General features: G+C 68.2%; 56 protein-coding genes and 1 pseudogene (1 of these 57 cut by a window edge). 22 read left to right on the top strand and 35 right to left on the bottom strand.

What is annotated here, in order from left to right:
• Positions 1-149: 149 nt before the first annotated feature.
• The 6 genes from VK92_RS32310 to VK92_RS32335 form a co-directional block, all read right to left on the bottom strand.
• Positions 150-476, bottom strand: a complete 327-nt coding sequence (locus VK92_RS32310; protein WP_048021721.1) for an antibiotic biosynthesis monooxygenase family protein — start codon at positions 474-476, stop codon at positions 150-152.
• Between the two features lie 65 nt (positions 477-541).
• Positions 542-1528 carry a YkgJ family cysteine cluster protein gene (locus VK92_RS32315; RefSeq protein ID WP_048021719.1) on the bottom strand — a complete coding sequence of 329 codons (987 nt, stop codon included), beginning with the start codon at positions 1526-1528 and terminating at the stop codon, positions 542-544.
• Positions 1522-2349 (bottom strand): MetQ/NlpA family lipoprotein, encoded by an 828-nt coding sequence (locus VK92_RS32320; protein ID WP_122982966.1) that lies wholly within the window; start codon positions 2347-2349, stop codon positions 1522-1524. The genes VK92_RS32315 and VK92_RS32320 overlap by 7 nt, the downstream gene beginning before the upstream one ends.
• Positions 2346-3395, bottom strand: a complete 1050-nt coding sequence (locus VK92_RS32325; RefSeq protein ID WP_048021717.1) for a formylglycine-generating enzyme family protein — start codon at positions 3393-3395, stop codon at positions 2346-2348. Before VK92_RS32325 ends, VK92_RS32320 begins: the two co-directional genes overlap by 4 nt.
• A 15-nt stretch (positions 3396-3410) precedes the next feature.
• Positions 3411-5369: an arylsulfatase gene (locus VK92_RS32330; protein ID WP_048021715.1), complete on the bottom strand. Its 1959-nt coding sequence runs from the start codon at positions 5367-5369 to the stop codon at positions 3411-3413.
• A 217-nt stretch (positions 5370-5586) separates the two neighbouring features.
• Positions 5587-6306, bottom strand: coding sequence for an SDR family oxidoreductase (locus tag VK92_RS32335; protein ID WP_048021713.1), 720 nt, complete (start codon positions 6304-6306; stop codon positions 5587-5589).
• A 460-nt stretch (positions 6307-6766) separates the two neighbouring features.
• Here VK92_RS32335 and VK92_RS39105 point away from each other — a divergent pair, with 460 nt between their 5' ends.
• The 6 genes from VK92_RS39105 to csgH all read left to right on the top strand — a co-directional run bounded on the left by VK92_RS39105 (position 6767) and on the right by csgH (position 11275).
• On the top strand, positions 6767-7372 hold the full coding sequence (locus tag VK92_RS39105; RefSeq protein WP_082160817.1) for a CsgE family curli-type amyloid fiber assembly protein: 606 nt from the start codon (positions 6767-6769) through the stop codon (positions 7370-7372).
• Between the two features lie 46 nt (positions 7373-7418).
• A complete protein-coding gene (locus VK92_RS32345; RefSeq protein WP_225723295.1) occupies positions 7419-7841 on the top strand; it encodes a curli assembly protein CsgF in 423 nt (140 codons plus the stop codon).
• Between the two features lie 64 nt (positions 7842-7905).
• Positions 7906-8805: a CsgG/HfaB family protein gene (locus tag VK92_RS32350; protein ID WP_042976486.1), complete on the top strand. Its 900-nt coding sequence runs from the start codon at positions 7906-7908 to the stop codon at positions 8803-8805.
• 29 nt (positions 8806-8834) lie between these two features.
• Complete coding sequence (locus tag VK92_RS39110; RefSeq protein WP_124467092.1) at positions 8835-9377, top strand: hypothetical protein; 543 nt, start codon at positions 8835-8837, stop codon at positions 9375-9377.
• 129 nt (positions 9378-9506) lie between these two features.
• Positions 9507-10883 (top strand): beta strand repeat-containing protein, encoded by a 1377-nt coding sequence (locus VK92_RS32360; protein ID WP_048021711.1) that lies wholly within the window; start codon positions 9507-9509, stop codon positions 10881-10883.
• A 71-nt stretch (positions 10884-10954) separates the two neighbouring features.
• Complete coding sequence (csgH, locus tag VK92_RS32365) at positions 10955-11275, top strand: curli-like amyloid fiber formation chaperone CsgH (RefSeq protein ID WP_048021708.1); 321 nt, start codon at positions 10955-10957, stop codon at positions 11273-11275.
• A gap of 37 nt (positions 11276-11312) precedes the next feature.
• On the opposite strand, the gene VK92_RS32370 is transcribed toward csgH, so the two are convergent.
• A complete protein-coding gene (locus VK92_RS32370; protein ID WP_048021706.1) occupies positions 11313-12224 on the bottom strand; it encodes a LysR family transcriptional regulator in 912 nt (303 codons plus the stop codon).
• 127 nt (positions 12225-12351) lie between these two features.
• Between VK92_RS32370 and VK92_RS32375 the strand changes: the two genes are divergently transcribed.
• Complete coding sequence (locus tag VK92_RS32375) at positions 12352-13371, top strand: zinc-dependent alcohol dehydrogenase family protein (protein WP_048021704.1); 1020 nt, start codon at positions 12352-12354, stop codon at positions 13369-13371.
• Between the two features lie 49 nt (positions 13372-13420).
• Here VK92_RS32375 and VK92_RS32380 read toward each other — a convergent pair whose 3' ends face one another.
• From VK92_RS32380 to VK92_RS32390, 3 genes are read right to left on the bottom strand one after another with little or no spacing between them, the layout of a single operon-like run.
• On the bottom strand, positions 13421-14605 hold the full coding sequence (locus VK92_RS32380; protein ID WP_048021702.1) for a porin: 1185 nt from the start codon (positions 14603-14605) through the stop codon (positions 13421-13423).
• Positions 14606-14656: 51 nt separating this feature from the next.
• Positions 14657-15454 carry an ABC transporter substrate-binding protein gene (locus VK92_RS32385; RefSeq protein ID WP_048021700.1) on the bottom strand — a complete coding sequence of 266 codons (798 nt, stop codon included), beginning with the start codon at positions 15452-15454 and terminating at the stop codon, positions 14657-14659.
• Positions 15455-15504: 50 nt separating this feature from the next.
• Positions 15505-16638 (bottom strand): M20 aminoacylase family protein, encoded by a 1134-nt coding sequence (locus VK92_RS32390; RefSeq protein WP_122982969.1) that lies wholly within the window; start codon positions 16636-16638, stop codon positions 15505-15507.
• Between the two features lie 184 nt (positions 16639-16822).
• On the opposite strand from VK92_RS32390, the gene VK92_RS32395 reads away from it, so the two are divergent.
• Positions 16823-17782 carry a LysR substrate-binding domain-containing protein gene (locus VK92_RS32395; RefSeq protein WP_021161653.1) on the top strand — a complete coding sequence of 320 codons (960 nt, stop codon included), beginning with the start codon at positions 16823-16825 and terminating at the stop codon, positions 17780-17782.
• 73 nt (positions 17783-17855) lie between these two features.
• Here VK92_RS32395 and VK92_RS32400 read toward each other — a convergent pair whose 3' ends face one another.
• From VK92_RS32400 to VK92_RS32435, 8 genes are all read right to left on the bottom strand, one after another.
• Entirely contained in the window at positions 17856-20168 is a 2313-nt protein-coding gene (locus VK92_RS32400; RefSeq protein WP_048021697.1) for a TonB-dependent receptor, read from the bottom strand.
• Between the two features lie 212 nt (positions 20169-20380).
• The gene (locus VK92_RS32405; RefSeq protein WP_048021695.1) at positions 20381-21598 is read right to left on the bottom strand and encodes an MFS transporter; all 1218 of its coding nucleotides are present in this window, start codon (positions 21596-21598) and stop codon (positions 20381-20383) included.
• Entirely contained in the window at positions 21595-22671 is a 1077-nt protein-coding gene (locus tag VK92_RS32410) for an ABC transporter substrate-binding protein (protein ID WP_053076249.1), read from the bottom strand. Before VK92_RS32410 ends, VK92_RS32405 begins: the two co-directional genes overlap by 4 nt.
• Before the next feature lie 34 nt (positions 22672-22705).
• Entirely contained in the window at positions 22706-23116 is a 411-nt protein-coding gene (locus VK92_RS32415) for an ExbD/TolR family protein (RefSeq protein WP_009694203.1), read from the bottom strand.
• Positions 23116-23832, bottom strand: coding sequence for a MotA/TolQ/ExbB proton channel family protein (locus tag VK92_RS32420; RefSeq protein WP_048021693.1), 717 nt, complete (start codon positions 23830-23832; stop codon positions 23116-23118). Before VK92_RS32420 ends, VK92_RS32415 begins: the two co-directional genes overlap by 1 nt.
• 41 nt (positions 23833-23873) lie before the next feature.
• On the bottom strand, positions 23874-24704 hold the full coding sequence (locus tag VK92_RS32425; RefSeq protein ID WP_048021691.1) for an energy transducer TonB: 831 nt from the start codon (positions 24702-24704) through the stop codon (positions 23874-23876).
• Between the two features lie 33 nt (positions 24705-24737).
• The gene (locus VK92_RS32430) at positions 24738-25784 is read right to left on the bottom strand and encodes an ABC transporter substrate-binding protein (RefSeq protein WP_048021689.1); all 1047 of its coding nucleotides are present in this window, start codon (positions 25782-25784) and stop codon (positions 24738-24740) included.
• A gap of 44 nt (positions 25785-25828) precedes the next feature.
• The gene (locus VK92_RS32435; protein WP_021156762.1) at positions 25829-27001 is read right to left on the bottom strand and encodes an LLM class flavin-dependent oxidoreductase; all 1173 of its coding nucleotides are present in this window, start codon (positions 26999-27001) and stop codon (positions 25829-25831) included.
• A 465-nt stretch (positions 27002-27466) separates the two neighbouring features.
• Between VK92_RS32435 and VK92_RS32440 the strand changes: the two genes are divergently transcribed.
• The 4 genes from VK92_RS32440 to VK92_RS32455 are packed head-to-tail and all read left to right on the top strand — an operon-like array spanning position 27467 to position 31306.
• Positions 27467-28543 carry an ABC transporter substrate-binding protein gene (locus VK92_RS32440; protein WP_048021686.1) on the top strand — a complete coding sequence of 359 codons (1077 nt, stop codon included), beginning with the start codon at positions 27467-27469 and terminating at the stop codon, positions 28541-28543.
• Positions 28544-28583: 40 nt separating this feature from the next.
• Complete coding sequence (locus VK92_RS32445; protein WP_021156759.1) at positions 28584-29681, top strand: PhnD/SsuA/transferrin family substrate-binding protein; 1098 nt, start codon at positions 28584-28586, stop codon at positions 29679-29681.
• Positions 29681-30496 (top strand): ABC transporter permease, encoded by an 816-nt coding sequence (locus VK92_RS32450; protein WP_048021683.1) that lies wholly within the window; start codon positions 29681-29683, stop codon positions 30494-30496. Before VK92_RS32445 ends, VK92_RS32450 begins: the two co-directional genes overlap by 1 nt.
• 21 nt (positions 30497-30517) lie before the next feature.
• On the top strand, positions 30518-31306 hold the full coding sequence (locus VK92_RS32455) for an ABC transporter permease (protein ID WP_048021681.1): 789 nt from the start codon (positions 30518-30520) through the stop codon (positions 31304-31306).
• Here VK92_RS32455 and VK92_RS32460 read toward each other — a convergent pair.
• Positions 31297-32424, bottom strand: coding sequence for a sigma-54 interaction domain-containing protein (locus tag VK92_RS32460; protein ID WP_048021679.1), 1128 nt, complete (start codon positions 32422-32424; stop codon positions 31297-31299). The two genes, VK92_RS32455 and VK92_RS32460, sit on opposite strands and share 10 nt — an antisense overlap.
• Positions 32425-32554: 130 nt before the next feature.
• Complete coding sequence (locus VK92_RS32465) at positions 32555-33235, bottom strand: class II aldolase/adducin family protein (RefSeq protein ID WP_048021677.1); 681 nt, start codon at positions 33233-33235, stop codon at positions 32555-32557.
• A gap of 380 nt (positions 33236-33615) precedes the next feature.
• On the opposite strand from VK92_RS32465, the gene VK92_RS32470 reads away from it, so the two are divergent.
• From VK92_RS32470 to VK92_RS32485, 4 genes are all read left to right on the top strand, one after another.
• Positions 33616-34899 (top strand): lipase family protein, encoded by a 1284-nt coding sequence (locus VK92_RS32470; RefSeq protein WP_021156753.1) that lies wholly within the window; start codon positions 33616-33618, stop codon positions 34897-34899.
• A gap of 142 nt (positions 34900-35041) precedes the next feature.
• Entirely contained in the window at positions 35042-35332 is a 291-nt protein-coding gene (groES, locus tag VK92_RS32475) for a co-chaperone GroES (protein ID WP_027790739.1), read from the top strand.
• 12 nt (positions 35333-35344) lie between these two features.
• Entirely contained in the window at positions 35345-36985 is a 1641-nt protein-coding gene (gene groL, locus VK92_RS32480) for a chaperonin GroEL (protein WP_021156751.1), read from the top strand.
• A gap of 184 nt (positions 36986-37169) precedes the next feature.
• Complete coding sequence (locus VK92_RS32485; RefSeq protein WP_048021744.1) at positions 37170-38462, top strand: hypothetical protein; 1293 nt, start codon at positions 37170-37172, stop codon at positions 38460-38462.
• Positions 38463-38689: 227 nt separating this feature from the next.
• On the opposite strand, the gene VK92_RS42645 is transcribed toward VK92_RS32485, so the two are convergent.
• Positions 38690-38845 carry a hypothetical protein gene (locus VK92_RS42645; RefSeq protein ID WP_156187217.1) on the bottom strand — a complete coding sequence of 52 codons (156 nt, stop codon included), beginning with the start codon at positions 38843-38845 and terminating at the stop codon, positions 38690-38692.
• A gap of 60 nt (positions 38846-38905) precedes the next feature.
• Between VK92_RS42645 and VK92_RS32490 the strand changes: the two genes are divergently transcribed.
• The 4 genes from VK92_RS32490 to VK92_RS32505 all read left to right on the top strand — a co-directional run bounded on the left by VK92_RS32490 (position 38906) and on the right by VK92_RS32505 (position 41144).
• A complete protein-coding gene (locus VK92_RS32490; RefSeq protein WP_048021675.1) occupies positions 38906-39277 on the top strand; it encodes a DUF6697 family protein in 372 nt (123 codons plus the stop codon).
• Between the two features lie 47 nt (positions 39278-39324).
• Positions 39325-39543, top strand: a complete 219-nt coding sequence (locus tag VK92_RS32495) for a hypothetical protein (protein WP_021156746.1) — start codon at positions 39325-39327, stop codon at positions 39541-39543.
• 137 nt (positions 39544-39680) lie between these two features.
• Positions 39681-40202 carry a PTS sugar transporter subunit IIA gene (locus VK92_RS32500; protein WP_053076248.1) on the top strand — a complete coding sequence of 174 codons (522 nt, stop codon included), beginning with the start codon at positions 39681-39683 and terminating at the stop codon, positions 40200-40202.
• Between the two features lie 48 nt (positions 40203-40250).
• Positions 40251-41144: an acetylglutamate kinase gene (locus tag VK92_RS32505; RefSeq protein WP_048021673.1), complete on the top strand. Its 894-nt coding sequence runs from the start codon at positions 40251-40253 to the stop codon at positions 41142-41144.
• 41 nt (positions 41145-41185) lie between these two features.
• Here VK92_RS32505 and VK92_RS32510 read toward each other — a convergent pair whose 3' ends face one another.
• From VK92_RS32510 to VK92_RS32550, 9 genes are all read right to left on the bottom strand, one after another.
• Positions 41186-42334 carry a porin gene (locus VK92_RS32510; RefSeq protein WP_048021672.1) on the bottom strand — a complete coding sequence of 383 codons (1149 nt, stop codon included), beginning with the start codon at positions 42332-42334 and terminating at the stop codon, positions 41186-41188.
• 676 nt (positions 42335-43010) lie between these two features.
• Positions 43011-45011: a family 2A encapsulin nanocompartment cargo protein cysteine desulfurase gene (locus VK92_RS32515; protein ID WP_048021670.1), complete on the bottom strand. Its 2001-nt coding sequence runs from the start codon at positions 45009-45011 to the stop codon at positions 43011-43013.
• Positions 44986-45918, bottom strand: coding sequence for a family 2A encapsulin nanocompartment shell protein (locus VK92_RS32520; RefSeq protein ID WP_021156739.1), 933 nt, complete (start codon positions 45916-45918; stop codon positions 44986-44988). The genes VK92_RS32515 and VK92_RS32520 overlap by 26 nt, the downstream gene beginning before the upstream one ends.
• Before the next feature lie 138 nt (positions 45919-46056).
• Entirely contained in the window at positions 46057-46278 is a 222-nt protein-coding gene (locus VK92_RS32525) for a helix-turn-helix domain-containing protein (RefSeq protein WP_021156738.1), read from the bottom strand.
• A complete protein-coding gene (gene epsC, locus VK92_RS32530; protein ID WP_048021668.1) occupies positions 46275-47225 on the bottom strand; it encodes a serine O-acetyltransferase EpsC in 951 nt (316 codons plus the stop codon). Before epsC ends, VK92_RS32525 begins: the two co-directional genes overlap by 4 nt.
• A 28-nt stretch (positions 47226-47253) precedes the next feature.
• A complete protein-coding gene (locus tag VK92_RS32535; protein WP_021156736.1) occupies positions 47254-47724 on the bottom strand; it encodes a rhodanese-like domain-containing protein in 471 nt (156 codons plus the stop codon).
• 372 nt (positions 47725-48096) lie between these two features.
• Positions 48097-49497, bottom strand: coding sequence for an amidase family protein (locus VK92_RS32540; protein ID WP_048021666.1), 1401 nt, complete (start codon positions 49495-49497; stop codon positions 48097-48099).
• 76 nt (positions 49498-49573) lie between these two features.
• Positions 49574-50365, bottom strand: a complete 792-nt coding sequence (locus tag VK92_RS32545; RefSeq protein WP_048021664.1) for an alpha/beta fold hydrolase — start codon at positions 50363-50365, stop codon at positions 49574-49576.
• Positions 50366-50453: 88 nt separating this feature from the next.
• A complete protein-coding gene (locus VK92_RS32550; RefSeq protein ID WP_048021663.1) occupies positions 50454-50780 on the bottom strand; it encodes a DUF4148 domain-containing protein in 327 nt (108 codons plus the stop codon).
• Positions 50781-51116: 336 nt separating this feature from the next.
• Between VK92_RS32550 and VK92_RS32555 the strand changes: the two are divergent.
• Positions 51117-51296: pseudogene (locus tag VK92_RS32555) on the top strand (virulence factor); the annotation flags it as partial.
• A gap of 235 nt (positions 51297-51531) precedes the next feature.
• Here the strand turns inward: VK92_RS32555 and VK92_RS32560 are convergent.
• Both VK92_RS32560 and VK92_RS32565 read right to left on the bottom strand, forming a co-directional pair.
• On the bottom strand, positions 51532-52077 hold the full coding sequence (locus VK92_RS32560; protein ID WP_048021659.1) for a cytochrome P460 family protein: 546 nt from the start codon (positions 52075-52077) through the stop codon (positions 51532-51534).
• Positions 52077-53120, bottom strand: a complete 1044-nt coding sequence (locus VK92_RS32565) for an alpha/beta fold hydrolase (protein WP_048021657.1) — start codon at positions 53118-53120, stop codon at positions 52077-52079. Before VK92_RS32565 ends, VK92_RS32560 begins: the two co-directional genes overlap by 1 nt.
• Before the next feature lie 339 nt (positions 53121-53459).
• Here VK92_RS32565 and VK92_RS32570 point away from each other — a divergent pair, with 339 nt between their 5' ends.
• Positions 53460-53864: a hypothetical protein gene (locus tag VK92_RS32570; protein ID WP_053077909.1), complete on the top strand. Its 405-nt coding sequence runs from the start codon at positions 53460-53462 to the stop codon at positions 53862-53864.
• A gap of 120 nt (positions 53865-53984) precedes the next feature.
• On the opposite strand, the gene VK92_RS32575 is transcribed toward VK92_RS32570, so the two are convergent.
• The 3 genes in view from VK92_RS32575 to VK92_RS32585 are tightly spaced (at most 24 nt apart) and all read right to left on the bottom strand, a layout consistent with a single transcriptional unit that may run on beyond the window.
• Complete coding sequence (locus VK92_RS32575; RefSeq protein WP_021156724.1) at positions 53985-54239, bottom strand: hypothetical protein; 255 nt, start codon at positions 54237-54239, stop codon at positions 53985-53987.
• Positions 54240-54263: 24 nt separating this feature from the next.
• Positions 54264-55442, bottom strand: coding sequence for an acetate/propionate family kinase (locus tag VK92_RS32580; RefSeq protein WP_048021656.1), 1179 nt, complete (start codon positions 55440-55442; stop codon positions 54264-54266).
• A 4-nt stretch (positions 55443-55446) separates the two neighbouring features.
• Positions 55447-56104, bottom strand: partial view of a phosphate acetyltransferase gene (locus VK92_RS32585; protein WP_048021654.1) — the 3' portion only. The gene runs 281 nt beyond the window's last position; the window shows 658 of its 939 coding nt (coding positions 282-939); the start codon falls outside the window, past its right edge; its stop codon occupies positions 55447-55449.

Below are 56104 nucleotides of genomic sequence, written 5' to 3' on the forward strand. Positions count from 1 at the left end.
ATCCGTAATTTCGCAACAGCTTCTTAGCCATGCTTGATGAAGAATTGATTGCACGCGATGCCGCGGCAACCCGCGCGCAAACGCGGGCTTCCGGATACGGTGCTCTTGTTATTCATCCGTAATGCGAAAGAAATGAATCAGACAGAAATTCACGCGGATAACCCTGCATGCGGCTGCATCAGCTTGCCGTCGCCGTACTCGCGCAGCACCTTCGAAATCACGACGCGATAGCCGTCCAGCCAGCGCGCCTGCTTCGCCTTTGCCTCGCGATGCGCCGGATGCTGCATCAACTGCTGCAGCGCTGCCTCCGACTCCCAGTAGTAGACGTTCTGGATCAACCCCGATTCGGCGTTCTCCCACGTCTCCTCGCCGAGATAACCGGGGGTCGCGCGCGCCATGTCGGCGATCTGCCGGTCGAGCCGGTGGAACTCGTCGTCGTATTGACCGGCACGGAAAATAAAGGTCGACGCGTACATGCCTGCTCCATCGAAAGCGATTGAAAGAGCGGCGATTGTAAGGCACGCACAGCGTGCCGCGATCGTCACGCGGCCAGCTGATCGGCACCGGCGTGGCCGGCGAGCCACGCGTCGATGCGCGGCGCGTCTTCACGCATGCCGGCCGTGGGCGCCGGCATCGCGGCCAGCGCGTGCCGTGCACGTTCGAGCGCCTCGCCGAAGCCGCGCAACTCGCGCGTCGCGGGGCGGTCGCCGGCATGCCGGCGTGCGAGTGCCGCGTCGATGTTCGCGGCGATCAATGCACGCTGAGCGTCGACGAAGTCGATGCACAGCGTGCGGCAATGCGCGGATATCGACGCAACGGCGAGCAGGACGGGCACGATCGACACGGTCAGGTAGCCGCCGGGTGCAAGCCGCGACAGCGCACGGTGTACCTCCTGCCCGCCGCCGGTCAACGATGCGAACACCGCGTCGCGCCACACCGCGCGCTCGAACACGAGCGCATCGCGATATGCATCGAGCGCCGCGCGGTCTGCGACCTGTCCGGCCGTCACCAGCGGAATCGGGAACGAAGCCGCGACGGGAGATTGCGGGCTCGTCGTTTCGACAATACAGTCCGCGCCAAGCCACGCCGCATCGTCGCGCCGCGCGGCCAGCACTCGGGACTGCAACCGGTCGGGCAGCATCGGATCAAGCGGCACCGCGCCGCAGATCGACGGCTTGTCCGCATGCACGCTGCAGCGGCCGTCGTCGGCCAGTGCCGCGCAACGGCCGAGCGACGGATAGTCGTAGCCCTGCAGCGTCAGCGCGATCCATTCGCTCCCCGCGCCGCCGGTGCGATGAAACAACTGCCCGGCCAGCGCATCAAAAGCCGCGACATCGTCGGCATCGAACGCGTGCTCGCGACCGCCCGCGCGCCAGCGCTCGCCGATCCGCCGCTTCGGCACGCGACCGATCGTCAACGCACCGACGAAGCGATGCCGATGCCGGAACAGTTCGCGCAACGACAGCGTCGGCGGGCTGTTGCAGCAGCGTCCGCATGCGTTGCACGCGAGCAGGTAGGTGTCTACCACGGCCGTCGCACCGAATCCTGGTAGCGCGTGAGAATGAAGCGCGCGACGTCGTCCGAGTGATAGGCGGCGACGAGCTGCGTGACCCACGGCTTCGCGCGATCGGCATCGCGCACCGTCAGCACGTTCGCATACGGCGAGCGCGCGTCCTCGAGGCTGATGCTGTCGCGCGCGGGTTGCAGCCCGGCACGCGCGGCATCGTCGCTGTCGATTGCAACGAACGCGGCCTTGTCGAGCGCGGCGTAAAGACGTTCGCGGCGCAGCGCGACGAGCTTCAGCCCGAGCCGGTTGCCGGTCACGTCACGAAGCGTCGCATGCAGGCCGGCCTGCTCGCGCAGCGTCACCAGCGTGTCGTTCTGCAGCAGCACGAGCGCACGCGCCATCCCGCGCGGATCGGCGGGAATCGCGACCGTCGCACCGGGTTGCAGTTCGTTCAGGTTCTTGAGCTTGCGCGAATAAAGCGCCATCGGCAGCGTGACGGTCGGCGCGATCCCGGTCAGGGCGTAGCGTTTCTGCACGCGCGTCGCGGCAAGCTGTTGCGCATCCTCGAAGCTGGCCGCGTCGATCCGGCCATCGGCCAGCGCCGCGTCGATGCGCGACGCATCGTCGAATTCGACGACGTCGATGCCGAATCCTCGTGACGCGGCGACCCGCTTCACTTCGTCGAGGATCTGCGCATGCACGCCGCGCGTCACGCCGACGCGGACGGCCGCCGCAGTCGCAGCAGTCGCTGCAGTCGATTCAGCGGCGATGGCCAAAGCCGGATGAACGCCCCCGCACGCGACCATCAGCCACGCGCCCAGGTAGTGCACGACGCGCTTCATGACGCATCCCTCAGAATCGTGCGAAACCCGATATGCGACGCGCCGAGATCGGCTTCCTGCTGTTCACGCGACGACGCGCGATAGCGCACGCAGTAATCGCGCGAGCAAAGGAACGAGCCTCCCTTGATGACCATCGGTGTATCGTGCCGACGCGTCGGCGGCGCGACGGCCGCCGTGTCGCCGTTGGTATGCGACTGGTGCGGGCCCGTATAGGCGTCCTTCGTCCACTCCCACGCATTGCCGATCATGTCGTAGAGCCGGAACCCGTTCGCCGCGTAGCAGCCGACGGGCGCGAGCCCCGCGTGGCCGTCCTCGGCCGTGTCGAGCACCGGGAACGCGCCCTGCCAGTAGTTCGCGGCCGGCTTGCCCTGCGCGTCGCGCGGCGCCGCGTCGAGCGACGCGTCGTCGCGGCCCGCCTTGCCCGCGTATTCCCATTCGGCCTCGGTCGGCAGGTCGCGGCCGAGCCAGCGCGCATACGCGAGCGCATCGCGCTGCGTGACGAGCGTGACGGGCAGGCTGCCGATCCCGTCGACGCCGCTGCCCGGCCCGCGCGGATGACGCCACGACGCGCCCTTCACCCACGACCACCACGCGAGGTCACGCGCGTTCATCTCGTCGCGCGTCGGCACATGGAACACGGCCGCCCCGCCCTGCTGCTCGGCCTCGGTAACGTAGCCGGTAGCCTGCACGAACGCGGCGAACTGCGCGATCGTCACGTCGGTCTGGTCGATCCAGAAGCCGCCGACACGCGTGCGGCCGTCGCCCACCGGGCGCTCGTCCGCGTAGCCGCGCGTGCTGCCGAACACGAACGCGCCGCCGCGCAGATGCACCATCCCGGCCTTCGGGTCGTCGCGCCACTTTGCCGGCAGCCCCGAGTAACGCTCGCACTGCCGCTCCGAGCCGAGCGGCGCGAGCGCGCGGCCGCGATTCGCGTCGTCGAATGCGTCGCCCCCCGGCGCGACGGGATTCGCATAACCGGCCGCGAACGCGGCGGCGAACAACGTGGCGGCCAGCGCCGCGCCGATCGTCCAGAACCGGAACCGCATCGTGTCGCCCCGGTATCAGTAGTAACCGCGCGGACGCAGCGGTTCGACGCCGCCGACGTTGCTCATGTAGGTCTTCCACTGGTCGACGAGCGTGCCGATCACCGACGGGTTCTGCGCCGACACGTCGGTCGTCTCGCCGCGATCCGACGCGAGGTCGTAAAGCTGCCAGTGTCCGTCGAGCGGCCCGAGCGGCGGTTCGGTCCACAGTGCCTTCCAGCGGCCGTCGGCGCTGCGCAGGTAGGCGCGCCCGTAGGCTTCGTCGCCGAACGGCGTCGTATGCACCTCGCCCGTCGCCGACCCCGTGAGCACCGGCAGCAGCGACTGGCCGGTGACCGGATACACGTAGCGGTTGTTGTAGACCACCTTGCCCTTGTTCTGGTCGACGCCCGTCAGCGTGTTGACGAGCGGCGGCGCCGGCTGCGAAGGCGGCGTGACGCCTGCGATCGCGAGGAACGTCGCCGTGTTGTCGGTCACGTGCGTGAACGCGCGCAGCGTCGGCAACTGCTGCGTCTGGCCCGGCAGGCGCACGATCGTCGGCGTCGATACGCCGCCTTCGGCCGAATACCCCTTCGTGAGCCGGAACGGCGACGCGCTCACCTCGGCCCAGCGCAGCCCGTACTGCAGGCGCTGCGCGTTCTGCTTGCCGTTGTCGGTGCCGAGGGTCGAGTAGACCGGCTCCTGCCCGTTCGCGGTGTCGGTCGCCGTCGGGTCCGCGCCCGAGTCGATCGGCCAGCCTTCCGCGCCGTTGTCCGACTGGAACATGATGAACGTGTTGTCGTATTCGCCGATGTCCTTCAGGTGCTGGATCAGGAGTCCGATGTTGTAGTCGAGGTTCTCGACCATCCCCGCATAGATCTCCATATAGCGCGCCTGCGCCCGGCGCTCGGCCGGCGACAGGCTCGACCACAGCTTGTCGACCTTGCCGGGGCCGTAGTCGCTGTAGCCGTCGGCGGCCGAATGCACCGCGCTGACGTATTTCGCATTCGCGGTGCCGTTGTTCGCGGTCGCGGGCGACGCCGCCGTCGTTTCGGGCAGGCCGTCGAACGGCTTGAAATCGGCGGGGATCAGGCCGAGCGCCTTCTGCCGCGCGATCCGCGCATTGCGGATCGCGTCGTAGCCGGCGTCGTACACGCCCGCGTACTTGTGCAGCCATGGTTCGGGCACCTGCAGCGGCCAGTGCGGCGATGTATACGCCGCGTACGCGAAGAACGGCTTGCCGTCGCGCTTGTTCGAATCGATGTACGAGATCAGCTTCTGCGTATAGAAATCGGTCGAATAGAACACGGCCGGGCTGCCGCCCGCACCGCCCGGCTGCCCGGGCTGGCCAGGCTGCACGTAACGGCCGTCTTCCGTGTAGTTCGACGAGCCGGCCGGCTCGTGCGCGAAGTGGTTGGTCGCCGCGCCGCCGAGCAGCACGTAGCTGCGCTCGAAGCCCCACTGATCCGGCGTCTGCCCGCTGCCCGTCGCGCTGCCGACGATCCCCGAGCCGATATGCCACTTGCCCGCGATGTACGTGTGGTAACCGGCATCCTTCAATAGTTGTGCGAACGACAGCGCACGATCGTTCAGGTAGCCCTCGTAGCCGGGCAACCCGCGCCGTTCGTCGGTCGGTACCCCCATCGTGCCTTCGCCGACCAGATGGTGATCGGTGCCGGACACCAGCATCGCGCGCGTGATCGCGCAGACGGTGCCCGTGTGATGGTTCGACAGGATGCGGCCCGACGCGACGAGCGCGTCGAGGTTCGGCGTGTTGATCTCGCCGCCGAATGCATGGATGTCGGAATAGCCGAGATCGTCGGCCATGATGTACAGGATGTTCGGGCGTTTCGCCGCCAGCGGTGGCGCGGGGTTCGTCGATGACGACGGCGGATCGCTGTCGACGCCGCCGCACGATGCGAGCGACAACGCGCCGGCAATCGCGGCGCAGACGACACGGAAACGAACAGCATGCAACGGCGAAGCGGACTTTTTCATCGTACTGGAACGCGCGATCTACGGGATCGGCGATCTTAGCGTCGCGCGCGCGGCCCCCAAAGTCCGATTCGTCACATGCTAACGGGGCGGCGGAATATGCGCGCAAACCGAATACCGGCCATCAGCACGCGCGTATGCATGCGCCCGCGCTGCGCGCCGAGGCCGGCCGCCGCCAGGCCGCGCGCGACGGCTCGGCTGCGCGGCGGCGCGTCGTACTTCAGCTGCGTCCGCCGAGACTACCGCCGCCGTCCACGGCCAGCACCTGCCCCGTGACGAAGCCGGCCTCGTCCGACAGGAAGAACGCGATCGCGGCCGCCACGTCGTCGGGCGTGCCGAGCCGGCGCGCGGGAATCGTCGCGAGCACCTTGCGTTCGGCTTCGCTGCCGACGGGCCGCGTCAGCCGGAACAGTTCCGTCTCGATCGGCCCCGGCGCCACCGCGTTGACGGTCACGCCATGCTCGGCCAGTTCGAGCGCCCACGTGCGCGTGCAGCCGACGAGCGCGCTCTTCGCGGCGGAATACGCGGTGCGATCGAGACTGCCGAAAATCGCCCGGCTGCAGATGTTGACGATGCGCCCGTGGCCGCGCGCCTTCATCGCGTCCGCAAAGTGCTGCGTGACCTGGATCGCGGCCCGCACGTTGAGATCGAACACGGTCTGCAGCGACCGGAAATCGATCTGCCCGAGCGGTTGCGGCATCACGATGCCCGCGTTGTTCACGATACCGTCGACAGCATGCTGTTCACCGATATGGGCAAGCGTTGCGGCCGTCTGTTCGATGTCGGCGAGATCGCACGCGCGCAATTCGCCGGGAAAGTCGATGCCCTGCACATTTCGCGCGAGGCCGATGACGTGATGACCGTGCCGTGCGAGCAAGGTACTGGCCGCGAGGCCGATGCCGCGCGTTGCGCCGGTGACGAGATAGGTGCGAGATGACATGCGTGCTCCCGAAGTCCGTTCACGTGAAGAGCGTGGAGAGAGGTTGCCGGAGTGGAGATCCGGAACCTGCGCTTTGGTCGGACGATTCTACGTGCGTAACGGACGTTACGTCGTGTCGTTACGAGCGTGTCCGTAGCAACACGTTACGTTTACCGCGCATCAGCTGCGCAAGGAATTTCCAAATCACGATTGGCACGATTTATCGTCTGATTTAATCGCAATACGTCGAATGAAAAAGAAAGATTGTTAATGAGATATCACATCCGCAAACGTTTTACGCGAATGAAATGCACATCAGAAAAATTAGACGAATAACGACTTTAAAATAAATTCCGTTTGAAACAGCGACAGGCATGCCTCTTGCTGACTCCCCCCACCATGTGCCGCGTTCGACCAGGAACGAATAACCCGAAAATCGGGCGCCGCCATATTTCGTACAAATGAATCCGGGGTCGGGGAAATGGAATCGAGCGCAAGCAGGCGATTTGCCTGGGGGGCCGTGACGTGCCTGTCGCTGTTCGCGACGGCACGCGCGCAGGCCCAGGACACCGTCGTCGCGCCGCCTTCCGCCGCGGCGAACGGCGGACATCCGATCGCGCCGCCTTCGACGCTGCTGAACGCCGAGCGGGTCCTCGAAGCACCGAAGCCCGCGCCCGGCGCGGGCCAGGCCGTTGCGCAGCCGGCGGCGGGCGCCACGGCGGCCGGCGCACGGGCGGCCGCCCGCCGCGCCCTTCCGGAAGATCAGCTCGGCGGCACGGTGACCACCGATGCCGTGACGCTCGCCGGCCGCGATTTCTATACCTACTTCTCGCAGACGTGGTCGGAAATCCCGCTGAGCGAGCGCTACATGGTCGCCATTCACGAACGCCCGTCCGGGCGTTACGGCAGCCTGATCTGGGTCGAATTCCAGCAGAAGCGCGTATTCCAGACCTTCCTGCCGATTGCGCGGGCCAACGTCAAGGCCGTGGCCGAAAGCGCCGCCAATATTTCCTTTCAAACCGTCATTCAGGACGATCTGTCGAATTTGCTGTTCCCCGATTCGGATCTGGCGAAAGACGAGATTTAGTCGATTAATCGAAAACAAGGGGTTAGGAGAAATGAATCGAAACGGATTGAGCTTGATCGCCCTGGTCGCGATGACCGCGGTTTCGCCTTGCACATGGTCGTCGACACTGGTTTATCAGCCGAACAACCCGAACTTCGGCGGCAACCCGGCAAACGGCCCCAACCTGCTCAACGAGGCGAATGCGCAGAACAAGCACACGGATCCGTCGCTGTCCGCGTACTCGTCACCGACTTCCACGTCGTCCCTCGACCAGTTCAATGCGCAGTTGCAGCAGGCGATCCTGTCGCGCGTCGCCAGCTCGGTGACGAACTCGATCGTCGGCACCAACGGCGACCTCAAGCCGGGAACGATCAGCACGGGCAATTTCACGATCGTCGTGAGTGCGGCCGGCAACGGCAACCTGCAAGTGACGACCACCGACAAGACGACGGGCGCGACGTCGACCTTCATCGTCAGCAACGGCCAATGAATCGAAAAAAACGACTGGGCGAATCATGAGAAAAAACGCTGAACGGGCACGCTTCGACACGGGGATGACACGGATCGCAACGATTGCAGCGCTGCTGCTGTCGCTGGCTGGCTGCGTCACGCGGCCGATGCCCGCGCTGAGCAATGCCACGCTGACACCGCCGACGCGCACCACGCGCGACCTCACGCATCTCCCGCCGCCGAAGGGCAAGATCGTCGCGGCCGTCTACGGCTTTCGCGACCTGACCGGGCAGTACAAGGCGTCGCCGGACAGCTCGTTTTCGTCGCAGGTCACGCAGGGCGGCGCGTCGTTCCTGGTCAAGGCGATGCGCGACTCCGGCTGGTTCACGCCGGTGGAACGCGAAAACCTGCAGGACCTCCTGACCGAACGCAAGATCATGCGCGCCACCGACGGCGCGGATGCGAAGAAGGCGCAGAACGATGCGATGGCGCCGCTCATGCCGGCAAACATCGTGCTCGAAGGCGGCATCGTCGGCTACGACACGAACGTCCGGACCGGCGGGGCCGGTGTCGCCTACCTCGGCATCAGCGGATCGATGCAATACCGGGTCGACCAGGTCACCGTCAACCTGCGCGCGATCGACATCCGCACGGGCCAGGTGCTCAACAGCGTCTCGACGACCAAGACCGTCTACTCGTATCAGGTCGACACGGGCGTCTATCGCTTCGTCGGCTTCAAGGACCTGCTGCAGGCGGAAGTCGGGCTGACCCGCAACGAACCCGCGCAGATCTGCGTCAACGAAGCGATCGAATCGGCGCTCACGCACCTGATCGTCCAGGGTGTCGCGAACCAGACCTGGGCGCTGAAGAACGACCAGGACTGGTACGACCCGACGATGCAGCGGTATCTGCAGGAAGACCGGCAATACGCGCAGGACATGGAGGACGCCAACACCGCGTACGACCCGCAGAAGATCGATCGTCCGGGCGCGTCCACTCATTAACCGGCATCAGGCCGGCCAGCGGAGAAAACATGATGAATCGACAGCGTGAGCGGAACGGGCGTGCCCGCGTGATGCGGCGGGTGCTCGCGACCGTGGCGGCAGCGGCGGCCATGCAGGCCGCGTCGGGCGCACCCGTGCCGCTCAGCGATCTCGGCCCGCCCGAACCCGCATTCGACTACAGCGGCAACATCGTCGCGGTCCGGCAGGACGGCGGCGGCAATGGCGCGTCGCTGGACCAGGCGGGCCACAACGGTGCGCTGATCCGGCAGGCCGGCGACGGCAACTCGATCGTCGCGCGGCAGACCGGTGCGCAGAACTGGGTCGCGGCTTCGCAGGCCGGCTTCGGCAACACGTTGAAGGCGACGCAGCGCGGCAACGGCAACACGTTGCAGGTGCAGCAGAACGGCGCCGGCAATTCGGTCGATTCGATGCAGGTCGGCACGTCGCTGTCGGCGCGCGTCACGCAGAACGGCAGCAACAACGCGGTGAACATCGTGCAAGGCGGCTCGAACACCGGCATCCAGGTGATTCAGAGCGGCCACGGTGCGCGCGCCACGGTGCTGACGCGGTAACGGTTACGCAGGTCGCAGGTGCTGTGCTTGAAGTGCAGAGGGGTGAGGCGTGAGAGCGTCCTCGAATGGCGGGGGTGCCGGCAAAGACCGACTTTTCCGGCAAATTTTCTTTCGAATCAGGAGCAACAAATGAAGGTGACCAAGTCTGCAATCGCAATCGCCGTGCTGATGCTCGCATCGGCCGCCGCACAGGCCGATTCATCGGGTAACACCGTGAGCATCGGGCAAACCGGCAACTACAACTCGGCAACCGTCGAACAGACGGCGACGACCGGGGATTCGGTGGCGATTAGCCAGTCGGCGTACGGCAACGATCCCCGCTACGGGTTCGTCGCCAACGTGACGACCCAGGGCGGTACCGACGATACGACCGTGATCAACCAGAACTCCTGGTGGGCGCAGCCGTACTCGAGCGTGAACGTGTCGCAAACGGGCTCGTCGCACGAGAAGAACTACGTGACGCAATCCGGCGGCGGCGATTTCTCGGCGACCATCACGCAGACGACGTCGGCGTACACGGGCGGCCCGCAATACGACGTCAACACGATCAACCAGTACAGCTACATCGACACCGCGTCGATCTCGCAGCAGGGCGGCGGCTGGAACACCGTGACGATCAACCAGGGCACGCCGAGCCAGACGGCGATCGGCAACAACGCGAGCGTGACGCAGACGGACACCATCGGCAACACCGTCGGCATCACGCAGACCGGCAACAACGGCACCGCGTCTGTCCAGACCTCCTGGGGCGGCGCGAACACGACGTCGATCACGCAAACGGGCGGCGCGACCAACGCCAACGTGACGCAGTTCGCGGAAGGTGGCGACAATGTCACGACGACCCAGAGCGGCACCGCAACCGCCAACGTGAATTCGTGGTTCGGCGGCGCCAACCTGACGACGATTTCGCAATCGGGTGGCGTGGCCGGCAGCACCGCGACGATCAACCAGATCCTGGCGAGCAGCAATACCACCTCGATCACGCAGACGGCGGACGGCAACAACGCCACGGTCAACCAGACGCTCGAGTTCGGCGACGCCGCGACGATCAACCAGTCGGCCGCCCAGAACACCGCGGCGATCTCGCAGCAGTTCGGCTTCGGCAACAGCGCGACCATCACGCAAACCGCCGCGAACAACCTGGCAACGATCACGCAAACCAGTTCGGCAGGCTCGACGGCATCCATCACGCAGAGCTCGGCGAACAACCAGGCGTACGTCGCGCAATCGGCGGCATCGGGGTCGCTGACGACGGTGAACCAGACGCTCGACATCGGCAACTACGCCAATGCGTCGCAGACGGGTGCGGATGACGTGCTGAGCCTTTCGCAGGCCGGCGGCTTCAACGTCATCAACGCGTCGCAAGTGTCCGGCACGGGTAACCTGGGCTACGTGACGCAGACCGGCTACAACAACAACGCCACGCTGGTGCAACAAGGCAACGCCAACTACGCGAGCATCAACCAGAACGGCTTCAACAACACCGTTTCGGTCAAGCAGCACTAAGCGCCGCCGGCGTAACGGAAAGGCCGGACGGATGCCCGTTCGGCCTTTTTTTCATTCGACAGGGGACGATCATGGTTGGCATTCACGATCTCAGCGCCTATTTCGACATCGCCGCCAGCGCCGGCGGCGTGAATATCGTGCCGCACGTGCGCGCGGCCGCACCGGTCGACGTGTCGTACAGCCTGCGCATCACCCGCACCGGCGGCGCGGGTTCGGCCTCGCTGACGCGCTCCGGCGAATCGCGGCTCGCGGGCGGCGAGGATCAGCCGCTCGCGACGCTGCGACTGAGCGTCGATTCGAGCGATATCTGCAAGGCGACGCTGGTTCTGCACGTCAACGGCGAGCAGGCGGAGTATTCGGTGGACTGCAATCCGCGTGGGGCGTCGAGTTGAGATCTTGCGGCGACCGCATGGCCGACCGCGTACCGCCTCACCCATCCGACGCGAGCATCTTCGGTATCTCGTCGACGAGCGCATCGATGACGACACGCACCTTCGACGGCACGTGGCGTGATGCCGGCCGCACCGCGAACACTTCGGCGCCCGACACGCTGTTGCTGTCCAGCACGAGCGCGAGGCGGCCGTCGCGCAGGTAAGGCGCCATCAGCCAGCAGGGGAGCCACGCGAGGCCCGCGCCGGCGGCGGCCGCATCCGCAATGGCCTGCAGGTCGTCGAGCCGCAGGCGCCCGGCCGGACGATGGTCGTGCACCGCGCCGTTCGCGCCGACTATCGGCCACGGCGTCGGCTGCCCGCCGCGCGAATACGCGATGCCGACGTGCGACGCGAGTTCGTCGAGCCCCGCCGGCCGGCCATGACGTTCGAGATACGCGGGCGATGCGCAGATGCCCATGCGCTGCACGCCGAGCTTGCGGCCGACGAGCGCGCTCGTATCGGCGAGCTCGCCGATGCGCACCGCGATGTCGAAGCCGTCGTTGACGAGGTCGGCCACGCGATCGCTGAACGACACGTCGATTTCGAGCCGCGGATGGCGCTCCACGAGGCGCCGCATGAGGGGCGCCACGCATTGCCGGCCGAACAGCACGGGCACGCTGATGCGCAGCCGCCCCGCCGGCTCGCGTTGGCCCGCGTCGAGCGCGGCCTCCGTCTCGCCGAGTTCGGCGAGCAGCCGCCGGCACTGTTCGTAATAGACGAGCCCCTCGTCGGTCAGGCCGAGCTGGCGTGTCGTGCGCTGCAGCAGCCGGGTGCCGAGACGGCGTTCGAGCCGCGCGACGACCTTCGCGACCGCCGAGCGCGTGACGCCGAGCCGCAGCGCGGCCGCCGCGAAGCTGCCCGAATCCACCACGTCGACAAATTCGGCAACGCCTCTGAGCCGCTCGTCCATGCCATTTCGCTCCGGTTGGGTAACAGGTTTGCGTCCATGCAGGCGACAGTCGTCGGCCGAATTATCGTCAATGCGTCCCTGCGCGCAACACTATGATAGTCCGCACTATCTCTAAAAAGGAGTCGACATGCACGCATGGCAAGTGAAACCGGGCGACGGTGTGGCCGGGCTTCGGCGCATCGACGCGACACGCCGCGCGGTCGGGCCGACCGACGTCGTCGTGAAGATCCATTCGGCCGGCCTGAACTATCGCGACCTGATGTTCGCGCGCGGCGACTATCTCGGCATCGGCAACGAAGCGCTGATTCCGGTTGCCGACGGCGCCGGCGAAGTCATCGAAACGGGCCGCGACGTCACGCGCTTCAAGCCCGGCGATCGCGTGATCAACACCTACTTCCCGAGCTGGATCGAAGGGCCGCCGACGCCGCAGAAAACCTCGGGATCGCCCGGCTCGCATTTCGACGGCGTGCTGGCCGAGCACTTCGTGTCCGCCGAAGCGGCGCTGGTCGCGATTCCCGCGCATCTGGACTACGACGAGGCGGCGACGCTGTCGTGCGCGGGCATCACCGCATGGAACGCGCTGTTCGCCGACGGCGGCCTGGGGCCCGGCGCCACCGTCGTGCTGCTCGGCACGGGCGGCGTGTCGATCGTCGCGCTGCAGCTCGCGCATGCCGCGGGGCTGCGCACCATCGTCACGTCGTCGAGCGACGCGAAGCTCGAACGCGCCCGCGCGCTCGGTGCGGACGCAACCATCAACTATCGCGCCACGCCCGAATGGCAACACGACGTGCTGCGGCTCACCGGCGGCGCGGGTGCGGATCTGGTCGTCGAAGTCGGCGGCAAGGATACGCTGCCGCGCTCGGTCGCCGCGACGAAGATGGGCGGCACCGTGTCGGTGATCGGCGGCCTCAGCAGCTTCGGCGGCCCCGAGCTCGGGCTGCTGTCGCTGATCGGCGGGATCCGGCGGCTGCAGGGGATCATGGTCGGCAGCCGCGCGATGCTCGACGACGTCGTGCGCCTCGTCGACGCGAAGCGGATCAAGCCGGTGGTCGATCGCGTGTTCGGCTTCGACGAAGCGCCGCAGGCGTATGCGTACCTGCAGTCGGGGCAGCACTTCGGCAAGGTCGTGATCCGCGTCGCGCAGTAAGCGCATCGGGGTGACGGGCAGCGGGCGGCTTCGCCCGCTGCATCCGGCGTCAGAACCTGTGACGGATCCCCGCGTGAATCATCAGTTGCTTCGAGGTCGACGACAGGTCCGCCGCGCCGGGAACATAGGCCTGGTCAAGCGACGAGCCCGTCGCGTCGCCCGCGATCCGCTGGCAGGCGCCCATCAGGTATACGTCCGTGCGCTTCGACAGCGTGTAGTCGGCCATCAGCCCGAGCGAATGGATCTTCGGCTTCGCGGTGCCCGTCGTCGCGTCGTAGCGCACCGTCGTGTACACGTACTGCGCCCCGACGAACAGCGCGGGCGTGAACTGGTACTTGCCGTTCACTTCGAAGTTCCGGTACTTGATCGACGTCACCGTGCCGCCTGCGAGCGGGCCGGTCACGGGCTCGATCGTTTCGTCGCCGAACAGGTAACCGACGTTCGCGGTCGGCCGCGTGACGTTGCTGTTCGTGTACGCGAACCCGACCGTCGCGCGCCCCGCCGTGTAGTTGATGCCCGCACCGAAGATCCGCAGCCGCGCCGACGCGAAGTTCGCATCGGCGCCGACCGCTCCCGAGCCCCCGATCGCGCCGCCCGGCGTCGCACCCGGGTTGTCCGCATTCAGGAAGGCCGCGCCGACGAGCCACCCGCCCTGCTCGTACTGCGCGCCGACGCTCCACTGCCGGTTGTTCGCAAAGCCCGTGTCGTTACTGAAGCTGTACGTGCCGCCGAACGAGAAGCCGGCGAAATCCGGGCTCGCATACTTGACCGTGTTGTTCACCCGAAACGTATTGCCGGTGTTGTCGTTGTCGAGCGGATGCGAGAACGGATAGACGCCCCAACTGCCGTTCGCGGTGGTCGGCGCGAGATAGTCGACCACCGCATCGTATTGCCGGCCGAGCGTCAGCGTGCCGAACCGCGCGCTGCCGAGGCCGACGTACGCCTGCCGCCCGAACATGCGGCCGCCCTGCGCGAGCGTGCCGCTGTTCACGTTGAAGCCGTTCTCGATCTGGAACAGCGCGCTGTAGCCGCCCCCCAGGTCCTCGCTGCCCTTCAGCCCCCAGCGGCTGCCCTGCGCGAAGCCGCTCGCCATCTGCCACGCGCCATGGCCGCCGACATTGTTCGTGTAGTCGATGCCCGCATCGACGAGGCCGTACAGCGTGACGCTGCCTTGCGCGAACGCGGGCGCGGCGCACAGTGCCGGCATCGCGACGAAAATCAGTCTCCAGTTCATCCGTCATCCTTATTTGTTTTGTCGTTACCGCGCCAGACATGGCGCCACCGCTTACTTCGTGCCGTAGATGTCGAAGTCGAAATACTTCCGGTTGATCCGCTGGTACGTGCCATTCGCGAGGATCGTCGCGAGCGCGCGGTTGAAGGCGTCGCGCAGGTCGTTGTCCTGCTTGCGCAGCCCGAGCCCGTCGCCCTGCCCGAAATACTTCACGTCGTCGATCGCCGCGCCGACGAACGCGAAATCCTTGCCCTGCGGCTTCTTCAGGAAACCGTCGCTCGCCGCGATCGATGCCTGGAACGCCGCGTCGAGCCGGCCCGTCACGAGATCGGCATAGACCTGGTCCTGGTTCGGGTACGACACGATCTGCGCGCCGGCCGGCTGCCAGTTCGCGATCGCATAGTCGGCCTGCGTGGAGCCCTGCTCGACGCCCACACGCTTGCCCTTCAGCGCGCCGGCCGTCGGCAGCAGCGGCGAACCCTTGCGCGCGACGAGGCGCGCCGGCGCGTTCGAGATCCGGTTCGTGAAGGCGATCTGCTGCTGCCGCTTCGGCGTAATCGTCATCGACGACGCGATGACGTCGAACTTGCGCGCGAGCAGCCCCGGAATCATCCCGTCGAAACTCGATTCGACCCACACGCAGCGCGCATGCAGCTCCGCGCACAACGCATTCGTGATGTCGATCCCGAAGCCCGTCAGCGTGCCGTCGGGCAGCTTGTACTCGAGCGGCGGGTAAGTCGGATCGACCGCGAGGCGAATCTCCCTGCCCGCCCAGTCACCCGCATGCGCCGCCCCCGCCGCCAGCGCCGCCGCGAGCGCCGCCACCCGTTTCCATTGCTTCCACTGCTTCATTGCCAGTCTCCTTCCTCGTGTGAATCGTCAGTCAAGATCATGCGGTTGCGTCACGCGAGATAACGCTCCGCCAGCGCAATCCAGTAGCTCGCGCCGATGGCGAGGCACGCGTCGTTGAAGTCGTAGCCGGGATGGTGCAGCCCGCATCCGGCGCCGCCTTCGCCATTGCCTTCGCCGTTGCCGATCGACAGGTAGCTGCCGGGGCAAGCGTTCAGCATGAACGCGAAGTCCTCGCTTGCCGCGATCGGCCGCAGATGAGGGATCAGCGCGCCGTCACCGCCCCATTCGCGGGCGACGTCGCGCGCAAAGGCGGTTTCCGCCGCGTGATTGACGAGCACCGGATAGTCGTGGCGGTAATCGATCTCGGCCGTCGCGCCGTAGCTCGCGGCCTGCCCGTGCACGATCTCGCGAATGCGCCGTTCGAGCAGCGCGCGCACGTCCGGCGACAGCGCGCGCACGCTCAGTGCCAGATCCGCGTGCGGCGGGATCACGTTCGACGCGGTGCCCGCATGGATCGAGCCGGCCGTCACGATCGCCAGGTCCTGCGGGTTCACGTTGCGCGACACGACGGTCTGCAGCGCCATCACGATCGACGCGCAGACGACCACCGGGTCGATCGTCGTATGCGGCGCCGCGCCATGCCCGCCGCGCCCGGTCACGCGCACGCGCACCTCGTCGGCCGATGCCATCGCCGGGCCGTCGCAGAAGCCGAGCACGCCGGCCGGCAGGCCCGGCACGTTGTGCATCGCGAACACCGCATCGCACGGAAACTGCTCGAACAGCCCGTCGTCGATCATCCGCTTCGCGCCGCCGAGCCCTTCCTCGGCCGGCTGGAAAATCAGGTTCAGCGTGCCCGTGAAGCGGGCGCGCTCGGCCAGGCACCGCGCCGCCGCCAGCAGCATCGCCGTATGGCCGTCGTGGCCGCATGCGTGCATCACGCCGTCGCACCGGCTCGCATGCGGCAGCCCGGTCGCCTCGCGGATCGGCAGCGCGTCCATGTCGGCGCGCAGCCCGAGCCGCTTCCCGGCGCCTCGGGTCAACGTGCCGACCACGCCCGTGCCGCCGAGCCCGCGCGTTACCCGATAACCCCACGTTGTCAGGAAGCGGGCCACGAGGTCGCTCGTCGCATGTTCCTCGAAGCCGAGCTCCGGATGCGCGTGCAGCCGTCGGCGCAGCGCGATCATCTCCGTCTCGATGGCCGCCAATTCCGGCTGGACTGGTGTGTGGTTCAACCCCGATTCTCCTCGATGTACACCGGTTGCCGATCGCCCGAATGACCGATCGTGGCCGCATCGTAGGCAGCGAAAATCCCGGCGAACAGCCGCGGTTTCGTTATGATGACAACCTTTCGTTGTCGGGTATCACGCCATGGGTACGATCAGGCTGCATCAGCTTCAGGCGCTCGTCGCGAGCGCGGAGGCCGGGAGCATCCGCGGCGCGGCGCGCACGCTCGGGCTGTCGCAGGCGGCCGTCACGCGCGCGCTGCGCGAGCTGGAGGCCGGCGAGCGCCTGCCGCTGCTCGTGCGCGCGCCGGAAGGGATCGGCTTCACGGAATACGGCAAGACGCTGCTCACGCACGCGAAGCTCGTGCTGAAGCAGCTCGAACATGCGCAGAGCGATCTCGAACGCATGCGCGGCCGCATCGAGGGCCGGCTGAGCATCGGCGTGACGCCGTGGCTCACGAAGACGTTCCTGGCGGAAACGGTGCTGCGCTTTCGCGAGCGGATGCCCGACGTGCGCCTCGAACTCTACGAGGCGCTGATGGCCGTCGCGCAGCCGCTGTTGCGCGACGGCAGCATGGATTTCGCGCTCGGGCACGTGCAACCGGGCGGCACGCAGGAATTCGCGTTCGAGCCGATGCTGCGCTACGAGACATCGGTGATGGTGCGCGCCGGCCATCCGCGCGAACACGCGCGATCGATCCACGACCTGCTCGAGAACGACTGGGTGCTGAATTTCGCGGCCGACGGGCAGGCCGCGCTCGTCGACTACCTGTTCACGCGCCACGGTGCCGACATCGACGAACGGCGCATCGTCCGCGCGCAGTCGGCCGCGATGCTGCAGACGATGCTCGAACAGGCCGACATGTGCACGTGGTGCCCGACGATTCTCGCTGCGGTGCCGCCGTTCGGCGAACGGATGCGCGCGTTGCAGCTGAAGGAGACTTTCGAGCCGCGCGACCTCGGGATCGTCACGCGGCGCAGCAGCACGCTGAGCGACGCGGCGCGCTGCTTCATCGAGTGCCTGCTGCACGTGATCCGCCGCCATGCGCGGTCGGCACGCAAGGCGGATCTCGCGCTGTTCAGGACGCTGTCGCTGCTGGTCTGACGCGCGGCGAACACGGGCGGGCCGCCGCGTCGCCGCGTGCGCGGCGTGGCCGTGCCCGTGCCCGTCCCGCCCGTCAGATTTTCGCGGTCAGTGTGATCCCGACCGTGCGCGGATCGCCGTACAGCACCGGATACGCGCCATACGACGGCAGCAGCTCGAGCTTCTTGTAGACCTTGTTGGTCAGGTTCGTCACGTAACCCGTCACGATGTACTTCTGGTTCGGCGTCGTGTAGGAAACGTGCGCGTTCAGCACCGTGTAGCCGCCCTGCCAGAGCTGCGGCATCGTCTGCCGGGTCGCGCTGAAGTATTCGCGGCTGCGGTAGTTCACGTCACCGCCGGCCGTCAGCGTGCCGAACGACACCGGTACGCGATAGTCGAAGCCCGCATTGATCGTCGTATGCGGCGAGCGCGCGAACGAGTTGCCGACGGCGGTCGGCACGTAGCGGAACTCCGTGTAGCGCGTGTTCAGCATCCCGAGGTTCGCGAACAGGTAGAGGCTGTTGACCGGCTGTGCCTTCAGCTCCAGTTCGAAGCCGTCCGCGCGCCCCTGCCCCGCATTCGACAGCGTCGACACCGGCGGGCCGCCGAACGGGTTCGGCGCGAGCGCGAACACCTGGATGTCGCGATAGTCGTAGTGGAACACGCTCGCGTTGACGATCAGCCGCTTGTCGAACCACTCGCTCTTGATGCCGACTTCATAGTCGGTCAGGTACTCCGGCGACACGGTCGACACCGTGCTCTGCGTATACGCGTTGCCGTTGTAGCCGCCCGAACGGAAGCCGCGCGCATAGCGGAAGTACGCACGCACGTTGCTGCTGAGCGCGTATTCGGGCGTGAGGTCCCAGGTCGGCGCGCGCCACGTGTTCGTCTGGTTCTGCCGCGCGCTGACCGCCAGCGGCGACGACACCGACGACGGCTCCCACCAGCTGCCCGGATTGCCGAACGTCACGTTGCCGGTGCCCTGCAGCCCGGTCAGGTTGATGTTCTTGCGCTCGATCGTGTAACGCAGCCCGCCCGTCACGTTGAAGCGGTCGGTAAACCGGTACTTCACGCTGCCGAAGATCGCCGCGCTCTGCGTGTGCTGCGTGAGGTCGGTCAGGTGGTAGAACGCGGGTGACGGCGAACCCGGCAAGCCGCCGCCGGCGCCCTGCTCGGCCAGTTGCTCGGTGAACAGGTGCGTGCCGACGAGCCAGCTCAGCCGGTCGTTCTGCGGCGATTCGAGCCGGAATTCCTGCGAGAACTGGCGGCTCGACAGGTGGTCGTGCGAGCGTGCGGCGTCGAACGCCGAATAATCCTCGTCGTCCTGGTACCAGCGGTGCAGCCCTTCGAACGCGGTGATCGACGTGAGCGTGACCGCCGGGTTGATGCGCCAGTGCGCGGTGAGCGACGTGCCCCAGGTCGAGATGTGATCGCTCGACGGCGCGTTGAGCGACACCGTGTACGGATCGCTCGAGCCGACGAAGCCGAACTGGTTCGCACCGCCCGGCCCCGCGCCTTGCGCGTGCCACGCATTGCCGCCGCCCGTGTAGTTGCGGCCGTGGATGTTGAACAGGAAGTTGGTGTCCGACGTGGGCACGGCGAGCACCTGGAAGCGCACCGCGTTGTCGTGGAAGCCGCCGAAGCGCCCTTGCTGAACCGTATTCGTGTAGAAGCTGTCGGCGTTCTCGTGATACACCGACACGCGCGCGGCCAGCACGTCGTTCTTGCCGATCGGCCCGCCGATCGCGGCCTCCGCGAGCCGGCTGTTGTACTGGCCGAGCCCGATCTTGCCGTAGCCGCTCACGTCGAAGGTCGGCTTCTGCGACGTGATGCTGAGCGCGCCGCCGACCGTGTTCTTGCCCCACAGCGTGCCCTGCGGGCCGCGCAGCACTTCGATGCGATCGAGGTCGAACAGCGGGAAGCCCTGCCCGAACACGCTGTTGATGTACACGTCGTCGAAGTACACGCCGATCGGGCTCAGCGACAGGTCCGACGGATCGTTGCTGCCGACGCCGCGCAGGAACCAGCGCGGCCGCTCGCGGCCCTCGGTCGATTGCCCGGTAAAGTTCGGCACGTACTTCGTCACGTCGTTGACCACGCGCAGCTCGTTGTTCCTGATCGCGTCGCCGCTCAGCGCGCTCACCGCGACCGGCACGTCCTGGATGCTCTCCTTGCGCCGGCGCGCGGTCACGGTGACCGTGCCGAGGTTCGTTTCGCGGATGGCCGTGCCGCGGGTCGCACGGGCCGCCGTCGGTGCAGCCGCGGCGGCATCGTCCGTGCCCGGTTGTGCCGGCTTCGCGTCCGGTGCCGCCGTCACCGCACCCTCTTCCGCCCACGCGGGCAACGATACGGCTCCGCCCGTCAGCAGTCCCCCCAGCGCGGTGACGATTAGTTTTTTCCTGAACATCGATGAGTCATCCTGTTTGATCGGTTGAACGCACGTGCGTGCGCGACGCACGGGTTCCCTGTTGCAATTCGGATGCCAGCCTCGAGAGGCCCGTCGTATCGGGCTTCCGGCAGGTATGCGGTGTGCGCGTTGCTGCATGCGCATCTGTGAACGGAAGCAAACTGCTTGTCACGCAACACTGCCGGATCGCGCGACACGCGCTCCGACGGTCGTCAGGAGAGCTTTGCAGTCACGGGCTGCGACGCATCGCGCCTCGCATGTGCGACGCGCAACGCGCACGCCACCAGCACGACGACGGGCAGCCAGCACAGAAACACGGCCTGCAACCCGACGGCCGGCACGAGCGCACTGCCGGCCAGCGGGCCGCAGAACGCGCCCGTCATCGACGCGAGGTTGTAGAGGCTCGACACCTGGCTCTTGTCCGCCGGGTGACGGCCGAGGCGCTGCATGTTGACGAGATGCAGCAGCGACGACCCGGCGCACAGCACGGCGAGCCCCGCGCCGACGATCCACGCGTCTCGGGCGAGCCCGAGCGCGAGCAGGCCGGCCACGGCGCCGGCCAGGCTGAGCCCGTGGCAACGGCGGGCGCTCAGCCGCTGCGCGGCATGGCCGAGCCCGAACAGCGCGATCACCGCGACCACGCCCTGCAACGTCAGCAGCGCGACGGCGTGCGCCTGGGACAACCCGAGCGACTGGATCGCGAGCACGACCGTATACGCGCCGGCAAGCGAACGCGTCGCACTGTTCACGGCCTCCAGCACGAGTTGCTCGCGCACGTCGTGATTCCATGCGAGCGCCAGCAACGCGCGCAGGCCGCCGGTTTCCGGTCGGGCGCCGCGCGGCGCAGCTTCGGCGTCGCCGAGCAGCGTCCGGCTGAACAGCGCCATGCCCGCGAAGCTCGCCGACGCCGCGCAGAACGTCGCGACCGCGCCATGCGCGCCGATCAGCCAGCTCGCGAGCCACGGCCCGACCATGCCGGTTCCGACCGACATCGCCGCGCGGTACCAGCCGGCGCGCGCGAGCCCGATCTGCGCGAGACGCGCGAGAAACACGCCGTTGATGGACACGATCCGGAACGGGATGCACAGCCCGATCAGCACTTGCGTGAGCGCGATCAGCGGCCATGCGCCGGTAAACGGCACGACGAGGTTGAGCAGCATCGGCCCCATGCTCGCGGCGAAGTACACGCGCCGCGCGCCGTAGCGTGCGACGAGCAGCCCGGCCGGCAGCGTCATCAGCGCGATGCCGAGCGGCTCCATCGCGGCGATGATGCCGAGCCGCGCGCTGTCGACGCCGAGCGCGAGCGCATACAGCGTCGTCGCGAGCTGCGCCATGCTGATCGTCGTGCCGCTCGCGAGCGCCAGCAGCATGAAGCCGCCGGTGAAGCGCTCGCGCCGCCATGCGTCGGCGACGCGTGCCGGCGCGCTCACCGCGCGGCGTCGCGAGACAGCGGTGCGATGCCGTCGAGCGCGCGCCGGTCGATCCACGCGCGCACGTCGAAATCCGCAGGCAGGAACCGCCATTCGACGAGGAAGCGCTTGAAATCGTCGAGCGCGGCAATCGACGCTTCGTCGAGATCCGTGCACAGCCGCCGGTGCACGTCGGTGCCGTACGCGAGCCGCAGCCAGTCATGGCCCGATCCCGTCTCGCGGCCGAGATAGCCGAGCACTTCCTGCTCGTGCTCGCGCGCCCAGCCTTCGACGTCGGTCACGCGCGCGAGGAAGCGGCGAACGATGTCGGGATGGCGTTCGAGCGTCGACGCATTGACGGTCAGCGGCCGAGGCGAGCCGTTGTTGATGCGGATCTGCGGATCGGGATGAAAGCCGATGTCGACGACCGGCTGCGCGCCGATCAGGTGCGCGGTCTCGAGCCCGAGCGAACCCTTCACGTAGATCGCATCGACCTCGCCGCGCACGAGCGCGGCCGCTTCGGCCGCATAAAGGCGCCGGCTGGACAGGCTCGACGGATGGCTGAATGCCGCGTCGCGCGTCAGCGGCGTCGACACGGGCGCGCGCAGGTTCGACGCGGGCACGTCGACCCATTCGACGTCGGCGGGGCCGAGCCCGTCGAGCGACAGCGCGCTGACGAAGCCGCGCAGCGCCGCCGCGCGGAAGATGTCGATACGTTCGCCGTCGCGGCGCGGCAGCCCGATGCGACGCCCGCGCAGGTCCCTCGGCCGCTTCAGGCTGGTTTCCGGCAACGCGACGATCGCCTGCGCCTCGTCGACCCAGGTCAGCGCGACCACCCGGGTATCGGCGCCGGAGGCGCGTGCCCACAGCGCGGGAATGCTGCCGCCCTGCCGGAACGTGTTGTCGAGCGAATGATCGACGTGCGCGCGATGCAGCGCCGCGTGCTGGTTCTCCTGCAGCGCGCGGACGGTGATGCCGTCGCCGGCGAACTCGCTGTCGAGCCAGCCGAGATGCGCGGCGATGCCGAGCGGCGTCGGCACCGGACAGCGCGTGTACCAGATCGACTGGACGTGATGGGAAGCCGTGATGCTCATGGATGCGTTCGGAAAAGGAGTCGTGAACCGCGCATCAGCCGCGCGGCGCGGTGAGCACCGACAGCCGCGTGATGCCCGCATGCTCGATCGCGGCCATCAGCTTCGCGACGGTGCCGTACGGCACATGCTCGTCGGCCTGCAGGTCGAGCGCGACGTCGGGCCGGCCGGCCTTCAGCGCGGCGAGCTCGGCCGGCACCGCGGCGAGCGCGACCGCGCGCTTGTCGAGATACACGACGCCCTTGTCGTCGACGCTCACGGTGACGTTCGGCTTGCGGTCGGCCGGCGCCGTGGCGACGGTGTTCGGCAGGTTCACGTGCACCGCGTTGTTGAGCAGCGGCGCCGTGACGATGAACGCGACGAGCAGCACGAGCATCACGTCGACGAGCGGCGTGATGTTGATTTCACTGAGCACGTCGTCGTTGTCGGAAGAGGACGAGAAGGCCATTATGCGAACGCCTCCTGACGAGCGCCGTCGGCACGGCGTGCCGGCGCGGGCGCGGTGGCGGCGGCCGGCACGCGGAAACCGGCCTTCTGTGCGAGCGTGACGAAATCGGTTGCGAACGCATCGAGATCGGCCGACGCGGCCTTCACGCGGCGCACGAAGAAGTTGTACGCGAGCACGGCCGGCACCGCGACCGCGATGCCGATCCCGGTCGCGACCAGCGCCTCGCCGATCGGCCCGGCGACCACATCGATGCTCGCCGACGCACTGTGCGTGATCGCGGTCAGCGCGTGGATGATGCCGAACACGGTGCCGAACAGGCCGACGAACGGCGCGGTGCTGCCGATCGACGCGAGCACGGCGAGCCCCGCTTCCGCGCGCCGGCGCGCGTTGTGGATCTGCTGGCGCAGATGGCGTTCGAGCAGGTCGTGGCGGCTCCAGCTGTGTTCGAGATCGTGCGCGCTGCTGTCGTCGGCGCGGCGCAGCGCGTCGAACCCCGTCGCGGCGAGTTCGCCCACGGGACTGTCGGCGCCGTCGAGCGCGGCCGCCTCGTGGAAACTGTTCGCGGCCCAGAACGCGCGCGTGTAACGACGGTTGCGTGCGCTCGCACGCAGGCTCTGGATCGTCTTCACGACGATCAGCGTCCACGTGACGACGGAGAAGGCGACGAGCAGCCAGAGCGCACCCTGGACGATGAAGGTGGTCGGGATACCGTTCATGATGAGAGTTCCTTGAAAAATGTGGCGGGCCGCCCGGTCGGTCAGCCCAGCTTGAAATCGATCGGCACGTTGACCCAGCCGTCGACCGCTTCGTCGCCGCGCTTCGCGGGCACGAACGTCCAGCGCTTCACGGCGGCCACCGCCGCGTTGTCGAGCACGCGGCGGCCGCTGCTCGTGCGGACGTCGACGGAATCGGGCGTGCCGTTCGCGAGCACGTGCACACGCAGCACGACGCGCCCTTCCCAGCCCTGGTCCTGCGCAAAGGCCGGGTAGTCGGGCGCCGGGTTGCGCAGGTAGGCCGCGTCGCCGATCGGCGCGGTTTCACGCACGGGCGCTGCCGGCGCGGCGGGTGCGGGAGACGGTGCGGCCTGTGCGGCAGCGGCCGGTGCCGCCGGCGCCGGCGCCGCCTCGCGCGTGACAGGCTGCGCGGCAGCCGGCGCAGGCGCCGGATGCGCGACGGCCGCACGCGGCTTCGGCGGGGTCGGCGCCTGCTTCAGCGGCTGCTGCGGCTTCGGCGGCACCGGTGGCGGCGGATGCGCGGCCTGCGGCAACGGTTCAGGCGGGCGCGTCAGCTCGACCGTCATCGGCAGCGGCCGCGGCGGCTGCACGGGCTGTACGGGCGGCGCGGCGGGCGGGCGCGCGGCCAGCAGCGCGACGCCCGCATGCAGCGCCGCTACGGCGAGTGCAATCGCACCCGTGACGCGCCACCGGCCCGGCTTCGCCGCGCGCGCCTCCGGCCGTGCGGCAGGCGAAGCCGACGGCGGCCATGCGGCAGCCACCACAGCGGCCACACCCGCGCCCGTGCGCGGCGCCGCGCGTGCCGCATGCCGACGCGCCGGCGGCACGCCGTATTCGATCGTCAGACCTGTCATGCTCGACTCCTTGCAATGACGCGCCGCGGCGCACTACGCGACCCACGCATGGCGTTGCCGGTCGATGCGCGTGAACGGCGCCGGGTCGATCCATGCGCGCGCATCGAAATCCTGTTCGAGAAAGCCCCACCCGACGAGGAAGTCCTTGAACGCGACCAGCCCGTCGATCGATGTCTGCGCGAGCCCCGTCTCCAGATGGCGGTGCACGTCCGCGCCGTACGCATAGCGCACCCATTCGTCGGACGCACGCGTTTCGCGGCCGATATAGGCCACCGTCTCCGCCGGATGACGCGCGGCCCAGTCGCCCGCGCCCACCACGACCGACAGGAAGCGGCTGACGAGATCGGGGCGCGCGTCGATCAGTGCGCGATCGACCGTCAGCGTGCGCGGCGTGCCGTTGCCGATCCGCACCAGCGGATCGGGGTGCGCGCCGAGATCGATGACCACCTCCGCGTCGATCAGGTGCACGGTTTCGAGCCCTTCGACGCCTTTCACGAACACCGCGTCGACCTCGCCGCGCACGAGCGCCGCAATCTCGATCCCGTACTCGTGCGGACCGCGTGTGAACGATGCCGGCCCGGTGTGGCGTTCGCGTTCGTCGGGCAGGTCGACCCATTCGGCGTCGCCGTGCCCGAGCCCTTCCAGTTCGAGCGCGCTCAGGAAGCCTTTCAGCGCGGCCGCGCGCCAGAAGTCGATGCTGATCGGATGGCGCGGCAACCCGAGCCGCCGGCCGCGCAGATCGCGCACGGTGCGGATACCGCGCTCGGGCAGCGTGACAATCGCCTGGAACTCGTTGGTCCACGACAGGCCGATCACGCGCGTATCGGCGCCGCGTGCCCGCGCCCACAGCGCCGGAATGTTGCCGCCCTGCCGGAACGAGGACGGGAGGCTGTGATCGAAGTGCGATTCGCGCTTGCCGGCGTCGGCCGTTTCCTGCAGCGAATGCAGCGCGATGCCGTCCGGCCCGAACTCCTCGTCGAACCAGCCGCGGTGCACGGCGATGCCGAGCGCGGTCGGCACCGGGCAGCGCGTGTACCAGAGTGCGTCGCGGGCCGTGGCCTGCGCAGCGAGTGTCGTCATGGTGAATGTCCTTGTCGTTGGAATGCGGGGGAATGCCGTTGCGCTCACGCGCCGGCCACGCGCAGCGCCGCCTGCGTGCCGCGCGCGTTCAGCGCGCCGTCGACGAGCGGCAGCACTTCCTCGCCCACGCGGTACGCCTCCTCGAGATGCGGGTTGCTCGCGAGGATGAACGTCGACACGCCGATGTCGACGTATTCCGCGAGCCGCTCGGCCACCTGCTCGTGGCTGCCGACGATCACGCAGCCGGGACCGCCGCGAATCTGCGACATCCCGGCCCACAGGTTCGGGCCGACGATCAGGTCGTCGAAGTGCTGCGTGTTGCCCTGGTGCAGCGCGAACTGGCGTTTCGCACCGACCGATTCCGACGACTCGCCGCGCCCGCCGAAGCCGTTGCGCGTCGCGTCGCCCACCGTCGCGAACATCTGCCGCAACTCGGCCCACGCCTGCGCCTCGGTCTCGCGCGCCAGGATGTCGATGCGCATGCCGAAGCGCAGGTCGCGCTCGGCGTTCTGGCGATCGAGCGCGCGGCGGGCCGCATCGATCACCTCCTTCTGTTTCGCGAGCGGCTCGCCCCAGCTCAGGTGCACGTCGCCGTGCTTCGCGGCGACCGCGAGCGCGGCATCGCTCGCGCCGGCCAGGTAGATGCGCGGCGGTTTCTGGCCGCTCAGCGGCGGCAGCAGGCCGCCGCCTTCGACGCGGTAAAAGCGTCCGTCGAACGTGAACGGCTCCCCGGCCGCGACACCCTTCACGACGTCGAGGAACTCGTCCGTGCGCGCATAACGGCTGTCGTGGTCGATGAAGTCGCCGTACGCGCGCTGGTCGGGGCCGCCGCCGCCCGTGACGACGTTCCACTCCACGCGGCCACGGCTGATCCGCTGCAGGCTCGCGGCCATCTGCGCCGCGTAGACGGGATGCACGAAATGCGGCTGCAGCGCGATCAGGAGCCGCAGCCGGCGCGTCTCGCGCGCCAGCGCGGCCGCCACGACCCACGGCTCCTCCGTGAAGCGGAAGATCGGGATCAGCGCGCCGTGGAAGCCGGCGATATCGGCCGCGCGCGCGACCTGCGACAGATAGTCGATGTAGCCGAATTCGTCGTCGTCGACTTTCGGCGCGACGCGCGACGCGCGCTGGCGGTTCCATTCGCCGCGTGTATGCAGGTCGTGTGCGCGCCTGCCGTCGCCATGCATCGGCAGGCGCCACAGAAATTCAACAGCCATCGGGGTTCTCCTGGTCGGGCCATTCGGATTGCGTGCGGCATCGCCGTGCCGCCCGTGTGCAGCGCTGTAAAGCACGCGGTGTGCCAACCCGTTCACAGCAACACCTGCGCGGCCGCCTGCAAACCTGCGCGGCGCCTTGCACGCCAAGCGCCGACGGCAACCGGATCGCCCCCGCCCGGCCGTGGCCGGCACGGTCGCGACAGGCCCGTGCCGTGCTGCTGCATCGGCCGCACCGCTGCTGCGCGCGCAACAGCGGCCCACGCGACTGTTGCTGGCGCAACAGGCCACGCATCGACACACGCATCGGCCTTTCCGCGCGACGCCCGCACCGCGTGCGGCCGCGCCGTTTCCGTTCACTGGCCCGGAACTTGCAACGCTGACCGGCCCGCGCGTGCGCACCGACACCGAGCGGCACCGCGCGCGACCGCGCTTCGACCATGCTTACGCAGAGAGGGAATCTCACACATGACAGACAGGCCCGATTCGTCATCGGACAAGCAGCAGACGTTCTGGTACGCCCGATCGCCCGTGCCGACGCCGCTCGGCATCGCCGTGCATCTCGGCTGGCTCAACGGCGAGACGTCGGCCGACGGCGTCGCGATCCGCTCGCCGCGCGGTGCCACGCGGCACGACGTGTCGTCGATCAGCGACCACACGCTGGCGCAGTCGTTTCGCCAGGGCGGCAGCATCCCCGCGATGTGGGCGCGCTCGAACGGCGCGAACACACGCGTGATCGGGCTGTCGTGGGTCGACGAATCGCAGTTGATCCTCGCGCGGCCCGAGTCGGGCATCCGCTCCGTGAAGGCGTTGCGCGGGCGCCGCGTCGCGATCCCGAGCCGCCCCGACGACCGCATCGACATCTTTCGCGCGTCGGCGCTGCGCGGCTTCGTCAACGCGCTGAGCCTCGACGGGCTGACCACCGCCGACGTCGAACTCGTCGACGTGCGTGCGCGCACGCTGCAGGCCGTCGGGCCGGCGCGCGCGGCAGACCTGTTCGCGTCGCCGCACGGCTTCTCGAGCCGCGCGCTGTACGCGGCCGAAGCCGGCTCGCTGCTGCGCGGCGAGGTCGACGCGATCTACGTGAAGGGCTCGACCGGCCTCGAGATCGCGCAGCTGATCGGCGCGCACGTCGTGATCGACATCGGCTTTCATCCGGAGCGCTCGATCCGCAACAACAACGGCACGCCGCGCCCGCTGACCGTCAACGCGGACGTGCTCGCGAACCATCCGGACATCGTCGCCGGCTTCCTGAAGCTCGTGGTCGCGGCCGGCGAATGGGCCGGCACGCATCCCGACGAAACCGCGCACTACGTGGCCGGCGAAACCGCGTCGTCGATCGACTGGGTCCGCGCCGCGTACGGCAACCAGCTGCACCGGCACCTCGGCGTCAACCTCGACGACGAATCCGTCGCCGCGCTCGACGAGTTCAAGACGTTCCTGCACGACCGGGGTTTTCTGGAAGCCGACTTCGACGTCGCCGACTGGATCGACCCGCGCCCGCTCGCCGACGTGCTGCGGCCGTCGCGGCAGAAACGCGCGTGAGCCTCTTTTCCGCCCACTGATCCCGACCATCATGAAACACATGCTCTCCCTCGCTTCGCTGCGCCGCCCGCTGCGTGCGCTGTTCGCCGCGCTGCCGCTTGCCGCGGCATCGCTCGCCGCACCGGCCGCGCACGCGGACGATGCGCCCAAGGTGGTGCGAATCGCCGTCGTCGCCTATTCGGGCGGCGGCAAGACGCAATACGCGGGCGCCTCCGCGCTGATCGACGCCGACAAGTCGCTCGAGAAGGCGCTCGCCGCGCGGCACGTGAAGCTGCAATGGGTACCGGTGTCGACCGCGGCGGTCGGCACGCTCGTCAACGAGGCGTTCACGAACGGCAGCATCGACTTCGCGGGCTACGGCGACCTGCCGTCGGTCGTCGTCAACGCGTCGGGCACGCATACGCGCCTGATCGTGCCGGGCGGGGTCGGCAGCAATACGTATCTCGTCGTGCCGGCCGGCTCGAACGCGAAATCGATCGTCGACCTGAAAGGCAAGCGCATCGCGCTCAATCGCGGCCGGCCGTGGGAAGTCACGTTCAGCAAGCTGCTCGCCGAGAACGGGCTGAAGCTGTCCGACTTCAGGATCTACAACCTCGACCCGCAGGCCGGTGCGGCAGCGGTCGCGGCCGGCCGCGTCGACGGTTTCTTCACGCTGTCCGACGCGTATTCGCTCGTCGACAAGAACGTCGGCAAGATCATCTGGTCGACCAAGACCGCGCCCGACGACTGGAAAATGCGCGCGGAACTGTGGGCATCCGACGATTTCGTGCGGCGCTACCCCGACATCACGCAGCTCGTCGCGACCGCCTACGTGCGTGCCGCGCACTGGATCTCGCAGCCGCAGAACCGCGATGCGTACGTGAAGATCCTGAGCGCGTCCGGCCAGCCGGAAAGCGTCGTGCGCCGCGAATACGCGGACGAATCGACGCCGTGGAAGGAGCAATGGACGCCGCTCTTCACGCCCGCGCTGACCGGTCACTACCGCGACGTGGTCGCGTACAGCCGCCAGGCCGGCCTGACGTCCGCGCCGGTCGACGTGAACGCGCTGCTCGCGCCGACGTTCGTCGCGACCGCGCTCAAGCAGCTCGGCCTCGACGGCTACTGGCGCGCAGACACGGCGCGCGTCGCGAGCCGCTGATGCCGATGCACGCCCTCGCGTCGAACGGCGCACGCGCGATCCGCCTGCCTGGCGTCGCGCGGCTCGGCGGGCTCGCGCTGTGGTGGGCCACGCCCGTCGCGTTCGCCACGTTGTGGTGGCTCGCGAGCACGTTGCGCTGGTTCCCGCCGCAGCTCGTCGTGCCGCCCGGACGGCTCGCGGCGACGCTGCGCACCCTGCTCGACACCGGCGAGCTGCGCGACAACCTGCTGATCACGCTGCATCGCCTCGCGCTCGGGTTCGTGATCGGCGCGGCGGGCGGAGCCGCGTTCGGCATCCTGCTGGCGCGCAGCCGGCTGTTCTCCGACTACCTGCGGCCGACGTTCGACCTGCTGCGGCAGGTGCCGACGCTCACGCTGATTCCGCTGCTGATCCTGCTGATCGGCGTCGACGAGCCGCTGAAGCTCGTCGTCGTCGGCAAGGCCGTGTTCTTCCCGGTCGCGCTGGCCGCGTACACGGGCGTGCACGACGCGCCGCGCGACCTCGTCGAGATGGCGCGTCACTACGGGCTCGGCCGCTTCGCGCTGCTGCGCGACGTGCTGCTGCCGGCCGCGCTGCCGCCGCTGCTGACCGGCGTGCGGATCGCGCTTGCGCGCGCGTGGCTCGCGCTCGTCGCGGTCGAGCTGCTCAGCGCCGACAGCGGAATCGGCCAGATGATGGAACTCGCGCGGCAGATGCTGCGGCTCGATGTCGTGCTCATCGACGTCGCGGTGATCGGGCTGATCGGCTTCGCGATCGACCGGTCGATCGCGCTCGTGCAACGCTACGCATTGCGCTGGCAAGCGCCCTCGCGCTGACCTGACTGGATACGCTTCGAAATGACGCTCGCCATACGCTCTCTCTCGCTCGCCCCGCTGCGCCGCCGCGCGCGCGGCCTCGTCGTGCCGGCCCTGCTCGTGGCCGCATGGCAGTTCGCATCGTCCGGCGACGCGGCCCATCAATACGCATTCGTGCCATTGCAGCAGGTGGGCGCCGCGCTGGTCGAACTCGCCCGCAGCGGCGAACTCGCGACCGATCTCGGCGCGAGCCTGCGCCGCACGACGCTCGGGTTGGGGTTCGGCGTCGCGGTCGGGCTTGTATTCGGCGCGGCGATGGCACGCTCGACGCTCGCGCGCAAGCTCGGCGAGCCGGCGTTCCAGGCACTGCGCTACGTGCCGCTGCTCGGGCTGATTCCGCTGCTGAGCCTGTGGGCCGGCACCGGCGAATTCGCGAAGGTGCTCATCATCGCGCTCGCCGCGTTCTACCCGATGACCACCGCCAGCTTCGACGGGCTGCGCCGCGTCGATCCGCGCTACGTCGAACTCGCGCAGTCGTATCGCCTGACGCGCATCGGCCTGTGGCGCGACGTGCTGATTCCCGGCGCGCTGCCCGACCTGTTCGCGGGCGTGCTGCAAGCCGTGCCGTTCGCGTGGATCACCGCGACCAGCAGCGAGCTGCTGTTCAACGCGGGCGCGGGGGTCGGCAGCCTGATGCAGAACGCGCAGGCCGGCGCGCGCGCCGACGTGCTGCTGGTCTGCGTGCTGGGGGTGACGGCGCTCGCCGTCGGCATGAGTGCGCTATGCGAGCGGATCGCGCAGCGCGCGCTGCGCTGGCGCGATCACGCCTGACGGCGCAGCCGCGCGTCGGCGTCTCCTCCGTCACCCGCGTCGCGCGGCTTCAGGATGCCGAGCTGCGCGAGCCGCGCACGCACGATGTTGCGCGACTGGTCGAGCAGGCGCGACATGCGCAGCTGGTTGTGCTCGCTGTACTCGAACACGCTGCGGTAGACGGTGTCCTCGATGTGCTGCCAGAGCGACGGCGTGCCGAGATCCAGCAGCTCGATCACCGCATGGCGCAGCGCGTCGGTCGCCTCGGCCACGTCGCGCGCACGGCGCGGCGGTGCCGCCGCCGGGGGGCGCGGGTCGTCGGCATCGGGCGCGAGCGACAGCGCGGAGAACTGCAGGTCGCCCACATCGATCGCGCCACCCGCGCAGATCAGCACCGCGTGGTGGATCACGTTCTCGAGTTCGCGGATATTGCCCGGCCACGCGTGCGCATGCAGCCGTGCGCGCGCGGCGTCCGTGAGCGTCGGCGCGGCGACGCGCAGCCGCTTCGCATAGGTGTCGATGAAGTGTTCGATCAGCGGCGCGATGTCGCCGAGGCGCTCGCGCAGCGGCAGCAGGCTCAGCTTCACGACGTTGAGCCGGTAGTAAAGATCCTCGCGGAAATTGCCGGCGCGCACCGCGGCTTCGAGGTTCACGTTGGTCGCCGCGACGAGCCGCACATCGATCTTCACGGTCTTGCGCGAGCCGACCGGCGTCACCTCGCGCTCCTGCAGCACACGCAGCAGCTTGACCTGCGCGGACAGCGGCAGGTCGCCCACCTCGTCCAGGAACAGCGTGCCGCGATTCGCGGATTCGAACCAGCCGGGCTGGCTGTTGATCGCGCCGGTAAACGCGCCGCGTTCGTGGCCGAACAGCTCGCTTTCGATCAGCGTCTCGGAGAATGCGCCGCAGTTGACCGCCACGAACGGGCCGTCATGGCGCTCGCTCAGCGAGTGCACGAGGCGCGCGATCAGCTCCTTGCCGGTGCCGCTCTCGCCGGTGACGAGCACGGTCGCGTCGCTCGGCGCGACGAGCTGGATGCGCTCGAGCAGCACCCGCGATTTGGGATCGTCGAACGTCAGCGCCTTCGCACGGATCGTGATCGCATGCGAATTCGGGTCCGGCAAACTGAAGATGGCCATGGCACGACCGGCGTATTGAACGGGGAAGGTCCGACGATAGCAAGGCGCGCGCCGGGGATGAACCAATTCATCGAGCTATCGGTATGACGGCGGCCGGATTGCGCCGGCCGCCGCGCGAGCTCACGCGATGTCACGCGAGACCGGTCATCTTCCATTGCTGCTCGAGCGCGCCCGGCCCGAACTCGAGCGAGCCGCCGAGCGGCTCCGCGAGCGCCTGGAAATACGCGGCTTCCTCGAGGATCAGGATGTACTTCGACACGTCGAGGATCGATTTTCCCCAGAAGGTTGCGCCCCCGTTCGCCTCGATGATCGCCGGTACCTCGGGGTCGCGGCGGATCGTGTCGACGATGAAACGCGGCTCGCCGGGACGACGATCGACGTACACCGGAATCTCGCGGGCGCGCGTGTAGCGCGCGGCCGGCGCATAGCGGATCGGCAGCGGGCGATGCGCGCTCGCCCATGCGCCGAGATACGGGCCGTGCACGTGGATCACGACACCGACGTCCGGCGCCTCGCGGAACACGTCCGCATAACGCGGCCCGTTGCCGCCCGCGCGTGCGTCGCCATGCAGCACGTCGCCGTCGAACGTCACGACGACCGGCTGGATCTCCTGCGACGCGGCCCACGGGCTCGGCGCCGACAGCGCGACGACGAGCTCGGTGCCCGGCACGCGCTGGAACGCCTGGAACGTGTTGGTCGCGGACAGCGTGCGCGTGTCCTTCAGCACGCGTGCAGCCTGCGTGAATTCGCGCGTGGCGCGCTCGACGAATGCCGCGAGTTCGCCGCTGTCGATGGTTGGGGTGACGGACATGAGGACGGTTTCCTTGATCGGGTGGACGGAAAGGATCGCAACGCAACGTCGCGACTCACGCCGACCGGATCAGCAGCAATCGTGCCAGCCGGGCGCGCACGCATCGAACGCCCGCGCCGCGGTGCGGGCCTGTCATGCACGACGCACGCGGCACGATCCATGCACCCGCCTTTGTTGCGGGAGCAACAGCCCGCCGGCCCGAATTGCTGCGCGACGCGCAGCCGGCGCATGCGTGCGGCGCACGCGGTGCGACGCAACGGCCCGTCGCGCCGCGCGCCGCACACGCAACGGATGCGCTGGTTCGAAACTTGCGTCGTGGTCGGCCCGCGCCATGCACCGTCCGGCGCTTCCGATCCGATCTCATCGACCTCCATCCGACCATGACGCTTCCCCCCCTGCGCGGCTGCGCCGCGCGCGCACTGCTGGCTTCGGCGCTCGCCGTATCGTCCTTCCTCTCGCACGCGGCTTCGCCCGGCCGCGTTCCCGCGCCCGACCCGCTGCAGGGCGACGGCCGCGTGTCCGCGTTCTATACGTGGGACCGCGACATTCCGGCGACGCCCGGCGCGCTGCTGCGCACCGAGCCACTGCCCGCGACGCTCGGGCTCGCGAGCGCAGCGCGCCAGTTGCGAATCCTCTACGCGTCGACCGACGGTGTCGGCGGTCACACGCCGATCGCCGTGTCGGGTGCGCTGTTCGTGCCGCGCGGCACGCCGCCCGCCGGCGGCTGGCCGATCGTCGCGTGGGCGCACGGCACGTTCGGGATGGCCGACATCTGCGCGCCGTCGTGGTTCGGCCGCTCGTATCGCGACGTGCGCTACCTTAACGCGTGGCTTCAGCAGGGGTTCGCCGTCGTCGCGACCGACTATCAGGGGCTCGGCACGCCGGGCCCGAATCCGCAGCTCAACAACCGCTCGAACAGCTACACGCTGCTCGACAGCGTGCGCGCGGTACTCGGCGGCGTGCCCGGCCTCGCGAACGAGGTCGTGCTCGTCGGCCAGTCGCAAGGCGGCTCGGCCGTATTCGCGGCGGCCGGCTACGCGCCCGCGTATGCGCCCGAACTCGCGATCCGCGCGACCGTCGCCACCGGCACGATCTACAACGCATCGCCCGCCACGCTCGCGTCGCTGCCGAAGTTCGACAGTGCCTACCGGCGCGACCCCGAGCGCGTCGATCCGACACTCGCGTACCAGTTCTACTCGGTGCTCTCCGCCCAGCAGATCGACCCGTCGCTGCGCGCGGACGAAGTGCTGACCGACCAGGCGTTGCCGATCCTCGAACAGGCGCGCATCGGTTGCCTCGCGTCGCTCGAGGACGATGCGGCGCTCGCGCACCTCACGCATGCGAACACCGTGAAGCCCGGCGGCGATGCCCGGCTGAAAGCGTGGTGGGACGCGTACCTGACGTACCCGACGCTGAAGATCGCGACACCCGTCTTCATCGGCGCGGGCGCGGACGACGGGCTCGCGCCGCTCGAACTCGCGCTCGCGAAGGACGCGTGCGCGGCGGGCACGACCGTCGAGGCGCACCTGTATGCGGGCCGCGAACACAACGGTACCGTGAACGCGTCGCTCGCCGATTCGATTCCGTTCGTGAAGCGCGTGCTTGCCGGCGAGACGATCCACCCGGTCTGCACGCCCGCCGCGCAGCAGGCCGTGTCGCGGTAACGCGCGCCGCGCGCTTTGCACGCCGGCGCGAATGCATTTCCGAATCCGTTATTGGATCGCGCCGCCGCGCATTTTTATACTCGTCAGCACTCTCTTCCAAAGAGTGCCAGCCAATCTCGACAGAACAGCACAGGACGAACCTATGAGCCTACGCCCCTTGCACGACCGCGTAATCGTGAAGCGACTCGACCAGGAAACCACCACCGCGTCGGGCATCGTGATCCCCGACAGCGCCGCGGAAAAACCCGACCAGGGTGAAGTGATCGCCGTTGGCCCCGGCCGCAAGGATGCGGACGGCCAGCGCATCGTGCCCGACCTGCAGGTCGGCGAGCGCGTGCTGTTCGGCAAGTACGCGGGCCAGGCCGTCAAGCTCGACGGCACCGAGTTTCTCGTGCTGCGCGAGGAAGACATCGTCGCAGTCGTCAACCAGTAACGGAGCGAAATCATGGCAGCGAAGGAAATCATTTTCAGCGACGTCGCACGGGCCAGGCTGACCGAAGGCGTGAACATTCTCGCGAACGCGGTAAAGGTCACGCTCGGGCCGAAGGGCCGCAACGTCGTGCTCGAACGCAGCTTCGGCGCGCCGGTCGTCACGAAGGACGGCGTGTCGGTCGCGAAGGAAATCGAACTCGCGGACAAGCTGCAGAACATCGGCGCGCAGCTCGTGAAGGAAGTCGCGTCGCGCACCAGCGATGCGGCCGGCGACGGCACCACGACGGCCACCGTGCTGGCGCAGGCGATCGTCCGTGAAGGCCAGAAGTACGTCGCGGCCGGGCTCAATCCGCTCGACCTGAAGCGCGGCATCGACAAGGCCGTCGCGGCGGCCGTCGACGAGCTGAAGAAGATCAGCCGTCCGACCACCACGAGCAAGGAAATCGCGCAGGTCGCGACGATCTCCGCGAACGGCGAGGAATCGATCGGCCAGCGCATCGCGGAAGCGATCGACCGCGTCGGCAAGGAAGGCGTGATCACCGTCGAGGACGGCAAGTCGCTCGCGGACGAGCTCGATGTCGTCGAAGGGCTGCAGTTCGATCGCGGCTATCTGTCGCCGTATTTCATCAACAATCCCGACAAGCAGATCGCCGAGATCGAAAGCCCGTACATCCTGCTGCACGACAAGAAGATCTCGAACATCCGCGACCTGCTGCCGGTGCTCGAACAGGTCGCGAAATCGGGCCGGCCGCTGCTGATCATCGCGGAAGACGTCGAAGGCGAAGCGCTCGCGACGCTGGTCGTCAACAACATCCGCGGCATCCTGAAGACGGTGGCCGTGAAGGCGCCGGGCTTCGGCGACCGCCGCAAGGCGCTGCTCGAAGACATCGCGATCCTGACCGGCGGCCAGGTGATCGCCGAGGAAACGGGCCTGACGCTCGAGAAGGCGACGCTGGCGGAACTCGGCCAGGCGAAACGCATCGAGGTCGGCAAGGAAAACACGACGGTGATCGACGGCGCGGGCGATGCGAAGAACATCGAGGCACGCGTGAAGCAGATCCGCGTGCAGATCGAGGAAGCGACGTCGGACTACGACCGCGAGAAACTGCAGGAACGGGTCGCGAAGCTCGCGGGCGGCGTGGCGGTCATCAAGGTTGGCGGGGCCACCGAGATCGAGGTGAAGGAGAAGAAGGACCGCGTCGACGACGCGCTGCACGCCACGCGCGCGGCCGTCGAGGAAGGCATCGTGCCGGGCGGCGGCGTCGCACTGATCCGCGTGCGGCAGGCGATCCGCGAACTGCAGGGCGTGAACGCCGACCAGAACGCGGGCATCAAGATCGTGCTGCGCGCGCTCGAGGAACCGCTGCGCCAGATCGTCACGAACGCGGGCGAGGAGGCAAGCGTCGTCGTCGCGAAGGTGGCCGAAGGCTCGGGCAACTTCGGGTACAACGCGCAGACCGGCGAATACGGCGACCTCGTCGAATCGGGCGTGCTCGATCCGACCAAGGTCACGCGCACGGCGCTGCAGAACGCGGCGTCGGTCGCGGGGCTGCTGCTGACGACCGATGCAACCGTCTTCGAAGCGCCGAAGGATGCGGCGCCGGCGGCTGCGCCGGGCGGCCCGGGTGCGGGCGGGCCGGGGTTCGACTTCTGACGGCGTGTCGCGTGTGCCGGTTCGCCGGCATGCGCGACTGGCACGCACAGCAAAACGCAGGCAACGCGTGGCGACGAAAGTCGTCACGCGTTTTTTGCATGTGACTGGCGAAAACGGGCGGCGTGCCGGCACGCCGGCGCGCTCGGGTAAGATGAACGCCCGTCCGCCGCCCGCCGTCCACGCCATGCCGACCGTACAAACCATTCTCGACGACTACGAACGCCTCGGCTGGAGAGGCAACGATCCGATGTCGCAGATGCTGGCGCTGCGACGCGACAATCCGGCCGCGCTCGCCGACCTCGTGATCGCATCGTTCGATCGGGCGTTGCCACATGCGACGTTCCTCGATGCCGCACTCGACCTGATGGACGACCTCGCTTTCGCGAAGACTGCGGCCGAAGCGTGGCAAGACGTCCGCAACGGCGCGTGGAACGAGCGGCTCGCGAGCGTGTTGTCGAGCGTGGTGATGCAGACGCCGCAGGTATTTTCCGATCACTGGGACGTGTTCCTCGACATCGCCACCACGAAGCGGTCGCCGCGCGTGTACTACGAGGAAAACGCGTGGCGGATGCTCGATCCGGCGACGGTCGATGCATGGCGCGGCCGGCTTGCCGAGCCCCCCTCCGGCGACGACGCGGCGCGCGAACGCGCCATCGCGCTGCTTCATTCGCGACACCCCGCGGCCGTTCGCGACGCGGCGGCGTGGCTGTTTTCCGACGATCCGGGCAAGTGCGCAAACTGGCTCATGTCTGCCGGCTATGCGCAGGAACACGACACGTTGCGCGCGCTGCATGGCGAGTCGCCGCTGCACATCGACTTCGGCCCGACGCTGCGTGCGCCGAGGCTCCGCGAGATGCCGAAGTGGAAACGCGAGATCGACGCGCATCACCCGACCTGGCACGCACGCGATTCGCATCGATCGGGCGCGCGCTTCGGCGGCGTGTCGACGCATCGATGCGGCCTGTGTCACGAGCCGCTGCATCGGTTGTTGACGCTACCGCAACCCGCGGCAGCCGGCATCGACAGCGCGACGCCGGTATCGTTCGACACCTGCCTGTCGTGCGTCGGCTGGGAGAGCGACGGCCCGCTGTTCCACCGGCACGACGACGCAGGCAACGCCTGCGCGCACCCGTCCCAGCAACGCGACATCGCGATCCAGCCCGAGTATCCGGCCGCCGCGTTCGTGGAAGCAGACGTTGCACTCTTCGCGGCGCCGGCACGCTGGACGCGGCAGGACTGGGGCGAATCGAACGACAGGCAGAACCTGAGCCGTGTCGGCGGCGCACCGTCGTGGGTACAGTCGGCGTGGTATCCCGACTGTCCGGATTGCGGCCGCAAGATGTCATTCGTCATGCAACTCGACTCCCACTTTCCGCAAACGGACGGCGGCGAATGGCTGTGGGGCAGCGGCGGCGCGAACTACACGTTCTGGTGCGCGCCGTGCCGCACCAGCGCGCATCTCTGGCAGTGCACGTAGTTCACGGCGCGATCCCGCACCGGCCACGCAACCTTTACGACCTTTTTACTTGCGCCCGCGCATGCGTTCACTAGAATGTGTTCGCAATCGATCCATCACCGAGTACGCACCATGCGCATCCGAAGTCCTCGCCCTCCGAGTTGCTTTTCTGCCTGACAGGCAGGACGCCTGCGTCTCTCTTTTCCCGAGCCACCGTCCTGCCCGCAGGCGGACGGTGCGCGCCGTAGTCATTCCCGTGCACGCTTGAACACGACGTCGATGCGTTGATCGCGCGTCGTGCGGGCAAGCGTGTTCCCGCGGAACATCCCTTGCAACGTCGCGCCATCGATCCGCCCCCTCAGGCAACGATCGACTGGCATGCCCGCATCCGGCATGTCGATCATGTCGCATTGCTTCGCATCCCTGATTTAATCCACTGAATTTCCCGATACCGGAGCCCGATCATGTTCGAGATCGACAAGCAGTACACCCGCGAATTCATCCATACCGCGTGCGGCGGCAGCAAACAGGCATTCCTGCCGACGAAGAACGGCAAGGTCGTCGCCGCCTGCCTGCGCACGGACCTCAACCCGCATGCGCCCGACGTGATCCTCTGCGACGGCAGTGCATCCGCGCGCGCGGCCGGCAGGACGCTCGCCGCGCAACGCGATGCGATTCCGGTGTTCATCCGCATGGCAACCGACGCATACCGCTTCGTCGGCCGGTACGTCGTCAGCGAATCGCTCACCGCACCGCTCGACTGCGCACCCTACGTGCGCAACAGCAGCTTCACGCCCGGGCAGATCTCGCGCGTGCTGAAGCTCAAGCGCTGCTGACGCGCGCAGCGCACGCCTTCCCGGTCGCCTTTCATCAAGGAGCAATCATGCTTGGCCTGACGTTCTGGAAACACGTGATCGGCACACGACCCGATGCCGCCCGCGACGATCGCGCAACGGCACTCGGCCGGCACCGCGTGCGCTCGAGGACGCTGGTGCTGACGAGCGCCGCGGTGGCATTTGCGGCGATCGCGTTCGGTGCGCCGGTCGTCGGCATTTCGGTGTTCCTGCTCACGACGTTGCCGTTCGTGCTGTCGGGTACCTGACGATGTCCTTGTCGGACACGCGGCGGACGCCGTCGCAATCGATACGAAATTTTAATGCGGCGCCCCCGCGTCTCTGACACCGTCTTTACGCGCCTTTGTCTAGGATTTCCCTGTCATCCCGACACGGAGAGATCCGCATGCAAACGCAGCAGGCCGCCATCGGCGGCCACCCCGACCTTCCCCGCCGCCGCGTCGCCACGCCTGCCGCGATCCGGCTGGCCGACGCGTGCCCGCCGCACAACATCCTGCTCGACGTGCCGGTCGAAAGCGCGACCCAGTTGTTCGACCTCGCCGCGCGATACATCGAGCGCGGCAGCGGTGTGCCGGCGGAGCGCATCAGGACCGAACTGATCAGGCGCGAACAGCTGGGCTCGACCGGCCTCGGCCAGGGCGTCGCGATTCCGCATGCGCGCATCGACGGGCTCGGCTCGGCCGTCGCGCTGTTCGTGCGCGCACTGTACCCGTTCGCGTTCAACGCGCCGGACCGCAAGCCCGTGCGCGAATTCATCGTGCTCGCCCTGCCGAAAGCTGACGATCGCGCGCACCTCGAACTGCTCGCCGACGCGGCGCGGTGTTTCAGCGATCGCCCGTTCCGGCAAGCGTCGCGCGACGCGCTGACGCCCGACGAGATTCACCGGCTCATGCAACGCACGCATTGACGCCGCACCGTGCGGCGTCAGGCACTCCCTTCATCCTTCCGGATTCCCATGTTCCCAGACCCTGAAAGCTCCACCCTTACGTCGCATCGCGTGGCCGGCCTGGCGCGCTCGCTGCCGTTCATGCAGGCCCTGCACGGGCAGACCGTCGTCATCGTCGACGGCGGCACCGCGAGCGACGCGCGCGCCCGCCACGCGTTCGCGCAGGATGTCGCGCTGCTCGCACTCACCGGTGTTCGCCCGATCGTCGTCCAGGGCGTGCCGGCCGCACCCGGTACGCAATCGATCCACGCCGTTCATGCGGCGATGGCGGGCGTCAATCATGAACTGGTGCGCCTGATCGGCAGTCACGGCGCCAAGGCGATCGGCATCGACGGCCATGACGGCGGCCTGCTGGTGGCGAGCGCCCGTTCCGACCGCACTGACACGAGCGCGGTCGCCCGCTTCGACGGCACAGCGCTGAACGCGTTTCTCGAGAACGGGCTCGTGCCCGTCGTGATGCCGGTCGCCCCGGACGACGCAGGCCATGATCACCTGCTGCGCGCGGAACGGCTCGGCAGCCTCTTCGCGCAGCGCACGGGCGCCGTGACGCTGGTGATGATGGTCGACGGCACGCTGCTGCGCGAACTCGGTGAGCTCGCCGGGCTCTATGGCATCACGGAACTCGAGCAATGGCTGGCCGAGCATCCGGCCGCAATCGCAGCGCCTTGCGTGCGGGACGCGCTCGATGCGCTCGCGCACGGCGTGCAGAACGTCCATCTCGCCGATATCGGGCAACCCGAATCGCTGATCGACGAACTGCTGACGGAGGAAGGATCGGGGGTCGTGTTCTGCCGGCGCGGCAACACCGACCTGCTAGCGGAAACCCGCCGCTACTTCGCGGATTCGGCGAGCGTGCTGCGCGACGGCTTCAACGTCGAGCAGAAGCAGGTCGTGCGGTTCTGAATCTTGCAGCAGAAACGCTCGCCGCGCGGTGCGCCGTAACGTCAGAACATCTGGCGCAGGCCGACGGCAGCCCCGACGTTGTTGGTCCTGCCGATCTGGTCGACCTTGCCGGTGAGCCGGTTGGTGGCACCCGGGTAGTCGGCCGCGAACGCACCGTTGCCGCGCGAGAAATCGACCGTGCCGTAGACCTCCGTATGCTTGGACAGCGCATACTCGGCCAGCACGGTCGCCGAGTAGTTGATCCCGGAGCCGAGCGTGCCGTCGAGCCGCTCCGCGTTGCGTGCGTGGCCGTAATAGCCGGCCACCGTGATCAGCAGCGGCGCGGTGGCCTGCCAGTTGGCGCCGACGTAGAACGTGTCGTCGATGCGGTTCGGGCTCCCGCCGCTCAACGCCGGTGCGCCGGCCTGCTGCATGTTGAAGTCGGTCGTGCCCGTCTTGTCCTGGCCGTGCAGCCAGCCGGCCAGCAGGCGGACGGAGGGCGTCACCTGATACGCGCCGCTCACGTGCAGAAAGTTCACCTTCGCGCCGTTGGTCGCACTGCCGTTCACGGACGACACCGAGGTCTGCTGGAAGCCTGCGTTGATCGACGCGGGCCCTTGCGCGTAGGTAAGCTCGACGCCGTACGTGCTGTCGAGGCCCATCGCACCGGCATGATTGCCGAAGCCGTAGATCGCATCGACGCTGAACCCGTTGTACGTGAATGCGTACTTCACCGAGTTCGGCACCGTCAGGTAGTTGCCAATGCCGTTGTACGCCCAGCTGTCTTGCCAGTAGTCGCCGACGGTCATCGGATCGAATACGTCGCCCATCGTGTCGTACAGCGGCGCGTACTGGTTGCCGAACGTCAGCGTGCCGTATCGGCCGCTCGACAGGCCCACGTAGGCCTGCCGGCTGAACAGCGTGTTCGCGACGTGCAGCTTGCCATCGCCCAGCTCGAAACCGTTCTCGAGACGGAAGATAGCCGACAGCCCGCCGCCGAGATCCTCGCTGCCGCGCAAGCCCCAGCGGCTGTGCGTTTCCGGGCCGACCGTCATTCCGATCAGGTCCTTGCCGTCAGGGCCGGCATTGGTCTGATAACGGATCGCCGTATCGACGAGGCCATACAACGTAACCGAACTCTGCGCGAACGCGCACGATGCTGACATCGTGAAAGCGGCGCCGATACAACCGGTGACAACGGTGCGTCTCATGAAAGGCCTCCCTGAGCCATTGATTTTGTAAGCAGTCCGACAGTATTCGTGGACGGACGCCATTACTGCGAACGGGAGAATAATCGGCCATATTCGCGGCACCTATTACCACTTCTGGATTGGACCTTTCCAGCGTCGTCAACAATCGCTGTCGTGCACGATGCGGCGGCCCGGCGCGATCGAGATCCGCTGTCGCGGCCTGCCGGACGGCGGGCAAATCACGTGCAGCCCCGATGAATCGCACCGTGCCGAAACGCGGCACCGACGGTTCGATGCCCGGCTGTCGGAGCATGGCCACGGCGCGCGGAGCGGGAACGATCCCGACACGGTGCGTCCTTCGCGACCGGATGCCCCGGCGTCGAATCAGGCTGGGGCGGCATCGATCCGGAATACCGCGATCGCGCAGCGCCGCGCCAGCGCGACGACCGGCTCTGGCCGCCGCGGCGGGATGCCAGGAACAACGCACGGCGCAATGGCGCTCCCGTCGATGCGCCGTTGCCGATCCGGTGCCAGGCCGTGCCCGATACGACGGCCGGGCCATGGAGGATGGAGCGCGACGGATAGATGCTCACGGAACGTCGAGCGGCGCGCCATGCCCGCATCGCCACGCAAATGAGCCCGCTTGCGACAGCCCGTTGCCGGGCGCCCCAAGCGGGCTCCTCGCAGACGGCATGCGTCAGCGTCGCGTCGCCAGCCTTCTCACGACGCTCACCAGCGCGTCGACTTCGTCGCACGTGTTGTAGAACGCGAGCGACGGCCGCACCGTTGCCTCGAGCCCGAACCGCCGCAGGATCGGCTGCGCGCAGTGATGCCCCGAGCGCACCGCGATGCCCTCTTCGTTCAGCGCCTGCCCGACTTCCTCGGTTTCATAGCCCTTCAGCACGAACGACAGCACGCTCGCCTTGTCGCGCGCGGTGCCGACGAGGCGCACGCCCGGCACCGGTGCGAGCACGCTCGTCGCATACGCGAGCAGGTCGTGCTCGTAGCGCGCGATGTTCTCGATCCCAACGCGGCTCACGTAATCGAGCGCGGCACCCAGCCCCACCGCATCCGCGATGTTGCCGGTGCCGGCCTCGAACCGGTTCGGCGGCGGCTGGAACACCGTGCGCTCGAACGTCACGTCCGCGATCATGTTGCCGCCGCCCTGCCAGGGCGGCATGTCGTCGAGGATCGCGCGCTTGCCGTACACGACGCCGATCCCGGTCGGCCCGTAGATCTTGTGCCCGGAGAACACGAAGAAATCCGCATCCAGCGCCTGCACGTCCACGCGCATGTGCGAGATCGACTGTGCGCCGTCGACGAGCGCCTTCGCGCCCGCCCGATGCGCAAGATCGACGATCTCCTTCACCGGCACGACCGTGCCCAGCGCGTTCGACACCTGCGTGACGGACACGATCTTCGTGCGGTCGTTGAGCAGCTTCCGGTATTCGTCCAGCAGCACCTGCCCCGAATCGTCGACCGGAATCACGCGCAGCTTCGCACCCTTGAGCGCGGCAAGCTGCTGCCACGGCACGATGTTCGCGTGATGCTCGAGGTTCGACACGATGATCTCGTCGCCTTCGCCGACGTTCTGCACGCCCCACGACTTCGCGATCAGGTTGATCGCCTCGGTCGTGCCGCGCACGAACACGATCTCGTCCGGCGACGACGCGCCGATGAAGCGCTGCACGGTTTCCCGCGCATGCTCGTAAGCATCCGTCGCGCGGCCGGCCAACGCATGTGCCGCGCGGTGGATGTTCGAGTTCTCGTGTGCGTAGAAGTATGCGAGGCGGTCGATCACGGCCTGCGGCTTGTGCGTCGTCGCCGCATTGTCGAACCAGACGAGCTGCTTGCCGTTCACGCGCTCCTGCAGGATCGGGAAATCGCGGCGAATCGCGTTCACGTCGAACGGCGGGTGCGCGCCGCGATACAGCTGACCTTGCGGCTCGGCGGCGTGCGTCTCGTCGATGAAATAACGCGGCACCTCGCTGCCCGATGCGCGCGACGCCGGCACGTCGCGATGCACGGCGAGCAGTTCGCGCAGCGCGTCGTCGCCCGGCAGCCCGAACGCTTCCGGCGACGCGAGGCCGTTCGACGGCACGACGATGTCCTGCGGCGTCGCCTGCCAGCCCTGCAGCGAACCGTCGGTGAAGTAGTACGGCGATGCCTTCGCCGCACCGTCCGGCGCCGGCGCATTCACTTGCGGCACACCGAGCGCCGCGCCGCCGACGCGTGGTTCGAGCGCGGGCGCGATCGACACGGCGTTGTCGGGCAGCCCGTTCTGCGCGGCCGCATGCGGCGCGAGCGCCGGTGCGCGGTTGCCGAGCGACAGCACGTGGGTCGGTGCGGACGGCGCGAGGTTCGCGCCGGGCACTTTCCCTTGCGGGAGCGCGAGACCGGGCACGCCGGTGCCCGCGCCGCCCGGCCCCGCGAGCGGCGAGCCGCCCGGAACCGGGTTGCTCACCGACGCAAGGATCGGCGCGGCGGCCGGCAAGGCCGACGGCACGCCGCCGACCGCACCGCTGCCCGCCGACACCCCGGGCGCGGTGGCCTGACCGGGCGGCGTCGAGAAGAACTCGGACGCGAGCCGCGCCAGCGTCGCGGGATCGGGCAAGCCGGCCGGCAACGGCGCGTGCGGCAGCGCGTGCGCGTCGCCGCCCGCCAGCCCGGGATTAACGGTAGGTGTCGGGATAGTCATGGAACTTGGCGATTTCGACGTCATCGAGGACAGCCAGCGCATCCGGCGAATGGACCGCGAGCGAGCAATACAGCGAGATCAGGTACGACGCGATCGCCTGGTTGTTGATCCCCATGAAGCGCACCGACAGGCCCGGGCCCTGCTCGCCCGCGACACCCGGCTGATAGAGGCCGACCACGCCCTGGCGCTTGTCGCCGACGCGCAGCAGCAGGATCTTCGTCTTGCCGTCCGCGACCGGCACCTTGTCCGACGGGATCAGCGGAATGCCGCGCCACGTGAGGAACTGCGAGCCGAACAGGCTGACCGTCGGCGGCGGCACGCCGCGCCGCGTGCATTCACGGCCGAACGCGGCGATCGCGAGCGGGTGCGTGAGGAAGAACGCGGGCTCCTTCCACACCTTGGTCAGCAGCTCGTCGAGGTCGTCCGGCGTCGGCGCGCCCGTCAGCGGGAAGATCCGCTGGTCGTCGGTCACGTTCGCGAGCAGCCCGTAGTCGGGGTTGTTGATCAGCTGGCTTTCCTGCAGCTCCTTGATCGTCTCGATCGTCAGGCGCAGCTGTTCCTTGATCTGGTCATGAGGACTGCTGTAAAGATCGGAGATCCGCGTATGCACGTCGAGCACGGTGCTCACCGCGTTCAGGAAATACTCGCGCGGCTGTTCTTCATACGGCACGAAGGTCTGCGGCAGCACGCTTTCGTCCTCGAGCTGCGTGCACGCGGCACGCACGGCTTCCGGGTTCTTCACCTGGTTCAGGCGATAGATGCCGGCCTCGACCGGCACCCATTGCAGCAGATGGGTCAGCCAGCGCGGCGTGATCGTGGAAAGCTGGGGGACGGTCTTGGTAGCGTTCGCTAGTTGGCGGGCGGCGTGATCGCTCAGCGCAGCCGTGCCGCTTGCAACGGTCGACATGTGTGGCTCCGGGTTCTTAAGATGAAAAACGGGATTGCTTATGACGCTGGGTGATTATCGGAAGCACGCACCTGCCGGCTCAACATGCTATAGCCGTCATGCCGCGTGCGACCGAAAGGGAAAGGTGACGAGGCGGTCTCAGGTGACGAACGTGCCCGGCAGCAGCGTCGAGATCGATACGTCGAACGCGCGCGCGATCTTGTCGGCCGTGACGATCGACGCGATCGCCTCGCCGCGCTCGATCTCGCCGACATACGAACGGTTCAGCCCCGCATGCTCGGCCAGCTGTTCCTGCGACCACGTGCGCGCTTCGCGCAGCCTGCGCACGTTGGCGCCGAAGTGATGGATGAGGTCGCTCATCGCGCCTCCCAGGCGACACGCGCCGCAGCGCGCGGCGCGGCGTTCGCTTCGCTGCGCAGCACCGCCTGCGTGACGTTCTCGCCGGCCGCCACGTCCTGCGTGAGCCACACGTTGCCGCCGATCACCGCGCCGCGCCCGATCGTCACGCGGCCGAGGATCGTGGCGCCCGCGTAGATCACCACGTCGTCCTCGACGATCGGATGCCGTGCGAGCCCTTTCTCGAGATGGCCGGCCGCGTCGCGCGGAAAGCGTTTCGCCCCGAGCGTGACGGCCTGGTACACGCGCACGCGCTCACCGATGATCGCCGTCTCGCCGATCACGACGCCGGTGCCGTGGTCGATGAAGAAGCCCGCGCCGATGCGCGCGCCCGGATGGATGTCGATGCCGGTCTCCGCATGCGCCTGTTCGGCGATGATCCGCGCGAGCAGCGGCAGGCCGAGCCCGTACAGCTCGTGCGCGAGCCGGTGATGGATCATCGCGAGGATGCCCGGGTAACACAGCAGCACCTCGTCGACGCTGCCGGCCGCCGGATCGCCGTGGAACGCGGCCAGCACGTCGCTGTCGAGCAGCCGGCGGATCTCGGGCAGGCGCGTGGCGAACGCCTGCACGGCCGTCGACGCGACTTCGTCGACATGATCGACCGGCCCGTCGGCATTGCGCTGCCGCGCCGCGTAGCGCAATTCCAGCTTGACCTGCGTGAGCAGCGCGTTCAGCGCCGCGTCGAGTGCATGGGCCACGTGGAAGTTCTCGCTCTCCTGGCGCAGCTCGGGCGGCCCGAGCCGCATCGGGAACAGCACGCCCTTCAGCGCGCCGACGATCTGCGCGAGCGCTTCGCGCGCCGGCAGGTCGCGCCCGCCCGGTTCGAGCGAGCGCCGCTGCTTCTCGCGCCATGCGCGGCGTACGGTCTGCAGCGATTGAACGATGTCGTCGATGTCGAATGCGGCCATGCTGCGTTCTCCCTGTCTCGGCCGTGAATCAGTCCTGTGCCCACGGCAGGCCGCGAAAGCGCCAGCCGTTGCTGCCGCCGCGATGCTGCCGTTCGTCGAGGTCGCCCTCGAACCCTTCGAGCACGTTGAATACCTGCGTGAAGCCGCCCTTCGTCGCGGCCTCGGCCGCCTGCGCCGAGCGGTTGCCGCTCCGGCACAACAGCAGCACGACGGCCGCCTTGCCCGTCTTCGCTTCCAGTTCGCGCACGAAGCGCGGGTTGCGCGTCAGGCTCGTGCCGGTCGCCCACGGCACGTGCAGCGACTCCGGCACGTGGCCGACGAATTTCCGTTCCTCGGCGGTGCGCACATCCACCAGCAGCGCATCGCCGGACGAGAACAGCGCCCACGCGACTTCCGGCGCGACACCGCCCGCATAGGGCGTGCCGGCCGCCGCAGCGGCCGCGCGCGCGTCTTCGAGCGCCTGCTGCGCGGCAGTTCGTTCTTCCAGTTCAACCGTCATGACACTTCCTTGTTTTCGCGGATTCGTATGAACAAAAACACCGGGAATGCGGCCGTTGCAGCTTGCGTGCTGTCTATAGCCGTCAGCGCCACTATGCGAGGGCGGCCGGGGAAGCTGAACCAATAAAAATTCATTTCCTAATCAGCGTTGCGGGGAATGCAATAGCAGACGCGCGCTATCGCCGCGGGCTCGCGGGTGAGCAGGACAGGCGCAACGGTGGCCGTTCGATGTCGCGCATCGAAGGCATTCGAAAGGAATCGCGGGAGACGATCAACGCGGCGGGTGGCGCGTTGCGATGAAATCCGGCTGCCGGCACGCGTCTGCACGATGCCTGACGGGCATCGCCGACGCATTCGCTTGTGCGTCTGCCGGTTACTGTACCGGGTCGACCGGCGCAACCGGCACGCCGCGCGCTTCGATGTCGCGCCCGGCGAGCAGGCACAGATCCTCGCGATGGTGCGCGGCGACCACCTGCACGCCGACCGGCACGCCATTCTCGAGCGACGTCGTCACGGCAAGCCCCGGCAGCCCCATCGCCGGCAGCGCGCGCAACGTGAGCTGCGCCTCCCACACGCGATCGAATCCGTCCTGCCCCTGCCGGTCGAGATCGTCCGGGAACGGCAGCTCCGACGATACCGGCAGCAACACGACCGCATATTCATCGAGAAACAGCCGCCACTGCCGTGTCAGCGTCGTACGCCGGACGAGCGCGCGGCCGATCACGTCGGCCGGCAGGTCGCGCACCTTGCCGCGCACGGCCTCGACCACCGCCGCCGCGCCCGGATCGCCATCGCCGGCAACCGCGTTCGCCAGTGCATCGAAACCGTCGCCGAGCCAGAGCTGCTCCTGCAGCAGTGCGGCCTCGCGCATCGGTGGCGTGTCGTCGATCTCGTCGACGGTCCAGCCCGCATCGACCAGCCGTCGCGCGGCATCGCGCAACGCGGCCTCGACTTCGGGCACGACCTGCAGGCCGCCCGGCCGCACGCATAGCGCCGCGCGCTTCGGCACCTCGCGCCCGTCGAACGGCACCGCCACGTGCCACGGGTCGCGTGGGTCGGGCGCGGCGACCGCACGCAGCGCGAGCGCGAGATCGTCGATCGTGCGTGCGATCGGGCCGGCCGTCGACATCAACTGCGCACCGATCGCCCGCTCGGGCGACGACGCGTTGAACGCCGGCACGCGCCCGAGCGACGGCCGGATTCCGTGCACGCCGCATGCGTAGGCGGGGTAACGCACCGAGCCGCCGATGTCGGTGCCGACGGCAAGCGGGCCGATTCCCGCGGCCACGGCCGCCGCCGCGCCGCCGCTCGATCCGCCCGGCGTCAGCGACGGATGACGCGGATTGCGCGTGTGGCCGTGCACGAGATTCGACGTGAACCAGCGCAGCGCGAACGTCGGCGAATTGGTGCGGCCGAGCAGGATCGCGCCGGCTTTTCTGAGGTTGCCGACCACCGGGCTGTCGGCATGCGCGATCAGGTTCTCCTGCAGGCGCGTGCCGTTGGTCGTCGCGAAACCCGCCTGGTCGACGTTGATCTTCACGGTGACGGGCACGCCCGAGAGCGGCCCCGGATCGTCGCCGCGCGCGATCGCGCGATCGACTTCGTCGGCCTGACGCCGCACGTCGTCGGGCCGGTGTTCGATCACCGCGTTGATCGCCGGATTCACCGCGTCGAGACGATCGAGCACGGCGTCCGCGACTTCGCGCGCGGACACGTCACGATGCCGGACGCGTTTCGCGAGTTCGGTTGCCGGCAGTTGCCACAGTTGCGTCATGACTCCTCCTCGTGAAAAGACATCTCCGTCACTCGCGCCACCGCGCTTGCCTGCGAAAGCGCGGCGCCGCGTTCACTCACTGCGTTTCCTGCTTCGCCCGTTCCGCCGCCGCGATGATCGCGTCGGCCACGGCCTTCGGCTGGCTCAGCAACGACACGTGGCTGCCGTTCACGCGCGCGACCGTCGCGCCGATCCGCTTCGCCATCGTTTCCTGCAGCTTCGGATCGATCATCCGGTCCTGCGTCGCGACGACGAACGTCGACGGCTTCACATGCCACGCGGCCTGCGTGACCTTCTCCGAAATGCACCCGCCGTACCACGGCCCCTGGGTCGCCGCGACGATGCGCTGCTGTGCGGGCGACAGGTCCGGCGCGAAATCCTGCGCGATCGCCTTGTCCGACAACGTGGCGAAGCCGCCCGCATCCTTGCGCAGTTCGCCAGCCCATGCGGGTGCCGGCAGCCCCTGCGTGACGTCCGCGATCGACTGGCCGTTGTCGGGTGCGAACGCGGCGACGTACACGAGCGACTTCACCTTGTCGTCGTTGCCAGCGTCGCTGATCACGACGCCGGCCCACGAATGGCCGACCAGCACGACCGGTCCCTTCTGTTCGTCGATCGCGCGCTTCGTCGCGGCTGCATCGTCGGCGAGCGAGCTCAGCGGATTCTGCACCGACACCACATGCAGCCCGCGCGCCTCGAGCAGCGGAATCACGCGGTTCCAGCTCGACCCGTCGGCGAATGCGCCGTGCACGAGCACGACGTTCGTGCCCTTCAGGTCGTCCTTCTGCGCAGCCTGCGCCGCGACCGCACCGAACAGTCCGCCGATCACCGCGGCGGACACCAGAACGCGCTTCATCAAACCGGCCATCGTCTTGCTCCTTGCTCTGTTGTGTTGTGTTGTCTGAACGTGCCGCGGTGGCGGCTGCGCCTGCGCACGAGGCAGGCGCGGCACCGGATCACGAATGCGCGTACAGGTCGTCGTATGCGTTGTGCGCGGAATGCGCTTGCGCCGCGTCGCGATGGCCGGCACGCGTCGATGCGTCGGCCACGTTGTCGCCTTGCGACTTCGACGGGCCGTTCTGGTCGGAACGCGCGACCTGCAGCGCGGCGGCGACGTCTTCCGGGTAATGCGGTTCGCTACGCGCCGGGTTGTAGCCGGCCTGTTCCAGGCGGACGAGTTCGGCGCGCACGTCGGCACGCGTGAGGCCGTGGTCGGTATCGGCAAACGACAGGGCGGGGACGGCGGCGAGGACGGCAACGGCGAGGATGCGAGCGGCTTTCATGAGGGTTCTCCTTGAAGGAAGTAGGTCGGTCGATCATTCGGCATCCGATCCAGATCGTCTGGCATCGAACGTTTCCTGCATGTCGACAGTAGAACCCGCCCACGTATCCGGCATGTTTCTGAAGCAGGGTTTCAGTGCAATCCGATGTTTCCGGAGCAGCGCTGGATACAGTGCGATACAAACTCGTCGAATTCGCCATGCAGGTCCGGACGATAACGACTCAATCACCGGCCGATCAGGACACGGCGCCGCGCACAAGTGCGTCACCCGGCGGCCTCGGCGGATGACGAACCTGACCATCTCGACGGATTGAAAAACCGCTCGCTTCTGCCGCGCGTCGCCGGCACGACCGACCCGGAGCATCCCGTCGCGGTCGTCGTCAGGCCACCGTCGACGCTCACGCCGATCGATCCGGACAAGGACTGGTTCCGCGCGCGTGGCGGGAACAATGCGTACCTGCCGTGGTGGGGACGCCGGCACGACACCAATTACGGAATGCAGGGCTATTCGTGGTGACGCAGACGGCTCGGAGGCGCGATCCGTGCGACCAGGATCGCGTCGCCGAGTCATTCACGGGAATGGACGCAATACGGGAATCGGCCACGCAGGCGACGCGCCTACGGCGGCCGGGTCGAATCCGGAGCCGGCACGAGCGGGGTTATGGGGCGAGCAGTCGCACACCATTCGCCACCGATGACGGGACGTTAATGAGCCGCGAGCATCCCGGCGACTCACCTTGCTCACACCGCCGTCACGGCGCCAGCCGCGTGAACACGTAATCGTGATTCTTCACCCGCGCCTGATGGCACGCAAAGCACGTCTGGTGCTGGCCGATATCGGCCGGCACGCCGTTGATGAACCGCCCGAACCCCCAGCCGCCCGTCGACGCATAGCGGCGCGAGTCCTTCACCATCACCTGCACGGTCGTCGCCTGTCCGGGCACCGTCGCCGGCGCGAACTCGTCGGACTGCTTGCGCTTGTACGCGAGCTTCACCAGGATCGTGCCGTCCGGAAACGGCAGTGTCGCCTGTTCGAGCGCACGGATCGCGACGGGATTGCCGAGTACGACACGCAGTTCATCGAGCGGCGCGGCTTCTTCGGCCGGGGCGACCATTTCCCACTTCCGGTAGCCGGGCGGGATCGTCACGCCGTAAATCGGCGACGCGGCGGCAGCAGCCGGCTTCGGCTGCTCCGCGAACGCGGCCGTGCTGCTCGCCGACCACGCGCCGGCCAGCAGCACGCCCGCGACGAACCCGCGGCGTACGCCGCGCCGCACGCGACCCATGCGCGCCCGCATCACAGGTGCTCCACTTGCAGGATCGCATCCGCGAACGCCTGCGGCGCTTCCTGCGGCAGGTTGTGGCCGATGCCGCCGGTGATCGTGCGGTGCTGGTACTTGCCGGTGAACTTCTTCGCGTACGCGGCCGGTTCCGGATGCGGCGCGCCGTTCGCATCGCCTTCCATCGTGATCGTCGGCACCGTAATCGCAGGGCCTGCCGCAAGGCGCCGCTCGAGGTCGTCGTATTGCGCCTCGCCCTTCGCGAGCCCGAGACGCCAGCGATAGTTGTGGATCACGACGGCCACGTGATCGGGGTTCTGGAACGACGCGGCCGTGCGCGCGTAGGTTTCGTCGGAGAACTGCCATTTCGGCGATGCGAGCTGCCAGATCAGCTTGTTGAACGCATCGCGGTTCGCCGCGTAGCCCAGCGCGCCACGCTCGGTCGTGAAGTAGAACTGATACCACCACTGGAATTCGGCCTGCGGCGGCAGCGGCTTGCGGTTCGCCTCCTGGCTGCCGATCAGGTAGCCGCTCACCGACACCAGCGCCTTCACGCGCTGCGGCCACAGCGCCGCGATGATGTCGGCCGTGCGCGCGCCCCAGTCGTAACCGCCGAACACCGCCCGGTCGATCTTCAGCGCATCCATCAGCGCAACGATGTCGACGGCCGTCACGGCCTGCTGGCCGTTGCGCACCGTGTCGGCCGAGCGGAACGTCGTCGACCCGTAGCCGCGCAGGTAAGGCACGATCACGCGGTAGCCGGCCGCGACGAGCAGCGGCGCGACTTCCGCATAGCTGTAGATGTCGTACGGCCAGCCGTGCAGCAGGAACACGACCGGGCCGTTCTTCGGCCCGAGGTCCGCATACCCGACGTTGAGCACGCCCGCGTCGATCTGGTGGATCGTGCCCAGTGACGCGACGCCGGCCGCGCGCTTCGCAGGCGCTGCATCGGGTGCCGACTGCGCGTGCGCCAGGGCGCTGAAGCCGAGGTCGGCAAGGCTGAGGCTCGCCAGCGTCGTACCCAGGATCAGGCGGCGGCGGGTGTTCACGGTTTCGGGCATGACTCGTTCTCCAGTGTCGATCGCTAAGGAAGGTGACCGCGGCACGTGCGGGCACTCGGGAATCTGCATTCTCGGCAGCGGCGCATGGCATCGCGCCGCCGTGTGAATCGCTTCACCGGTTTTATACCCGAGCCCTGGCGAGGCTTTGTATCCCAACGTATCTGTCGGCGAACACGACACACGACGATTCAAAAATCGGGCGGGAAATGCGGGTTCGCAGGGACCACGTGCCACGCGCCGGGCTGCCCCGCCGATGGCATGGCCACGCACCGCCTCTCGCTTCGGCGCCGAAACGCGGCGATACTACGCCGCTTGCCGTGACAACCCGCCCGATTGCAGGTGACCGAATTGACCGATGCCGACCAACAAGACGCTCCCGTGCGACAGGCGGGCACGAACGGGCCGCCGCTCTGGCTCGCGACCATCCTGACCGCGTTCGGGCTTGCGGCGCTTCTGCTCGCGTGGTTCTCCGGATACGCCACCGCCTACTGCGACACCCTTGGCGGTGCCGTGGTCTGGGTCGTGTTTTTCACGGCGGCTTTCGTTTTTGCCGCCTTCCGGGACAACCGGAACATCTTGCCGGTCGGGCTGGTTGCGTGCATCGCCCTCGCCGCGGTCGTCCGGCGGCTTCCGCATTTCAAGGTAACGTGGCGTCGATTCTTGATCGTGCTGCCTTGTGTCTATGCCGCGATGATGCTTCTCACGTGGCTGAGGGACGTACACGGCACGTGCCGGATCATCTGACGGCGACGCCGCCCCGAGACATCGCGGAGGCATGACACCGCCCCACTCCGCCGATGAACACCGGCCGCATGCCGGCCGGCGCGCATTCATCGCTCGAACCACGCCGCCGCACGCAGCCGTTCAGTCCTTCCGGTCCGGCAGGATATGCGCGCGAATCGAGCGGCCCCGCCACGAGATGTGATCGATCCGGGCGCGCAGCGAGTAAAGCGCGACCGACGACAGCGTGTTGAACCGGAGCAGCGCGATGGGGGTGCCGATCCCGGCCGGCACGCGCTCGATCGCATCGAACTGCGGGAATCCATGCCGCGCCAGGAACGCGCCGACCTCGTCGTCGCGCGCGTGTTCTTCGACATTGACCAGCAGTAGTTCAGCCATGAGGATTCCTTGCTCGTTCGCCCGTCACCGGATCAGCCGGTGCGTATGGCGCGCGATCATCAGTTCTTCGTCGGTCGGGATCACCCACGCCGACACGCGGCTCGATGCCGTCGTGATCAGCGGCCCGCCCGTGCCGTTCGCGTCGACATCGATCTCGACGCCGAGCCACGCCGCACGGCGCAACACCCCCTCGCGAATCGCCGCCGCGTGCTCGCCGATCCCCGCCGTGAACACGACGGCGTCGATTCCCTCCATCGCGGCCGCGAGCGAACCGAGTTCGCGCGCGATGCGGTAGACGTACAGCTCGATGGCGAAGCGCGCGTGCGGGTCGTCGCTCGCGAGCAGGGTGCGCATGTCGCTCGACAGGCCGGACACGCCGAGCAACCCGGAACGCCGATAGAGCAGATCCTCGACGGCGCGCACGTCCATCCGGAGTGCTTCCATCAGGAAGATCACGACGCCGGGATCGAGGTTGCCGCAACGCGTGCCCATCGGCAGCCCGTCGAGCGCCGTGAACCCCATCGTGCTCGCGACGCTCTTGCCTGCCACGAGCGCGCACATGCTCGCGCCGTTGCCGAGATGGGCGACGACCGTGCGCCCGCGCGCTGCCGCCGGCGCGACGTCGGGCAGCACGCTCGCGATGTACTCGTACGAGAGCCCGTGGAAACCGTAACGGCGCACGCCCCGGCTGGTGATCGACGCGGGCAGCGCGAACGCCTGGGTCACCGCAGGCTGCGTGCAGTGGAACGCCGTGTCGAAGCAGGCCACCTGCTCGACGCCGGGCCGCATCGTTTCGAGGATACGAATCGGCGTCAGGTTGTGCGGCTGATGCAACGGCGCGAGCGGGGTGAGTTTCTCCAGCTCGGCCACGATCTCGGGCGTGACGCGCACCGGGCCGCTGAAGCGTTGTCCGCCGTGCACGACGCGATGGCCCACCGCCGCGAGACGGTGCCCTTCCTGATGCGCGCCCAGGAACGCGGCGATCTGCTCGAGCCCTTCCTGATGGCCGAACGTATCGCCGCCGGCCCATTGCCGCTCGTGACGCTCCGCGTGGCGGTCGACGGCGCTGAAGTGCGCCGTGGCCGTGTACAGGCCCTCGACCTGGCCATGCACGATCAGGCCGAGCGTGTCGCCGTGCACGTCGAATGCGGAAAACTTGATGCTCGACGAGCCGGCATTCAACACCAGAATCACGTCTGCCATGGCGTCACCCCGCGCGCCGGGCCGCTTCGCGCTGCACGTTCGCGACGAGCATCGCGACCGCGCAGGAAGCCAGCCGGGTGATCAACGAATCGGCACGACTCGTCAGGATGACGGGTACGCGCGCGCCGAGCACGATGCCCGCCGCGTCTGCGCCGGCCAGGAACGACAGGCTCTTGGCAAGCATGTTGCCCGCTTCGAGGTTCGGCACCATCAGCACGTTCGCGTGCCCGGCCACCGGCGAATCGATCTGCTTGATGCGCGCGGCTTCGGGATCGATCGCGTTGTCGAGCGCCAGCGGGCCGTCGACGAGTGCGCCGGTAATCTGCCGCCGATCCACCATCTTGCACAGCGCAGCGGCTTCGAGCGTCGACGGCACTTTCGGGTTGACCGTCTCCATGGCCGAGAGGATCGCCACACGAACCTGCGGAAAATCCAGCGCATGCGCGAGATCGATCGCGTTCTGCAGGATGTCGACCTTTTCCTCGAGCGTCGGCGCGATATTGATCGCCGCGTCGGTCACGATCAGCGGGTCGGCGTGCGCGGGCACGTCCATCACGAAGCAATGGCTGATGCGCCGGCCCGTGCGCAACCCGGAATCGTGCCGCACCACTTCGGCCATGAGTTCGTCGGTGTGAAGGCTGCCCTTCATCAGCGCGGACGCG

The organism is Burkholderia sp. LK4, assembly GCF_001043615.1.
Taxonomy (GTDB): Bacteria; Pseudomonadota; Gammaproteobacteria; order Burkholderiales; family Burkholderiaceae; genus Burkholderia; species Burkholderia cepacia.

Bases quoted from the DNA above. Each gene is read 5' to 3' on its own strand.
- VK92_RS32330 (WP_048021715.1), bottom strand. From the start codon at position 5,369: ATGAAAAAGTCCGCTTCGCCGTTGCATGCTGTTCGTTTCCGTGTCGTC.
- VK92_RS32485 (WP_048021744.1), top strand. From the start codon at position 37,170: ATGCCGACCGTACAAACCATTCTCGACGACTACGAACGCCTCGGCTGG.
- VK92_RS32310 (WP_048021721.1), bottom strand. From the start codon at position 476: ATGTACGCGTCGACCTTTATTTTCCGTGCCGGTCAATACGACGACGAG.
- VK92_RS32490 (WP_048021675.1), top strand. From the start codon at position 38,906: ATGTTCGAGATCGACAAGCAGTACACCCGCGAATTCATCCATACCGCG.
- VK92_RS32455 (WP_048021681.1), top strand. From the start codon at position 30,518: ATGACGCTCGCCATACGCTCTCTCTCGCTCGCCCCGCTGCGCCGCCGC.
- VK92_RS32375 (WP_048021704.1), top strand. From the start codon at position 12,352: ATGCACGCATGGCAAGTGAAACCGGGCGACGGTGTGGCCGGGCTTCGG.
- VK92_RS32370 (WP_048021706.1), bottom strand. From the start codon at position 12,224: ATGGACGAGCGGCTCAGAGGCGTTGCCGAATTTGTCGACGTGGTGGAT.
- VK92_RS32445 (WP_021156759.1), top strand. From the start codon at position 28,584: ATGCTCTCCCTCGCTTCGCTGCGCCGCCCGCTGCGTGCGCTGTTCGCC.
- VK92_RS32465 (WP_048021677.1), bottom strand. From the start codon at position 33,235: ATGTCCGTCACCCCAACCATCGACAGCGGCGAACTCGCGGCATTCGTC.
- VK92_RS32430 (WP_048021689.1), bottom strand. From the start codon at position 25,784: ATGACGACACTCGCTGCGCAGGCCACGGCCCGCGACGCACTCTGGTAC.
- VK92_RS32440 (WP_048021686.1), top strand. From the start codon at position 27,467: ATGACAGACAGGCCCGATTCGTCATCGGACAAGCAGCAGACGTTCTGG.
- VK92_RS32575 (WP_021156724.1), bottom strand. From the start codon at position 54,239: ATGGCTGAACTACTGCTGGTCAATGTCGAAGAACACGCGCGCGACGAC.
- VK92_RS32380 (WP_048021702.1), bottom strand. From the start codon at position 14,605: ATGAACTGGAGACTGATTTTCGTCGCGATGCCGGCACTGTGCGCCGCG.
- VK92_RS32500 (WP_053076248.1), top strand. From the start codon at position 39,681: ATGCAAACGCAGCAGGCCGCCATCGGCGGCCACCCCGACCTTCCCCGC.
- groES (WP_027790739.1), top strand. From the start codon at position 35,042: ATGAGCCTACGCCCCTTGCACGACCGCGTAATCGTGAAGCGACTCGAC.
- VK92_RS32400 (WP_048021697.1), bottom strand. From the start codon at position 20,168: ATGTTCAGGAAAAAACTAATCGTCACCGCGCTGGGGGGACTGCTGACG.
- VK92_RS32535 (WP_021156736.1), bottom strand. From the start codon at position 47,724: ATGACGGTTGAACTGGAAGAACGAACTGCCGCGCAGCAGGCGCTCGAA.
- VK92_RS32525 (WP_021156738.1), bottom strand. From the start codon at position 46,278: ATGAGCGACCTCATCCATCACTTCGGCGCCAACGTGCGCAGGCTGCGC.
- VK92_RS32550 (WP_048021663.1), bottom strand. From the start codon at position 50,780: ATGAAAGCCGCTCGCATCCTCGCCGTTGCCGTCCTCGCCGCCGTCCCC.
- csgH (WP_048021708.1), top strand. From the start codon at position 10,955: ATGGTTGGCATTCACGATCTCAGCGCCTATTTCGACATCGCCGCCAGC.
- VK92_RS32335 (WP_048021713.1), bottom strand. From the start codon at position 6,306: ATGTCATCTCGCACCTATCTCGTCACCGGCGCAACGCGCGGCATCGGC.
- VK92_RS32545 (WP_048021664.1), bottom strand. From the start codon at position 50,365: ATGGCCGGTTTGATGAAGCGCGTTCTGGTGTCCGCCGCGGTGATCGGC.
- VK92_RS32560 (WP_048021659.1), bottom strand. From the start codon at position 52,077: ATGCGGGCGCGCATGGGTCGCGTGCGGCGCGGCGTACGCCGCGGGTTC.
- VK92_RS32320 (WP_122982966.1), bottom strand. From the start codon at position 2,349: ATGAAGCGCGTCGTGCACTACCTGGGCGCGTGGCTGATGGTCGCGTGC.
- VK92_RS32425 (WP_048021691.1), bottom strand. From the start codon at position 24,704: ATGACAGGTCTGACGATCGAATACGGCGTGCCGCCGGCGCGTCGGCAT.
- VK92_RS32520 (WP_021156739.1), bottom strand. From the start codon at position 45,918: ATGTCGACCGTTGCAAGCGGCACGGCTGCGCTGAGCGATCACGCCGCC.
- VK92_RS32395 (WP_021161653.1), top strand. From the start codon at position 16,823: ATGGGTACGATCAGGCTGCATCAGCTTCAGGCGCTCGTCGCGAGCGCG.
- VK92_RS32505 (WP_048021673.1), top strand. From the start codon at position 40,251: ATGTTCCCAGACCCTGAAAGCTCCACCCTTACGTCGCATCGCGTGGCC.
- VK92_RS39105 (WP_082160817.1), top strand. From the start codon at position 6,767: ATGGAATCGAGCGCAAGCAGGCGATTTGCCTGGGGGGCCGTGACGTGC.
- VK92_RS32420 (WP_048021693.1), bottom strand. From the start codon at position 23,832: ATGAACGGTATCCCGACCACCTTCATCGTCCAGGGTGCGCTCTGGCTG.
- VK92_RS32495 (WP_021156746.1), top strand. From the start codon at position 39,325: ATGCTTGGCCTGACGTTCTGGAAACACGTGATCGGCACACGACCCGAT.
- VK92_RS32450 (WP_048021683.1), top strand. From the start codon at position 29,681: ATGCCGATGCACGCCCTCGCGTCGAACGGCGCACGCGCGATCCGCCTG.
- VK92_RS32565 (WP_048021657.1), bottom strand. From the start codon at position 53,120: ATGCCCGAAACCGTGAACACCCGCCGCCGCCTGATCCTGGGTACGACG.
- VK92_RS32515 (WP_048021670.1), bottom strand. From the start codon at position 45,011: ATGACTATCCCGACACCTACCGTTAATCCCGGGCTGGCGGGCGGCGAC.
- VK92_RS32540 (WP_048021666.1), bottom strand. From the start codon at position 49,497: ATGACGCAACTGTGGCAACTGCCGGCAACCGAACTCGCGAAACGCGTC.
- VK92_RS32410 (WP_053076249.1), bottom strand. From the start codon at position 22,671: ATGAGCATCACGGCTTCCCATCACGTCCAGTCGATCTGGTACACGCGC.
- VK92_RS32390 (WP_122982969.1), bottom strand. From the start codon at position 16,638: ATGATCGCGCTGCGCCGACGGCTGCACGCGCATCCGGAGCTCGGCTTC.
- VK92_RS39110 (WP_124467092.1), top strand. From the start codon at position 8,835: ATGATGAATCGACAGCGTGAGCGGAACGGGCGTGCCCGCGTGATGCGG.
- VK92_RS32360 (WP_048021711.1), top strand. From the start codon at position 9,507: ATGAAGGTGACCAAGTCTGCAATCGCAATCGCCGTGCTGATGCTCGCA.
- VK92_RS32510 (WP_048021672.1), bottom strand. From the start codon at position 42,334: ATGAGACGCACCGTTGTCACCGGTTGTATCGGCGCCGCTTTCACGATG.
- VK92_RS32580 (WP_048021656.1), bottom strand. From the start codon at position 55,442: ATGGCAGACGTGATTCTGGTGTTGAATGCCGGCTCGTCGAGCATCAAG.
- VK92_RS32325 (WP_048021717.1), bottom strand. From the start codon at position 3,395: ATGCGGTTCCGGTTCTGGACGATCGGCGCGGCGCTGGCCGCCACGTTG.
- VK92_RS32460 (WP_048021679.1), bottom strand. From the start codon at position 32,424: ATGGCCATCTTCAGTTTGCCGGACCCGAATTCGCATGCGATCACGATC.
- VK92_RS32350 (WP_042976486.1), top strand. From the start codon at position 7,906: ATGACACGGATCGCAACGATTGCAGCGCTGCTGCTGTCGCTGGCTGGC.
- groL (WP_021156751.1), top strand. From the start codon at position 35,345: ATGGCAGCGAAGGAAATCATTTTCAGCGACGTCGCACGGGCCAGGCTG.
- VK92_RS32435 (WP_021156762.1), bottom strand. From the start codon at position 27,001: ATGGCTGTTGAATTTCTGTGGCGCCTGCCGATGCATGGCGACGGCAGG.
- VK92_RS32470 (WP_021156753.1), top strand. From the start codon at position 33,616: ATGACGCTTCCCCCCCTGCGCGGCTGCGCCGCGCGCGCACTGCTGGCT.
- VK92_RS42645 (WP_156187217.1), bottom strand. From the start codon at position 38,845: ATGATCGACATGCCGGATGCGGGCATGCCAGTCGATCGTTGCCTGAGG.
- VK92_RS32385 (WP_048021700.1), bottom strand. From the start codon at position 15,454: ATGAAGCAGTGGAAGCAATGGAAACGGGTGGCGGCGCTCGCGGCGGCG.
- VK92_RS32415 (WP_009694203.1), bottom strand. From the start codon at position 23,116: ATGGCCTTCTCGTCCTCTTCCGACAACGACGACGTGCTCAGTGAAATC.
- epsC (WP_048021668.1), bottom strand. From the start codon at position 47,225: ATGGCCGCATTCGACATCGACGACATCGTTCAATCGCTGCAGACCGTA.